We start from the raw sequence: 45,391 nt of genomic DNA on the forward strand, positions 1-45,391 counted from the left end.
CTCGACCGGGAACGGCACGATGATCTTCTCGTCGAGCTTCTTGCCGAAGACCGGCTGCTCGCCCTCGGTGGCCCCGGCGAACTCCCAGGGGCCGTTGAGGTTCTTCCACTGGTCGCGGACCTGCTGCGGCCGGGGGTACTCGGGCAGCGGGTGGTTCTTGTCCAGCTTGTCGCCCCAGGTGGTGGTGAGGCGGTGCGTGGAGAGGTTCTTGGCGGTGCGGCCGATCTCCGGAACGGTCTCGGACCCCGACTTCAGGCCGCCCTGACCGTCGTAGACGACCTTGACCCGCTGGTCCTTCAGGACCGGCGCGGCGAGATCGATGATCAGCGCCTTCGGGTTGTCCGAGGCCCGGTTCACCGACTTCACCGGCATCGGCGAGGTGTCGACCTCGATCTTGAGGTGCTCCTTCACCTTCCGGTAGTCCGAGACGCGGTCACGGAAGGTGGCCTGGAGGCGCTTGCCGTTCTTCGCGACGCTCAGGGCGACCGGGTAGACCTCGAAGTCGGCGGGCGGGGTGAACGCGGACTCGGGCACGATCTGCTTCTTGAGGGTGTCGCTCCCCCACCGCAGGAACATGCTGGCGCCGCCGGTGTCCTGGAACATCTCCAGCTTGAAGTCGTGCTTCTCGCCCGCCTTCAGGGCGATCGGAGCACTGTGCTGCTCCTTGTCCCAGTCCGGCTCCCAGTGGTCGATGACAACGTTGCCGTCGAGGTAGAGGCGGAAGCCGTTGTCGCCGATGGCGGAGAAGGTGTAGTCGCCGTTCTCGGGGGCTTCGAGCTGTCCGGTCCAACGGGCCGTCGTGTGCTCGGTCTTGCCCGTCGCCGACTCGAACGTCCCCGTGAGACCGGGGAAGTCGATCTCGGGGTCCAGGGCCGTGGCGCCGAGCTCGGCGAAGTCACGGGCGCCCGGGGCGGACATGCTGAAATACTCGCCCTTCAGCCCGTGGACGTCGGTGACCGGGTCGTCGGCCGTGAAGGTGTTCGCGGTGGCTCCGGCCGGTGCGGCGGGTGCGGCGGCCGCCGTCGGGACCAGGGTGGCACCGACCGGTATGAGCAGCGCCGCAGCGCAGGTCAGGGCCCTGAACAGGGCACGGGGGCGCGGGTGTTGTCGTCTCAAGGCGTCGTCCTCGTCGAAGAGCCGGGGGTGCCTCGAACCTGTGAGGCACTGCACATAGTCGAACATTGAGCCACAACACCAAACACTGCACAACGGTCGTGCACGGAGAATTTTCAACGATAGAAACCGACGGGCTCCCGAGCGGGGAACAGCGCGGGAGCGATGCAGGAGCAGTGCGGGAGCAGTGCGGGAGCAGTGCGGGAGCAGTGCGGGAGCAGTGCGGCATCCTCGGCCGAGGAACGACGCGACGGTCGCCACGAACCGGTCCGCGCCGTCGATCCACGGGCAGCACCCCGCCCCGGACCCGAAATGTGAAAGGCGGACATGACGAACACATCGCACGACATAACCTGGTTGTACAACCAGGTTATGCATTTCGCTCCGCTCAGGGTATGACCGAGCTATGACAGACGAGGAAGAGACGCGGCACAACTCCGGGTTCCTGACCGAGGAACAGGCCGGCAAATTGTTCGCCGACATGAACGAGGTCATCCGCGCCGGCGAGGAGATGCGGCGACTGCGCAGCGAAATGATCACGCTGTTCGCCGGCCTCGGCTGGACCCAGGAAGCCATCGCCCGGCTCACCGGGATGAGTCAGCCCGCCGTGTCCAAGCAGGTGGCCAAGGACCGGCCGGGGACGTCCGTACCGCCGGGCGTCGCCCTCGACCAGCACGACACGCCCTGGCTCGAAGGGCGGCTGTGGGGCCTGGCGGAGGAGATCTCCGAGACCCTTCACGACGACGCCCACTGCACCCGCCTGGCCGACGCCCTCGGCCGGGGCCGCAAGCCCTTCACAGCGCGACACGTCGACGCGCTGCGGCGGCTCGTCGAGCAGGATCTGACGGAGCGGCGGGCGGATCTGCCCGGCAGCCATCGGAGCGCGTACGACGTGATCAGCCGTGGACTCGACGTGCCCGCGCGCACGTCCGTCGCCGGGTCGGCCCAGGTGCGCCGCGCGCTCGCGCACCGCCTCCAGCGGGACCGGCTCGCGGACGGACGCTGAGCCGTTCGCCGGACCCCGTGCATTTTCTTCGGCCGATTTCCATGAAATGCCGTTCCGGGGGTACCCGAACTCCAGCCAGAAAGCTCACGCGACGGGGTGGACGCTATGAACGACCGTATTCTGATGACGTTTTCACCGGACGGCGAGACCCGTACCGATTTCGTCTGCCGGCCGGAGAAGGCCGCCGACGCGCGTGACGCGGTCACCGCTTTCGTCGCACGGCTGCACCCCGCACCCACCTCGCACACGATCCAGAACCTCCTGCTCCTCGTGTCGGAGCTGGTCACCAACGCCGTCCGGCACGCGGGGGCCGTCACCGCGCTGTGGCTCACCGCCGACCGCACGGGCGTCCATGTCCGGGTCACCGACCCCAGCCCGGCGCACCCGCAGGACCGGACGCCCGACCTGACCGGACAGACCGGCGGATTCGGCTGGCCGATGATCCAGCGGCTGGCCCGGGAAGTACGGGTCCGTGAGGCGGCGGGCGGCGGGAAGGTCATCCTGGCCACCGTGGAGCGCTGAGCCACCGGGCCGATCGCCGGCAGCGGGCGCCGATCGTTACGTCTCGGTAGAATTCAGGCATGGGAGAGCGGCCAGCGACGCCGACTGCGCCCGAACTCGTTCTGGAGACCGATCTGGGCTCCACGGTGATGAGTCCGAGCCGGGACTACCATGTCGGGCGCGACCCCGAGAGCGACATCGTCATCGACGACAACCGGGTCTCCTGGCACCACGCGATCCTGCACCCCGAGGCCGGTCACTGGACCATCGAGGACGAGGACAGCACCAACGGCACGTACACCGGCGGCAGGCGCATCCACGCCTCGGACATCGGCGCGGGCAGCGAGATCCGCTTCGGCAATCCGAGCGACGGACCGCGCGCCGTCCTGCTGGGCCGGGAACCTCCAGCGCCCGCCGCCCCCTCCGCGGACCGGCCGTCCGCCGTGTCGATGCCCGCGGCGACCGGCACGTTCCGGCAGCCGACGACGGTGCGGCCCCTGCCCGCGAAGACCGTGCGCATCGGCCGCGACGCCTCCAACGATCTCGTCATCGACGATCTGGTGGTCTCGCGCCACCACGCCGAGCTACGGGCCCTGGCCGACGGCGCCTACGAGATCGTCGACCTCGGCAGCCACAACGGAACCTTCCTCAACGGTCAGCCGGTCGCCCGAGGGCCTGTCGGCCCCGGTGACATCGTCGGCATCGGGCACTCCGCGTTCTGCCTGGTCGGCGACGCACTCCAGGAGTTCGTGGACACCGGTGAGGTGTCGCTGGACGTCCAGGATCTGGAGGTGACGGTCGGCCGGGCCGGCAAGGACGGCAAGACCCTGCTGGACCGGGTCTCCTTCCCCGTCGGCGAGAAGTGCCTGCTCGGAGTGGTGGGGCCCAGCGGGGCGGGGAAGTCCACGCTGCTCAACGCGCTCACCGGCCAGCGCCCGGCCGACAGCGGCACGGTCCTCTACGACGGCCGTGACCTCTACCGCGACTTCGCCGAGCTGCGCCAGCGCATCGGCCTCGTCCCGCAGGACGACATCCTGCACTCCCAGCTGACCGTGCGTAAGGCCCTCGGTTACGCCGCCGAGCTCCGCTTCCCGCAGGACACCGCGAAGGCCGAGCGGCGGGCGCGGGTCGCCGAGGTGATCCAGGAACTCGGCCTCGAACAGCGCGCCGACCAGCCGATCCACTCGCTCTCCGGCGGCCAGCGCAAGCGCGTGAGCGTGGCCCTGGAGCTGCTGACGAAGCCCTCGCTGCTCTTCCTCGACGAACCGACGTCGGGGCTCGACCCCGGTATGGACCGCTCGGTGATGCACATGCTGCGCGGGCTGGCCGACGACGGACGCACCGTCATCGTCGTCACGCACAGCGTGCTGAGCCTGGAGGTCTGCGACCGGCTGCTCGTCCTCGCACCCGGCGGCCGCATCGCCTACTACGGCCCGCCGGAGGACGCCCTCGCCTTCTTCGGCTTCGCGGAGTGGCCGGAGGCGTTCGAGGCCTTCGAGAACGACCGCGACCGCGACTGGGCGACCACCTACGCGGACTCGCCCTTCCACCGGCAGTACATCGTCAACGCGACGGCACAGCCCCACCTTCCGCCGGCCGCGCCCGGAGCGCTGGTCGCGCCGCCGCCGAAGACCCGTAACTGGGGTGCGCAACTGCATACGCTCGTACGCCGGTACGCCTCCGCGCTGAGCGCGGACCGGACGTTCCTGATCATCATGATCGCGCTGCCCTTCGTCATGGGCGCCATGGCCCGCGCCCTGGCGGGCAGCCGGCTCACCCAGGAGACGGCGATGAACGCGCTGCTGATCCTGTGCGTGGGCGGAGTGCTGACCGGAGCGGCCAACGCCGTACGCGAATTGGTCAAGGAACGGGTGATCTACCAGCGGGAACGGGCCGTCGGGCTGTCCAGATCCGCGTATCTGATGTCGAAGATCGTGGTGCTCGGGACCATCACCGTCCTCCAGGCCGTGGTGCTGACCCTGGTCGGACTGGTGGGCGTCGATCTCAACGCGCCGGGCGGCGAAGGGGTGTTCCTGCCACCGCTCGTGGAGATCACCCTGGCCGTGGCCCTGTTGTCCTTCACCGCGATGATGCTCGGCCTCCTGGTCTCCGCGCTGGTGCGCAAGGAGGAGGTGACGATGCCGCTGCTCGTCCTCCTCGCCATCGTCCAGGTCGTCTTCTGCGGTGCGCTGCTCAAGCTGAACGGGGTGCCCGGGGTGGAGCAGCTGTCCTGGCTGGTGCCGTCGCGGTGGGCGCTCGGGGCGATGGCCGGCACGATCGATCTGGCGCGGATCGTGCCGGGCGACCTGACCTCCGATCCGCTCTTCGGGCACTCGGCGGGGGTCTGGCTGCTCAACATGGGCATGATGGCCGTCCTCTCGGTCGTCTTCGGATACGTGGTCATGAAACTGCTGAGGCGGCACGAGCCCGCGGTCATGCGGAAGTGAGGCGGTTCCATGGCGACCCCGACCCCGGAATTCCGCCCCACACACGTCGTCCCGCCGGACGGCCTCCCGGCCTGGGAGTCCCCCGACGTCGCCCGGCCCACCGACCCGCTGGACCCGCTGCTCCCGGTCCAGGTGCAGGACCGGCGCGGGGACTGGGCGTACGTCGCCTGCTCCAACGGCTGGTCGGCCTGGGTCGACGGGCGGCTCCTCGTCTCCGTACCGCAGACGCCGCCGGCCGCCGGGGCGCCGCTCGCCCGCACCGCGGATCCACGACCGCTGCTGGCCAGGGCGGAGGAGTCGCTGAGCCGGTACCGCCGCGCGGCCCAGGATCTGGCCGAGGGCCGCAGCGACGGGGAGGGCTTCCGGCAGCGGACGCGCGGGCTGCGGGTGGGCATGGTGGTGGACGGGGAGTCGGTGTGGCTGTACGACGCCGAGCACGAGCGGTGGGTCTACTGCGACGGGACCCGGCTGAGTACGTACGCGGCGCAGGCAGGGCCGGGAGCGGCGAGCCAGGAACCGGCGGGCCGGGGAGCGGGAGCGGCCGGAGCGGCTTCCGGGGAGGCGGAGGCCCCGAGGGCTCCGGCTCCGGAGCCCACGCGGGTCGTGACCGGCGAGGATCCGGATCCGGAGGCGACCCGTATGGCACCGCCGGACGGCCCCGAACTCACCCGCGTGGTGGCCCCGGACGAGCCCGAGCCGACCCGCGTCGCACCACCCGCCGCACCCGAACCGACCCGCGTCGTCACCCCGGACGAAGCCGAACCCACCCGCGTCGCACCCCCGGACGGGCCCGAGCCGACCCGCGTGGTGGCCCCGGACGGGCCCGAACCCACGCGCGTGGTGGCCCCGGACGGGCCCGAGCCCACCCGCGTCGCGCCACCCGACGCACCCGAACCCACCCGGGCGATCACCGTCGCCGGTCCCGACGAACCGCCCGGCGGCGGGGCGTCGGGGGATGCGGGGCGGTGACGGCCGATGGTGCCGCCGCCTCCTCCGTCGCACGATGCCGGGCTGCCCACCGGGCGCGAGGACGATCTCGTCGGCAAGCGGATCGCGAGCTATCTGGTGGAGGCCGAGATCGGGCGCGGCGGCATGGCGGTCGTCTACCGCGCCAAGGATCTGCGGCTGGACCGGATCGTCGCGCTGAAGCTGCTCGCGCCCGAACTGGCCCGCAACGACACCTTCCGGCAGCGGTTCACGCACGAGTCACGGGTGGCTGCCGCGATCGACCACCCTCACATCGTGCCGGTGTTCGAGGCGGGCGAGACCGAGGGCCTGCTCTACATCGCGATGCGCTTCGTCGCGGGCGCCGATCTGCGCGTCCTGATCGACCGGCGCGGGCCGCTGGACCTCACCGCCGCCGTCCGGATCGCCGCACAGGTCGCCTCCGCGCTCGACGCGGCCCATGACCACGACCTCGTGCACCGGGACGTGAAGCCCGGCAACATCCTGGTGGCGGCGGGCACCGACAGCGACCATCCGGAGCACGTGTATCTGACGGACTTCGGGCTGACGAAGAAGTCGCTGTCGCTGACCGGGTTCACCACGGTCGGCCAGTTCGTCGGCACCCTCGACTACGTGGCGCCGGAACAGATCTCCGGGCGGCCCGTGGACGGGCGGTGCGATGTGTACAGCCTCGCCTGCGTCGTCCAGGAGACCCTGACCGGTGCGCCGCCCTTCCAGCGCGACGACGACATGGCGCTCCTGTGGGCCCACCAGTACGACCCGCCCACCCCGCCGAACTCCCTGCGGCCCGTGCTCCCGCCCGCGGTCGACGGCGTACTGGCGAAGGCGCTCGCCAAGTCCCCGGAGGACCGCTACGAGACCTGCCTCAGGTTCGTCGCCGCGCTGCGGGCCGCCGCGGCGGGCATCGGGCCCGGCGAGCACGCGCCGACCCGGGTGGACGCACCGGCCGGTTCCTGGTCGGCGGCCCCCGAGGCTCCGCCCGCGCCGCCGCGCTGGGCCGCACCGGTGTTCCCGGAAGCCGGCCGACCGGTCCGGTGAGGTGGGTTCAGGCCTCGGGCCCCGCGTCCGGGACCTCGCCGCGCCGGTGCACCCGGGAGGCCGCGAGGCCGCCGAGGAAGCCGGTGACCAGGCCCCACAGCACCGCGAACCCGAGCGCCGTCCACAGCTTCGGGCGCAGCGACACCTCACCGCCGAGTCCGCCGCCGAGGTCCCCGAGGCCCAGGAGGGACAGTCCGTAGTGGGCGGAGATCCGGGCGGTGAGGCAGATGAACAGCACGGTCAGGGTCAGCGCGACGGCCATGTGCACCGCGTGCTGCCACAGCCGCGTCCGGGCGGGCGAACGGGCCGCCATGAGGAACGCGGCGGCGAGCACCAGCACGGCGACGACGACCACGAGCCAGCGAACGCGCCCGTCCTGTTCGGCGAGGGTGCTCAGGTTCAGGGTGGAGAGGTCGGGGGTGCGCAGGACGGAGTCGAGCACCTGGGGCATGGGCAGCCCGAAGGGGCCCTCGACCTTGCCCTCCCAGGACGCGCCGAGGCCGAGGGTGAGCGCGAGCCAGACCAGGTTGGGCAGCCCGAGGAGGATCACCGCGACGGTCTCGGCAGGGTGTCCGCGCGTGATCATCACGACGAGACCGGCGACGACACCGAGCGCGACGCACGCCAGGAGCAGCGCCACCATCGCGAACGCCGCCGGGCGCACCGCTTCCTGGAAGCGCAGCAGCCGGGCCGGGAGCGGGGCCCGGCGCGAGACGAGCAGGGCCAGTACGAGGACACCGGCCAGCCACAGCAGCCCGAAGACCAGGGTGAGGGGGATCTCCGCCCGGAATCCGACCTTCGGGTCGCTGCCGAGGAGGTCCCCGGTCCCGCTGCCGGTGAGGTCATCGGCCGAGAGGGTGAAGGTGTGCCGGGCGATCAGTGAGAGCACGATCAGCGCGACGATCCACAGGGCGGCGACGCGGCCCGCCCAGCCGGCCAGTTCGCGGCCTCCGGCGACGGCCCGGTGGCGGAGCGGGCGCAGGAAGCCGCGGGCGACCAGGAGTGCGCCCACCAGGGTCACCGAGAGCGGCAGGACCGAGAGGTCGGCCTGCGTCCCGACGAGGGAACCGGCGTCCCCGGAGAGCCCGACGGAGCCGCCCGCCGCCATCACCACCACCGCGGCGACGACGGCCGGGAAGGCGCCGCCGGGCAGCCCGGCCGCACCGGCGGCCCACAGGCCGAGGGCCGCGGTCACCACCATGGCCAGCACGCCGGTGAGGACCGCGAGGAGGGCGTGGCGCCAGCCGTGCGGGGCGGGTGCGCTGTTCTCGTCGTTGCTCGCGCGGACGTTCACGCTTGCCACGCTAAGCAGGGACCGTACGCTCCGCTCTCCGGGGAACCGGTCCCTCCCTCCGCTTGCGGGGACCGCCGGTGCGGAACAGACAATGGTGCGAAATGCTCCGGATTGTCGGCTTATGGCCCTGGTACGGATACGGGACCGGGCAAGGACGTCCGGAGCGGGTACCGAGATCGGGGAGTAGAGCCCGTGAGTGACCGACCGCCGCCATCCGGCCGCCCCACAGGTCCGCCGTCCGGCCCGCTCTCGGGCCCCTCGCAGGACGGCCCCACACCGCCGCCTCCGACCGTGACCGGGCCGCCGCCCGGCCCGCCCAGCGGCGGCGACCACGGCGGCCCGCACGGTTCGGGCGGCGGGGGCGACGGCGGCGATTCGGGTGGCTCGGGTCCTTCCGGCGGCGGTGGTCCCGGCGGCCCGGGAGGCGGCTCGGGCGCCGCCCCTGGGTCCGGGCCGGGCCGCCCCTGGTGGCGTTCGGTGCCCCGGATCGCGGCGATCGCGACGGCTCTGGTCGCGGCGGTGGTGCTGGTCGTCGTCCTGACCCGGCCCGACGGCGGGTCCAAGGCGGGCGGTGAGGTGTTCCTCCAGGCGGCGGGCGAGTCCGGACCGGATCCGTTCACGGAGTCCACGGCCAAGGAGAGCGACCCCGAGCCCGGCACGGCCAGCCCCTCCGTCGCGCCGAGCGCGTCCAGGACGGGCGCGCAGGTGACGCGTGGCGTGGACGGCGCCGCCCCGGGTCTGTACGGGGGCACCCGCAAGGTCGCCAGTTGCGATGTGGAGCAGCAGATCAAGGTGTTGGGGGCGGCCCCGGACAAGACCCGGGCCTTCGCCTCGGTCCAGGACATCGAGCCGTCCGCCGTCCCCGGCTATCTGCGGGGGCTCACCCCCGTGACGCTGCGCATGGACACCCGCGTCACCAACCACGGCTACCAGGACGGCGAGGCGAACGCCTACCAGGCGGTGCTCCAGGCGGGTACGGCGGTCCTGGTCGACGACCGGGGCGTGCCCAGGGTCCGGTGTGCCTGCGGGAACCCGCTGCTGCCGCCCGTGGCCCAGGACGATCCGCGGCAGGTGGGCAAGGCGTGGCCGGGCTACCGGGCCTCCGACGTGGTCGTGGTGGAGCCGTCGGAGAAGCCGGTGAAAGAGTTCGTGATGGTCGATCCGGAGAACGGCGACTGGTTCAAGCGGCCGGCCGGTGACACGGGCGACGGCGACAAGAAGACGGACCCGCCGAAGGACGCCTCCGAGTCCCCCTGCCCGCCCGGATCGGACCCCTGCCCCTCGTCGTCCGGGGCCACTCCGTCGGAGTCCTCGCCGGACGACCCGGCGTCGCGGCCCGGTGACGATCCGGCGACCTCCGAGCCCCCGCCGGACGGCCCGGCGACCTCGGAGCCGCCGCCCGACGACCCAGCGACCGAGCCCGCGCCGGAGGACCCGCCGGGGTCGCCCGACTCGCAGTCGGCCCCGCAGCCGCCCGCCCCGGACTCGCCGGAGCCGCAGGATCCGGGACCGGGAACGTCGCCGCAGGGCGCGCCCGCGATCGGTTAGGAAATCGCGCGGAGCCGCAGACTCGGAAGGGTCGCGGGGCAGCGGGCCCCGGGACGGAAGGCCTCGGGAGAGTCCTGCCGGTCGTCGCCTCAGCTCACGGCGTCGGGGCGGCTCTCCACCGGGGTCTTCGTCCGCGTACCCGTACGCACCCCGGCGGCCGACGCGGCCGAGTGGAGGGAGCGCAGGGCGACCAGCAGAAAGCCGATGTCGTCGAGGTAGACGGGGTCGGGCAGCAGGTCGACCGGTGACACGGTGTAGATGACGGCCGCCCAGACGAGCGCCTTGCTCCGCAGCGGGATCCCGGCGTCGACCAGCAGCTTCCTGGCCTTGAAGACGCGCACCAGCAGCACGACGGCCAGGGCCAGCATGAGCAGCGCGGCCACGGCGCCGAGAACGAGCCAAACGGTGGTGTCCATGGCTCATCGTGTACCCACTCGTCCCCGGATGACGAACCCGTCGCGGCGCTGCCGGTGCTCCGGACCCGAGAATTCCGGCGGCGCGGGTCAGGCCGTGCCGCGCCCGCGGGACTCCGCCCGCCTGCGGCTGCGACGCTTCAGGGCGCGCCGCTCGTTCTCGGACAGGCCGCCCCAGATGCCGGAGTCCTGGCCGTTCTCCAGGGCCCACTCCAGGCAGGCGGCCTGTACGGGGCAGGTCCGGCAGACGGCCTTGGCCTCCGCGGTCTGGACGACGGCGGGTCCGGTGCTTCCGATGGGGAAGAACAGGTCGGGGTCCTCCTCCCGGCAGGCGGCGTGCAGGCGCCAGTTCTCCATGCTGCTCAACTCTGCTCACTCCCGATGTCGATACGTCGTCAGTCACTTGCCGTAGGTGTCTTCCGTGCGGGTGACCGACGAACGGCGCCTCAAACACGTAGCGGCGGGTGGGTCGTACGGGAAGGTGCTGGGCGTGTTGTCCATCCGGCCGGCACCAGTTCCGGGCGGCGGCTACCGCGGGCACGGCGGAAGCGGCTTCGGATACGTCGTCCGGGCGGCGACGACCACGGACGGCCGGCGCGCGGTCACCGTCTCCGCCTACAGCCGCGCCGGGGATCCGCGGAGCGCGGCCCGCCAGGAGGACGCGCTGCGCACCCTCGTCGACCGCGCTCCGTGCCGTGCCCCCTGACCGGAGCGGCCGCTACGGGCGCGGCCGGATCCGGGGCCGGTGCAGGGCGAGGAGCGCCTGATCGTCCTGGATCCGGCCGCCGGTGTGGTGCCCGACGTCCTCGATCAGCAGGTGGAGGATCTGCGCCGGGGTCGCCGGGTCGCCGATCAGCGCCCGGTGGTGGACCAGGAAGGGCAGCCGGACGGACGCGTCGTAGAAGGTGCCGGACTCGTCGCGGGCCTCGGTGACCCCGTCCGTGTAGCAGACGAGGGTGGCGCCGGGCGGGAAGGGGAACGTGTCGACCGGGGACGACCAGGTCCCCAGGGCGCTCATGCCGAGCGGGGGCGCCTCCTCGGACGGTTCGAGCACGGTGGCCCGGCCCTCGGCGTCCAGCAGCACCGGCGGCGGATGCCCCCGGTTGACGACCCGTACGGCGTCGAGGCCTTCGGCGAACTCGGCGATCAGCGCGGTGGTGAACCCCTCGTCCTCCTCCTGGCCGCCGCGTCGGCCGCCCTCGCGCAGCAGGGCCCGCTCCAGCGAGGACACCAGGCCCGGCAGGTCCTCCGCCTCGTCGGCGGCGTACCGGAACGCTCCCAGGTCGGCGCAGACCGCGCTCACCGCGCCGAGACCCTTGCCGCGGACGTCCCCGACCATCACGCGTACACCGTGCGGAGTGTCCTGGACGACGTAGAGGTCGCCGCCGATGGTGGCCTCGTCCTCGGCGGGCACGTAGCGGGCGGCGATCCTGAGCTCGCCGAGGCGCGACGGAGGTCTGGGCAGGACGGCGCTCTGGGCCACCGCGGCGATATGGCGGGCGCGCCGGGTCCGCGCGTGCTGGCCCTCCAGCGCGCGGTTGATGAGGACGGCCAGCACGGTTACGGCCAGAAGGGTGAGCTGGTTGGCGACGCCGCGCTTCCACCCGAAGGTGCCGTCGACCCAGGCGAGGACCGCGTGGACGGCCATGGCGAGAACGCCGATCGCGATAATGCCGCGCAGCCGCAGCAGCGGTGCGGCGGCGACGGGCGCGGCCATCAGCAGCGGCGCGGAGGTGACGTCGGGCGGAGTCACCAGGTCCAGCACGACAGCCAGCACGACGACCCCGACCGGGATCCACTGGGCCCTGCGCAGCTGCACCACTCCCCCACGCTGTACGGCGTCGGGGCCCGCCGCATCCCGGCGGCGGCCGGGTGGGCCGCGCCGGGTCGGCTCACTCCGGCAGCGGGGTCCCGGGGCCGGGCGCGGCGGCGCACGCGGCGTCCAGCCGGATGCGGTGGGCCGTCACGGCCTCGGGATCGTCGATGAGGTCGACCCGCACGCCCGGGGTCTCCAGCACCGCCTGGTCCCCGATCTCGGGTGCGGGCACCCGGAAGATGTGCAGCGGCGGTACGCCGGTCAGGGCATGCGGCGGGTGGTCCATCGGCACCACCTGGACGGTGACGTGCTGCTCCTTCATCGCCTCGGCCAGCGCGGCCCGCTGCTCCGCCATGGTCTCCCGGTCGCCGACCCGCGTGTGGAGGGCCACTGCCGGGAACAGGGCCCAGAGGGCGGCCCCGCGCTCGCACATGCGGCGGCGGCGCTCCCGCAGCAGTTCGACGCGGCGCTCCCGGCGGGCGGGGCTGTCGTCGGGGTACTGCGTACGGTGGAGTGCGGCGGCGTACGCGGGGGTACGCAGCAGCTCGGGCACGAGCGCCGGGTGCCAGGTCCGTACGAGGCTCGCCGAGGATTCCACGCCGATGACCTCCTGCTGCCAGCTCTCCATCGCGTCCCGCCAGCGGTGCCACCAGCCGGGCAGGTTCGCGGCTCCGAGTCCGGCCATGATGGGCTCGGCGACGGCGGGCGGTACGCCGTAGCAGCGGAGCAGTTCGCCGACCTGCCGGGCGTCGAGGCCGGTCTCGGCGCGTTCGATGCGCCGGACGGTGGCGGGGTGGGCGTCCAGCGCCTCGGCCGCGGCCCGCAGGCTGATGCCCGCGCGTTCTCGCAGCATGCGGAGGCGGACCGCGAGGACGCGGTGCTCCACGGTGGGACCTGAACGGGCTCGCATGCGCATACCTTCTCCGTCGAGCCCCGGGGCGGAGCATTACACACTCTGTCGCTTGCAAAGTATGCGTTTTGCGTCGAGAGTGCATACATGTCGGAAATAGTCAGTTGCGTGGAGCGCGCCCCCGATGACGGAGGTGTCCGAGGTGCCGGAGGTTCCCGAGGTGCGCACAGCTGGTGGGTTCCCCGATTGCCCGGAGGCGTGCCGGAGGCGCGTCACCGGGTCCAGGAGGCCATGCGGGCCTGGGGCGAACCGGCCGAACGGATCGAGGCGGCGGCGCTGATAGTGACCGAGCTGGTCACCAACGCCGTGCAGCACACCAGCACCCGGCGGATCCGCTGTCGGCTCCTGCGCTCCACGGACGGCGTGCGCATCTGCGTGTGGAACCGCGGCCGGGCCCGGATCCCTGCCCCGGCGGCCCCGGGCGACTCGACGGGCCTTCCCGTCGCCGGGGTCCCGGCGATGGGCGGCCCGGACGACGACTCGCTCGACTGCCTGTCCGAGGACGGCAGAGGGCTCATGCTCGTCGACGCGCTGGCCGCCCGCTGGGGCACCCGCGCCGCGCTGGCGGGCCGCCTCGTCTGGGCCGACGTCTGAGCCTGGCCCACGGCCTTCCCGTCCGAGCGGTCCGGGCCGCCCCCTGAGCGCTCCCTCGTGGCTTCCTCGCGCGGTCAGGCGGGAGCGGTACGGCACTCCGGGTGGCCCCAGCCGTTGGGGTTCTTCGCGATCGGCTCCTTGGCCGCGTACGGCTTTCCGCAGTGGCACCGGCCCGCGAAGCGCGCCTTGATGGTGCCGGTGGACCGCCCGCTCCGGGCCGCGCCCGCGGCGCCGCGCTCCTTCGTGCCGCCCGAAGCGCCGGACGCCTCCGCGCGGCCCTTCGTGGACCGCGCGGGCGCGGGCACCGGCAGTGCGGTGGCGCCGTGCGCCGTACCGGCCGGCTGCTGGGCCACGGCGGCTTCGCTGGCGGCCTGGTCGGCGAGGGCGTTGAGCGGGTCGCCGTTCACCTGGTGCGCGGGCACATAGCGGAACGTCACCGAGCGATCGGCGAGCAGGGCGTCGATGCGGGTGACCAGCTCACGGTTGGCGACGGGCTTGCCGCCGGAGGTCTTCCAGCCGTTGCGCTTCCAGCCCGGCAGCCACTTGGTCACGGCGTTCATGGCGTACTGCGAGTCCATCCGCACCTCGACGCGCACCGCCGGATCGGTGGACTCCAGCAGCTGAGCCAGGGCGGTGAGCTCGGCGACGTTGTTCGTCGCGGTGCCGAGCGGACCGGCCTCCCATCGCACCGGATTGCCCTGTGCGTCGGCGGCGACCCACGCCCAGGCGGCCGGTCCCGGATTTCCCTTCGACGCCCCGTCACACGCGGCGATGATGCTCTCGTTCATCCTCCGATCATGCCAGCCCCGCATGACCGTTCCGACCGGCCGGGCGACCGCCGTGGTCGCCGTGGCCACCGCGCTCAGGGCACGATCGAGTCCACGTAACCGCCGTCGACGCGCACGGCCGCACCGGTCGTCGCCGAGGCTTGCGCGGAGCTGAGGTAGACGACCAGGTTGGCGATCTCCTCGGGCTCGATGAGCCGCTGGATCAGGGACTGCGGGCGGTGCAGCCGCATGAACTCGCGCTGGGCCTCGTCCCAGGGCAGCTCCTCGTCGACGAGCTCGTAGACGAAGTCCTCCACGCCACCGGTGTGCGTGGGTCCGGCGATCACGGAGTTCACCGTCACGCCCGTACCGGCGGCCTCCTTGGCGAAACCCCGGGAGACGGCGAGCAGCGCGGTCTTCGACATGCCGTAGTGGATCATCTCGGCGGGGATCACGATCGCGGAGTCGCTGGCGATGTTCAGCACCCGCCCCCAGCCCTGCCCGGTCATGCCCGGCAGATAGTGCCGGATCAGCCGGACGGCGCTGAGGACGTTCGTGTCGAAGTACGTCCGCCACTCCGCGTCGGTGATCTCCAGCGGCGGCCTGGATCCGAAGATGCCGAGGTTGTTGACCAGGACGTCGGCCGTGGGCACGGCCGCGTACAGCCGCTCGGCGCCCTCCTCGGCGGTCAGGTCGCAGGCCACCGTCACGACGGAGGCGTCCGCCACCGCTGTGCGCAGGGTCGCCGCCGCCTCGTCCAGCCGGCCCGCGTTCCGTCCCGTGAGGACGACCTCGGCGCCGGCCTCGGCCAGCCCGGTCGCGATGGCGAGGCCGATGCCCTGCGAGGAGCCGGTCACCACCGCGTTCTTGCCCGTCAGATCGATGCGCACGCCGCTTCTCCCCTTGCCTGTTCGCCCGAACCGGCCCCGGGTCCATGGGGCCTCTCGCCTCCCAGGCTCGCACCGCCGCACCGCATCCGCTTGACCTCAACCATTGTTGAGGTCTTAGCGTTCCGAGTGAACCCGGGGCCGTACGGCCGACGGGATCCGCACACCGTCAGCCATCCGCAGGCCATCAGATTTCGGAGCGCCCCATGGACATGGAAGTCACCGCGTGGCATTCGCTGCACAGCGCGATGAACGCCCAGCAGGACCGCCGGCCGTTCTCCCGGGCGGCGTTGCGCCGCATCGTGCTCTTCGCCCGGCCGCACCGGCGGCGGATCTACCGCTTCCTGCTGCTGAGCGTCCTGACCGCGCTGCTCGCGGTGGCCACCCCGGTGCTGGCCGGAAAGGTCGTCGACGCGATCGTGAACGGCGAGGACACCGGTACGGTCACCCGGCTGGCCCTGCTCATCGCGCTCATCGCCGTCGTCGAGGCCGGTCTCGGTCTGCTCACCCGCTGGCTGTCGTCGACGCTGGGCGAGGGGCTGATCCTGGATCTGCGCACCGCCGTCTTCGACCATGTGCAGAAGATGCCGGTGGCCTTCTTCACGCGGACCCGGACCGGCGCCCTGGTCAGCCGGCTCAACAACGATGTGATCGGCGCGCAACGGGCCTTCAGCAACACCCTCTCCGGCGTCGTCTCCAACCTCGTCACGCTGCTGCTGACGCTCGCGGTGATGCTCACCATCTCCTGGCAGATCACCCTGCTCTCGCTGGTGCTGCTCCCGGTGTTCGTCGTGCCGGCCCGCCGGATGGGCGCCCGGATGGCCGGACTCCAGCGGGAGGCGGCCGACCACAACGCCGCGATGGGCACCCAGATGACCGAGCGGTTCTCGGCACCCGGCGCGACGCTCGTCAAGCTCTTCGGGCGGCCCGCCGACGAGTCGGCCGAGTTCGCCGCCCGCGCCGACCGGGTGCGTGACATCGGCATCCGTACGGCGATGGCCCAGTCGGCGTTCATCACCGCCCTCACCCTGGTCTCCGCCCTGGCACTGGCCCTGGTCTACGGGCTCGGCGGCTTCTACGCCCTGCGCGGCAGCCTGGAACCGGGGGCCGTGGTGGCGCTGGCGCTGCTGCTGACCCGGCTGTACGCGCCGCTCACCGCGCTGGCCGGGGCGCGGGTCGAGGTGATGAGCGCGCTCGTCAGCTTCGAGCGGGTCTTCGAGATCCTGGACCTGAAGCCGCTGATCGAACAGAAGCCGGACGCCCGAGCGGTGCCGGAGGGTCCGGTCTCCGTGGAGTTCGACCGGGTCTCCTTCGGCTACCCCACCGCCGAGAAGGTCTCCCTCGCCTCGCTGGAGGAGGTCGCCACGCTCGACGACCGGGGCGGCACACCGGTCCTGCACGACATCTCCTTCCGCGCCGAACCGGGCCAGATGATCGCCCTGGTGGGCTCATCCGGTGCGGGCAAGTCGACGATCGCGCAGCTGCTGCCCCGGCTGTACGACGCGGACGCCGGTTCCGTACGACTCAACGGTGTCGACGTACGCGATCTGAGCGCCGACTCGATCCGGGACACGCTCGGCATGGTCACCCAGGACGGGCACCTCTTCCACGAGTCGGTGCGGGCCAACCTGCTGCTCGCCCGGCCCGACGCATCCGAGGACGACATCTGGGACGCCCTGCGCCGCTCGCGGCTCGACGGGCTGATCGCCTCGCTGCCGGACGGGCTCGACACGGTGGTGGGCGAGCGCGGCTACCGGCTCTCCGGCGGGGAGCGCCAGCGGCTCACGATCGCCCGGCTGCTGCTGGCCCGTCAGCGGGTCGTGATCCTCGACGAGGCGACCGCGCACCTCGACTCCACCTCGGAGGCCGCGGTTCAGGAGGCGCTGGCCGAAGCACTGGCGGGCCGGACCGCCCTGGTGATCGCCCACCGGCTCTCGACCGTACGGGCGGCCGACCGGATCCTGGTCGTGGAGGCGGGCCGGGTCGTCGAGAACGGCACGCACACCGAGCTGCTGGCGGCCGGCGGGCGGTACGAGCAGCTGTACCGCACCCAGTTCGAGCGGCCGCCGTCGGACGGGAAGCGACAGGTCCAGCCGGCCCACTGACCCGGCGCCCCGCCCCCGCCCCCGCCGTTCGGCCGGATCTCACCGGCCGGACGGCGTCAGCGTGTGCCGATGCGGGTGAGAGACGGCCGCTCGGCGGTACGCAGTCGGCGCAGCGCGTGGCCGCCGCACCGGCGCCACTCCTTCGGCGACACCCGCGGCCGGTGCCCGCCGTTGGTGACGAGCGCGTTCACCGACGTCATCGGGTCCGCCGCCATGGTCTTGGCCAGCAGCACGCCGACCACCAGCGGGAGCAGCGTGACGGCCAGGGCGGAACCGGCGGTCGTGACGTGCTGGATACGGGGGCGGCGCGGCGCTTCGGAGGTCATACGGCCATCGAACAGCGGCCCGTGGTCCTGAACATCGGGGAAGGTACTCAGGGGCACAGGACCTGCATACTCAGGCGCTCGCGGGGGGACGCTCACAGCGGCCGGGCACATGGCTCCCGGTCGGCCGCTGGAGCACGGAAGGACCGCCTCGATGGGTGACAGCCAGGGACGTATGGGCGAGGGTCACGGAAGTCCTGCCGCCGCGGTGTTCGACGCGCTGGGCGCGGAGTACGAACAGGCCTTCGCCTCCTCGGCCGCCCATCGCGCCTCGCTGGAGAGACTGCTGGCGGACCTCGCGCCGGGGAGCCGGGTGCTGGACGTGGGCAGCGGGACGGGCCGGCCCACCGCGCAGACCCTGACGGAGGCGGGGCACCGGGTGCTGGGCGTCGATGTGTCGCCGGTGATGTGCGCGCTCGCCGCCCGGCAGGTGCCGGGGGCCGAGTTCCGGTGCGCGGACATCCGTGATCTTCCCCTGGACGAAGCCGAGTTCGACGCGGTCTGCGTGTACTTCTCGCTGCTGCAGCTGTCGCGTGGCGAGCAGGGCGAACTGCTGGAGCGGCTCGCCCGGTCGCTGCGGCCCGGCGGGCTGCTGGCCGTCGCGACGGTGCCGGTGGACGTCGCGGACGTCGACGCGGTGTTCATGGGGCAGCCGGTGCGGGTCTCCAGCTTCGGGGCCGAGGAGTTCGCCGCGCTGATCGTGCGGGCGGGGGTCTCGGTGGAGTGGACGCACAGCGCGCTGTTCACTCCGGACCATCCGGCGGGCGCACCGGAGCCGCACCTGTTCCTGCACGGCCGCCGCAACTAACGGCACAGCGTTCCCACACGGCACGCCTTGACCATTGGCGATCACAAAGAACAAGCCGAATGAATGACAAGGATGGCGCATTCGCGTTCCTTCACAAGAAGGTAATGCGATAGCAAAGTTCTGGTCTATATGCTCAGCTGTAGTCGTATCCGCGAGGAGCGACCGGAGTGAGTCTCATGACGGCTGCCATCCGGCATACCGCGAGGTGAGACACCTCCCCCATTCCGAACATTCATACGGATACAAACAGCACATTCGTCAATATGACCCGACCACACCGCTCCCCGGCACCGCCGGATGCAGGAGGCAGGCCACCATGCAGTCCCTCGTAGACCACGCCCGGACATTCACCGAGCACGTCGCCGCGAACGCAAAGGATTTTGAACGTCTCGCGGACGGCCAGACCCCCGAAGCACTCTTCGTCACGTGCTCCGATTCACGTGTCGTCCCTTCGCTGTTCACCGGCGCCCGCCCGGGACAGCTCTTCGAACTCCGCACCGCCGGCAACATCGTGCCGCGCTACCCCGCGCAGGACCGGCCCACCGGCGAGGCCGCGACCATCGAGTACGCGCTGCGCATGCTCCAGGTGCGCGACATCATCGTGTGCGGGCACTCCCACTGCGGCGCGGTGGGCGCCGTGTTCCGCGGCGACGACCTCTCCGCCATGCCCGCCGTCCGCCACTGGCTGGAGCACTCCACGGACGGCAGAGATCCGGCCGCGGACCCCGCCGACCTCCCCGGGGCGATCCAGGCCCACGCCCTCGCCCAGCTCGACACCCTGCGGGGCTACCCCGCGGTGCGCGAGCGCCTCGCCGAGGGCTCCCTCGGCCTGCACGCCTGGTACTACGAAGTGGACACCGGTTCCATCAGCGTTCACCGGCCTGAGCGCGCGACCGAGTTCGCCCGCCTCTGACGGCTTCCCTCCCCCCACCCTCACGTGCCCGGCCCCGGCCGGGCACGACCGTATCGACAAGGGAATCCACCCGTGATCTCCGCGAAGGAACTCAAGAACCCCCACGTCGTACGACGTGACCTGCTGGCGTCACTCGTCGTCTTCCTGGTCGCGCTGCCGCTGTGCGTCGGCGTCGCCGTCGCCTCCGGAGTACCGGCCGAACTGGGCCTGGTCACCGGCATCGTCGGCGGGCTCGTCGTCGGCTTTCTGCCGGGCAGCAAGCTCCAGGTCAGCGGACCCGCCGCCGGACTCACCGTGCTCGTCTTCGAAGCGGTCAAGGAGTTCGGCCTCAGCACGCTCGGTCCGATCGTGCTGGCCGCCGGACTGCTCCAGGTGGTGCTGGGCCTGGCGCGCTTCGGCCGCTGGTTCCGCGCCATCTCCGTCTCCGTGGTGCAGGGCATGCTCGCCGGCATCGGCCTGATCATCGTGCTCGGCCAGGTGTACGCCATGGCCGACACCGAACAGCCGGGCAGCGGGCTCGCCAAGCTGGCCGGACTCCCCGGTCTCGCCGCCGAGATCGTCACCAACCAGGAGGCCCTGACCGCGTTCGGCCTCGGCGCCGGAACAGTCGCCGTGCTGCTGCTGTGGCCGAAACTCCCGGCCACCGTGCGCATCGTCCCGGCGCCCCTGGCCGCGGTCGCGCTCGCCACCGCCGTCGCTTCCCTGGCCGGGCTGCGGCCCGCGGTGGCCGATGTGAACGGACTGCTGCACGCCATCGCCCCGCCCGGCGGGGCGGAGTTCGCCCGGCTCGCCGATGTGGCGGTCATCGGCACCGTGCTGGCCTTCGCCCTCATCGCCTCGGCCGAGAGCCTGTTCAGCGCGGCGGCCATCGACCGGATGCACGACGGCCCCCGTACCGACTACGACAAGGAGCTGGTGGCCCAGGGCGTCGGCAACACCATCTGCGGGGCGCTCGGGGCACTGCCGATGACCGCGGTCATCGTCCGCAGCGCCGCCAACGTCCAGGCCGGGGCGACCACCGCGCTCTCCCGGATCGCCCACGGTCTGTGGCTGCTGCTCTTCGCCGCGCTGCTGCCGGCCGCCGTCGGGATCATCCCGCTGGCCGCACTCGCCGGGATCCTCGTGCACGCCGGGTGCAAGCTGGTGCCCGCGAAGGAGTTCGGCCCGCTGTGGCGCGAACACCGGGGCGAGGCAGTGCTGTTGGCGATCACCGCGATCGCCATCGTGGTGACCAACCTCTTCGAGGGGGTCGTGCTCGGCCTGCTGCTGGCCGTGGTCAAGTCGGCCTGGGAGACCTCGCACGTACAGCTCACCACCCACCAACTCACCGGCGGCCGGGTCGTGGTGACCCTCACCGGCAACGCCACCTTCCTGCGACTGCCCCGCATCCTGGAGCAGTTGGAGCAGCTCCCGCAGGATCAGCCCATAGAGCTGGACCTGACCGGGCTGCGCCATCTCGACCACGCCTGCCGGGTCGCCCTGGAGAACTGGGCGCGCCGGCACAACAACGCGGAGATCGAGCCGGTGACGATCCGCCGGTAGCTCCTGCCCGGGCGGCGGCGAGCAGATCCAGCGAGTGGCGGCACCGGTTCCGGTGCCGCCACGAAGTCACCGGATCAGGCGGCCTGCGCGAGGAGTTCGGCGCGGCCGAAGAGGAGCGCGTAGCCGGGCGGCAGTTGGGCGACGATCCGAGCGATGAGGTCGTCGCCGACCACTGCGGCGATCTGGCTGAGGACGACGCCTGCGTCCCACCGCGCGGTCGCCGGAGTGCCTCCGGTGCGCTCGGCGAGATCACGGACGAAGGCGGCTCCGGAGAGCTGCCGCACCGCCGGAACTTCGGCGGTGAAGACCAGAGCGGCCTCTCTGGGCAGTGCGGCGGCGAGCGCGACGCGTTCGTCGCCGGTGACCTGACGGCCGAGCGCGCCCAGTACCGCGCGCAGGCTCTCCTCGGCGCGTTCGCATGTCGGATAGGCGCCCTCGTAGCGGATCTTCTCCAGCAGACGGCCTGTCGTCATGCCCGCCGGTGCGTCGGCGTTCCGAGGGTCGTGGATCATCGTGGCGGCAGCCCTTCTCGTCGGTGGGAATGGGTAAGCCAGGGCCTTTCGTCCGGATCGGGCCGGTGCCCGCGAGCCCGGCCTGATCCGAACGAAAGGCCCTAGGTGGATCAGGTCAGGTGTTCTTCGTCTGCCCGCCGAAGAACACGTCGTAGTCGGGTGGCAGTTGAAGCAGGATGCGCCGGGTGAGTTCCTCGCCGGCCGCGTCCGCGACGACGCTGAGAACGGCTCCGACGTCCCACAGGGCTGTCTGTTCGCCGGCTCCCTCGATCCAGGCCGCGGTCGCGCGCACGAACCGCTCCGCGGAGAGCGGTTCGGCGGCCTGGAGCGGATTGAGCAGAATCAGCGCCATGGTCTCGGGGAGCCTGGCGGCCAGTTCGGCCCGTTCCCTGCCGACCAGGTGTGCGCCGAGGAGGGCCAGGACGACGCGCGCGGCGCGTTCGGCCTCCGTCCGCGTCTCGTACTCGCCGCGTTCCTGGATCCGGTCCAGGAACGCCTCCCATCGCAGCGTCACGTCAGCCGCCCCCTCGGGTGATGCGGGCGGGAGCCGGGACCGGAGGAAGAAGGGGAGATCCGTCCCGGCCCTCGCCGCTGTCGCGGGCCGACCTCCGTCAGCCCTTGATCTCCTTGTGCCGCGCGGCACCGCCGATGGCGATCTTGCGCGGCTTGGCGCGCTCGGCGATCGGGATGCGCAGAGTCAGCACACCCGCGTCGTAATCGGCGTCGATCCGCTCGGTGTCGAGCGTGTCCGCGAGGACGATCTGTCGGGAGAAGACGCCCAGCGGGCGCTCCGAGAGCTCCATCTGTACGTTGTCGGCGTTCACGGCCGGTCGGCGCTCGGCCTTGACGGTCAGCATGTTCCGCTCGACGTCGATGTCGATCGCGTCCGGCGAGACGCCGGGAAGATCGAAGGCCACCACGTACTCGTCGCCCTCTCGGTACGCGTCCATCGGCATCGCCGAGGGCCGCGACCATGTGCCGGGGCGCAGGAGCTGCTCGGTGATCCGGTCGAGCTCGCGGAAGGGGTCGGTACGCATCAGCATGGCGGAAACACCTCCAGTCGATCGGGCGAATAGCCCGCGCTTTTCACCTGACACCGTTGTAGCATGTCATCCATTCGATGACAAACGCATGTGTCGCCGAAAGGATGACAGCATCTTCGAGCACACCGAGGAGTCCCCGTGTCCACACCAGCCCAGCCCGAGCAGGCCCGCGGTCCAGGTCCGGACGCCGTCTCCTTCCTCGCCGCGTCCGCGGCCCTGAAGGCCATCGACGAAGCGGTCCGTGACGCGCACGCCGACGCCGGGGGTACGACCGGCTCCGCACCGGACACCGAACGAGCCCAGGCCCTGGCCTCGCTCCAGCTGTTGCGCGAGGTACGGGAGCGGCTGGCCGGCTGGGAGAGCGGACTGATCGAGGCGGCACGGGAGGCGGGAGCCAGCTGGGCCGACCTCGCCGACCCGCTGGGGGTCGCCAGCCGCCAGGCCGCCGAGCGACGCTATCTGCGGCTGCGCCCGGGCTCGGCGGGCAGCACCGGCGAGCAACGGGTGCGGGCGACGCGGGACCGCCGGGCCGGAGACCGGTCGATCACCGCGTGGGCCCGGCAGAACGCGGCGGACCTGCGGTCCCTCGCCGGGCAGATCATCGCGCTGACCGGCCTGCCGACCTCGGCGGATCCGTCGCTGGACCGGCTGCGGCGAGCGCTCGGCGGCGACGACGCCGCCGACCTGGTCACGCCGCTCACCGCGCTCCATCCGCATCTCGCGCCGGAGCACCGGCAGTTGGCGGACCGCGTCGACTCGCTCACCCGCCACACCAGCCGACTGCGCGAGGACACGGCCACGCGACGGCGGAGCGGCTGAACCACGGCGCGGCGGGCCCGGACGCCTCCGTCCGGACCCGCACGCTCGTCGGCCACGCCGCTTCCCGACCGTAGGACCAGGGCTGCGACTACGGCTGCCGCTGCGGCCGCGATTACGGCTTGCGGGCGACCAGGCCCCACTGGTCGACCGGCACCGCGTCGTCCTCCTCGGGCCGCCACCGGTCGATCGGGACGAAGCCCGGCTCGACCAGCTCCAGGCCCTCGGCGCAGCCGGTGATCTCCTCCGGTTCCCGGACGAGGTAGGGCGGGTTGTCGCCCGACGCGTACGCCTCCTGGGCCGCCAGCGTCTGCGGGGTCTTCACCGTGTCACAGAGCACCAGATGGCTTCCCGACGGCATCCGGGCCAGATACCGCTGGACGATCTCGATGCCCTCGGCCGGAACGAGGTGCCCGAGGGTCGAGAGCAGGAGCACGGCGACGGGCTCCGACAGGTCGAGCGTCTTCGCCGCTTCGTCCACCACCGTGTCCGTCGCGGACAGATCGGCGTCCACATAGGCCGTGCGGCCCTCCGGGGCACTGGTCAGGAGGGCCTCGGCGTGGGCGAGGACGATCGGGTCGTTGTCCACGTAGACGATCCGCGACTCGGGCGCGATGCTCTGCGCCACCTCATGGGTGCTGTTCGCCACCGGCAGCCCGGTCCCGACGTCCAGGAACTGGCGTACTCCCACCGAGACGAGATAGTGGATCGCGCGGATCTGGAACGCGCGCGAGGCGCGGGCGATGTCGACCATCTGCGGGTAGGCCGCGCTCACCACTTCGGCCAGCTCCCGGTCCACCGGGTAGTGGTCCTTGCCGCCCAGCCACGCGTTCCAGACGCGCGCCGAGTGGGGAACATCGGACCGGATGCTGCGGCGGAATTCGTCGTCGTCGACGCTCATGTCTCTCCTCTACTCGCTGTCCCTGCACGGCCGTTGACCGGATTCACCCTGGTCGGGGCCCCGGTGGCGACCGTACCCCGCCGTTCGGCGGCGCGCGGTGGAGACGGGGCCGCGGCACTCGTCCGTCCGGCTCAGCGGCCCTGGCGCGACGCACCCCGCAGCTTCCCGCCCATAGTCATTCTGCGCATCATGACCGTGACCATCAGTACGCAGTCGAGGGGCGTCCGCTCCCCGGCCGGGCCCTGCCGGACCGGGCGGTGCGGTGCGGTGCGGTGAGATACGCGTACGGGATGACATGCGCCGTCGCCGTATGCGTCTCAGGTCGCACACGGTTACGACGTGAGCGCGATGCGGCGGGCCGCGGCCCGGCCGGACGATGTTCGCATGACCGAACCGACCGCGGGGCTGCCCTTGTCCGCCCCGGAAGCCCTCACGGTGCTCGGCGCCCTCGTCCTCGTAGCGGCCCGCTGGCTCCCCGACCGGCTGCGCGGACCGGCCGCGCTCGCCGCCGGAGCGTGGCTGGCCGGGTCGGTGACCGTCCTCGTCGTGACCGGGCTGCGCTGGCAGCTGGTCCCGGTGGTCGTCGCGGCGGCCGTCGCCGGTGGGTTCGTGCTCGCTCCGCTGCTGGCCCGGCGCTCCGGCCGCACACCGTGGCGGGCCCGGTGGTGGCTGGCGGTGCCGGGTTCCGCGGTGTGCGCGGCGCTCGTCGCGGCGGGGCCGGTGTCCGTATGGGCCTTTCCGGTACCGCGGTTCCCCGCGCCGTCGGGGGACTTCCCGGTGGGCACCGAGAGGCTGGAGTGGTCCGCGCGTCCCGCCGGAGCCGGCCGGGACGTGGAGCCGCGCACCCTCGTGGTGCAGCTCTGGTACCCCGCCGGCCGGAGCGGACCGGACGCCCGGCGGGCGCCGTACCTCGGGCGTACGGAGGCGGAGGCGCGTACGGTCTCCGCGGGGCTGGCGGACTACGCGGGGGTCCCCGGATTCCTGCTCGACTCCCTGCCGCGCTCCCGGAGCCACGCGGTGCCCGGTGCACCCGTGGCGGACGGCGGCGGGCGCTTCCCGGTGGTGCTGTTCTCGCCCGGGCTCGGCGGTGTGCGCACCCAGAACACCGCCTGGGCGGAGGAACTGGCCTCCCACGGCTATGTCGTGGCGGCCGTCGACCATCCGTACGACTCCGCCGCCGTGGTCCTGTCGGACGGGCGGACCCTCCGCACCCGGGTCTCGGCCACCGGCGACCGGGCGAAGGACCGGGCCCTGGCGGAGGGGTGGACCCGGACGCGCGCCGGTGACCTGCGGGCGGTGCTCAGCCGGCTGGAGCGGCTGGACCGGGGCGAGGTCGAGGGGCCGCTGGCCGGGCGGCTCGACACCGGGCGGGCCGCGGCGGCCGGGCATTCGCTCGGCGGCGCGGCAGCGTTGCAGGCGGCCCGTCAGGACCGCCGGTTCGACGCGGTCGTCGATCTGGACGGCTTTCCGCACGGGCCCGTCGGCGGTCGTTTCGAGCAGCCCGTGCTGGCTCTGACCCAGGAGATCGGGCCGGGAACCGACCCGGACTATCTGCCCCGGCTGACCCGGGTGCTGGAGCTCAGCGACACGACGAGCTACCGGCTGACCGTGCCCGGGGCGGCGCACCTCACCTTCACGGACGCCCCGCTCTATCTGCCGCCGGTGCCCGGCGTCATCGGCTCCCTGGGCCGTACGGAAGGCCCTCGCATCACCGCAGGCGCGACCCTGTCCTTCCTGGACGCCACCCTGCGCGGCACCGCCGTCGATCTGCCGGCCGCGCTCTCCCCGTACGGGGAGGTGACGGTGCACCGGCCGGAGGGCACCGGCCGAGCCTGACCGCCCCGCGCGTAAGCGCTCAGGCGTCCGGGGCCTCGGGTGCCACCAGCTCGTTGAGCTTCCCGAACGGCACATGCACGCTCGGGGTGGTCCGCGAGGTGCTCTCCAGGTGGCCCTGCTGGTCGTCGAAGAAGATGTGCGGCTTCAGGATCTTCATGATCCGGCCCTTGTCGATGCCACCGAGGAAGAACGCGTCGTTGACGGTCACGCCCCAGCCCTTGAGGCTCTGCACCGCCCGCTCGTGCGCGGGCGCGTCGCGCGCCGTGACGATGGAGACATGCAGGCGGGTCCGGTAGTCGGGATTCTTCCGGCGTTCCTGCTCCTCGCGCTGCTGGATCCGGTTCACGTTCGCCAGGAAGTCCCGCAGCGGCCCGGCGTCGTGCGGAACCCCGGCGTGGGTGACCTCGTGGGCGCGGAACTTCTCGATCCCGCCCTCCTGGAACACCTGCTCCGACGCGTCCGTGGCCAGGACCCCGTCGAAGTCGAAGGAGATCCGCAGGTCGTGGTCGTCCGCGTCGTCCTCGTAGGGGGCGCCCAGGACGTGTCCGGCGGGCAGCCCGGCGGCGACCGCCTCCCGGACGTCCTGTTCGTGGGCCGACAGGAACAGGGACATGTTGAGGGCGGGCATGAACCGGTGGGGCGAGCGGCCCTGCATGAAAATGGCCCGGCTGATGGGCAGGCCGTGGCTCTCTATGGAGCGCATGACCCGCAGTCCGGTGTCGGGGTCGTTGCGGGACAGGACGATGACCTCGACCAGCGGGTCGTTCACCTCGCCCAGGTCGTTCAGCGACAGCAGACGCCGGATGAAGGGGAACGCGGTCCCCGGGCGGAGCCGGTCGCCGAGGTGCTGTTCCTGGTAGGCGCGGTAGCCCTCCTCGCCCTGTTCCTGGAAGACGGCGTCCGACTCGGTCAGGTCGAAGAGAGCGCTGGACGCGATCCCGATGACCAGCCGGTCGGCCAGTTCGTAGTGCACGGCACTCCCTCCGGTCAGCACCTTGCCGACGCGCCCCAACTATCGCACCGTCGCACGGCTGTTCGCGCACGGGCCAGGTTCCTCTTTACTGGCCGGTAGACATCTATGCGACGCAGGTCACACTCCTCTACGGTCGGGGCACTGCCCCGGCCCCTCCACCTCGGTGAGCCGCCGACCGGGCCCGGGCAACCCGTCTCCCGCCCCAGGAGGTTCCATGCCACCCCCCACCACCCGCCGCTCCCGGCGCAGGCTCCCCGTCGCGGTGCTCGCCGCCGCCCTCGGAGCGGTCACCCTCGGCGCCCCCTCCCCCGCCTCCGCTTCGGGCGCCGCCGACGACGGGGACTATCTCGTCGGGCGCGGCATCGCCGATGTCACGGGCGAGGCCGCCGAGACCGGGATGATGGGCTACTCCAGCTTCGACCAGAAGACCTCGGGCATCCACCAGCGCCAGCGGTCGCGCGCCTTCGTCGTCGTCGACCGGTCGAGCGGCAAGCGCGTGGTGTACGTCAACGCCGACCTCGCGATGATCTTCCAGTCCGTCCAGCAGGGGGTCATCTCCCGGCTGAAGGAACGTTACGGAAGCCTGTACGACGAGGAGAACGTCCTGCTGTCGGCCACCCACACCCACTCGGGGCCCGGCGGACACTCCCACCACGTCGCCTACAACCTCTCCGTCCTCGGCTTCCAGAAGGAGACCTACCGGGCGATCGTCGACGGCATCACGGACTCCGTCGCGAAGGCCCACGAGGACCTGAAGCCCGGCACGATGAGCCTGGGCACGGGGACGCTCACCAACGCCAGCGTCAACCGTTCGCGGGAGGCGTTCGACCGCAATCCGGCGGCCGACCGGGCGGCCTTCCCCGACGCGATCGACCCGGCGATGACCGTGCTGCGCTTCAAGCAGGGCGACAAGGACGCGGGCGCGATCAGCTGGTTCGCCACCCACAACACCTCGATCACCAACAAGAACACGCTGATCAGCCCGGACAACAAGGGCTACGCCGCCTATGCCTGGGAGCACGACCACGAGGGCGTGCGCTATCTCGACGACTCCCCCGGGTTCGTCGCTGCCTTCCCCAACACCAACGCCGGCGACATGTCGCCGAACCTCAATCTGAGGCCGGGGTCGGGCCCCACCGAGGACGAGTTCGAGAACACGCGCATCATCGGCGAGCGGCAGCTCGACAAGGCCCGCGAGATCTACGACGCCGCCCGGCCGGTGGCCGGAGGCGTCGACTCCAAGCTCGCCTACGTCGACATGGAGAACGTGACCGTACGCCCGGAGTACACCCCGGACGGCAAGGAGCACCGCACCTGCCCCGCCGTCGTGGGCGCGTCCACGCTGGCCGGCAGCGTCGAGGACGGCCCGGCGATCCCCGGCTTCGAGGAGGGCACCCGCACCCCGGTCGCGGGCATCATCGACGCGCTGCGCATCGACACCCCGTCCTGGCTGCAGACCTGCCAGTACCCGAAGGCGAGCCTGATCCCGACCGGCCTGCTGAGCAACGTCCACCCAGTCACTCCGAAGACCCTTCCGCTGCAGATCATGAAGATCGGCGAGCTGCATCTGGTGGCCGCCCCGGGCGAGTTCACGATCACCTCGGGTCTGCGCGTGCGCCGCACGGTGGCCGAGCGGCTGGGCGTCCCGCTGGACCGCGTCCTGCTCCAGGGGTACGCCAACGCCTACAGCCAGTACGTCACGACGCCGGAGGAGTACGACACCCAGAACTACGAGGGCGGCTCCACGCTGTACGGCCGCTACACCCTGCCCGCCTACCAACAGGAGTACGACCGGATCGCGACGTCCCTGCGCGAGGGCACCGACCCGGAGCGGGGCACGGCGCCGCCGGACGAGTCGGCGCGGCAGTTCACCTTCCAGACGGGGGTCGTGTACGACAACCCGCCCTCGGGCAAGGCGTTCGGCGGGGTCCTGAAGGCCCCGGAGGCCTCGTACGCGCGCGGCTCCACCGCGACCGTCGAGTTCGCGACCGGGCACCCGAAGAACAACGTCCGCCGGGGCTCCACCTTCCTGGAGGTGCAGCGGCTCGAGAACGGCGTCTGGAAGCGGGTGCTGGACGACGGTGACTGGGAGACCACGTACCGCTGGAGCAGGCTCAACGGTCTGACCGGCACCTCGAAGGCCACGATCACCTGGGACATCGCGGCGGACACCGCGCCCGGCAGCTACCGGATCGTGCACCACGGGGACGCGAAGAACCTGCTGGGCAGGATCACGCCGTTCACCGGGGCGACGGGCGCCTTCACGGTCGGCTAGGCGGTCAGTCCGCGCGCGGGGTGGGCTGGAACCAGGCGGGGCCCTCGGTGAGGGCCTGCTTGATCCGGAACAGGGCGAACTCGCCGAGCGGCGGGAGCCCGTCCAGCGGGAACCAGCCCACTTCCAGCGACTCGTCGTCGTTGACCCGCGCCTCGCCGCCGGTCGCCCGGCAGCGGAAGGTGACGTCGAGATACTGGCAGCGGTCGCCGTTGGCGTACTGCACGGGCTCCAGCGCCTGGGTGAGCACCACCCGCTCGGCCACGCAGTGCACGCCGGTCTCCTCCAGCACCTCGCGCTCCGCCGTCGCCGCCGGCTCCTCGCCCGGCTCGGAGATGCCGCCGATGACCGACCACTTCCCGGTGTCCGCGCGCCGCCCGAGGAGCACCCGGCCCTCGTCGTCGAGGACGATGGCCGTCACCCCGGGCAGCAGGAGCAGCTGATGCCCGGCGGTGGCGCGGATCTCACGGATGAAGTCGGGAGTAGCCATGGATCCGAGCCTACGTGGCCGGATCGGCCGCTCCTACGCGGTCCCCCCGCTCCGGCGTGCCCGGACCGCCGAGACGCTCACCCAGCCGAGGCCCGCCAGGGCCAGCAGCGCGATGACGCCCTCGGGCAGCGGGCCCATCCGGGTGGCGGGGGTGAGCGAGGAGCGCAGCGGGACCTCGTCGACGAGCGCGTCGGGGGTGAACATCCCGGTCTTCTCGACGATCGTGCCGTCCGGTCGGATCACCGCGCTGACCCCGCTGGTGACGGGCACGACGACGGCCCGGCCGTGCTCGACGGCCCGCACCTGGGACATGGCCAGCTGCTGGTAGGTCATCTCGCTGCGGCCGAAGGTCGCGTTGTTGCTGGGCACGGCGATCATCTGGCCGCCGTGGGTCACGGTGTCGCGTACGGCGTCGTCGAAGGCGGCCTCGTAGCAGGTCACGAGCCCGACCTTCGTGCCCGCGAGGTCGAAGACGCCGACCTCGCCGCCGGGGACGAACTCGCGCTGCACCCGGTCGACGTCCTCGCTGAAGAAGCGGGCGACCGTGCGCATCGGCATGTACTCGCCGAACGGCTGGATGTGCCGCTTGTCGTAGGTGTCGACGGGGCCCCGGTCGGGGTCCCACTCGATCAGGGTGTTGCGCAGGCTGTCGGAGCCCTTCTCGACGACCGAGCCGACGACCGTGGGGGCGCCGATCGCCTTGACGGCGTCGTCGATGACCTGGCGGGCGTCCGCGTTGAGGTAGGGGTCGAGGTCGGAGGAGTTCTCCGGCCACAGCACGAAGTCGGGCTGCTTCTCCTTGCCCGCCTTCACGTCCTCGGCGAGCTGGGTGGTGCGCTTGGCGTGGTTGTCGAGGACGGCGCGGCGCTGGGCGTTGAAGTCGAGACCGAGGCGCGGCACGTTGCCCTGGATCGCGGCGACGGTGGCCGTGCCGTTCTCCGCCGAGTCGTCGACCAGGGGCAGTGCGGCGAGGGCCCCTGCGATCGGTACGAGCACGCTCGCGGCGGCCCCGGCGACGGCGGCGCGCGGGATCTTTCCGGTGCTCCGGTACGCGGCGAACTGGCGCACGGCCTCGTGGAGCCCGAAGCCGCACAGCACGACGGCGAAGGAGAGCAGCGGGGTGCCGCCGAGCGCGGCGAGCGGCAGGAAGGCGCTCTCGGACTGACCGAAGGCGATCTTGCCCCAGGGGAAGCCGCCGAACGGGATCCGGGCGCGGACCGCCTCGTCCAGGACCCAGACCGCGGCCGCCCACACGGGCCAGTACGCGAGGCGGCTCACCGCGGCGATGCCCAGGCACCCCACGGCGATGAAGAGCGCCTCCGCGGCGGCCAGGGCCAGCCACGGCACCGGGCCGACGTCCTCACCGGTCCAGTGCAACAGCGGCAGCATGAAGCCGAGGCCCGTCAGGAGGCCGAGGCCGAAGGCGCTCCGGAGCCTGCGCCCGTGCAGCACCCAGCCCAGCAGCGCGAATCCGGGCAGCACGAGCCACCACAGGGGCCGGGGCGGGAAGCTCGCGTAGAGCAGGAGCCCGGACAGCACGGCGGCGGCCGGGCGGAGGAGCCGCGGCAGCAGTCCGGCGGCCCGGGGTGCTGCGGCGGGCGGCGGGTCGTCGACGGGAGTCATGGTGGCGCTCACCCGGCGGAGTCTACGGTGGGCGGCTGTGAGCGGCGGCGTTGACCTGCGCGGGACCGGGACGCGGGCGGCTCCGCCCGGCTCCGCGGCGGCGCGGGGCGACGCGCTCAGTCGCCGGGCCGGTTGCCGGGCCGGTTGCCGGGTCTGTTGCCGGTGGCCGGCAGGTGCAGGCGCTGCCGGATGAACCGTACGGCCGTCTCCGCGTCGTCGACCGTGACCGTGAAGACCCGTCCGTCGCCGAGGCGCAGGGCCATGCCCTCGCCCTTGCGGACCACCACGGCGGTGCCCTGCTCGGGGCGCCAGCGGTAGCCCCAGCCGCCCCAATGGCGCGGGTTGATCCGGGGGACGAAGTCCGCGCCCGTCACATGGCTGAGCAGGATCCGGCGGCGCGGCAGCCCGGCGTGGCCGCAGCGCACCTCCAGGCTGTCCCCGTCGACCTTGACGGACACATGGACGAAGGCGAGCGTTCCGAAGAGGATCAGGAGTCCGGCGGCCAGGCAGCCGATCACCGACATGAGCAGCGGGGCGATGCCCGAGGTCCAGGCGCCGTCGACGGCGAGCTCGATGCCGAGCGCCACACAGCCCGCGCCCGCGAGGGCCAGCAGCCACTGGATGCGGTTGGTGGCGCGGCCGTTCCACTCCGTGGGCGGCGCCTGGCTCGACCCGTGCCTCGCACTCTCGGGGTGGTCCGTCATATTCAGCAGCGTAGCCGCGTTCCGGGCTCCCGGCCGGGGATGCGCAGGGCCGATCGGGCGAGAAGTACGGTCAGCGGACGGGGGCGGCGGCCAGGATCCGGCCCTCGGCGTAGGTCAGGGCGGTTTCCGGGAGGGCTCCGGGGCGGCCGCCCAGGAGCACGGTGAGCGTGCCGGAGGGTTCGGCCGTCGGGGCGGGGTCGGCCCCGATCCGGCGCAGCGCCTGGGCGGCGACCGCTCCGGCGGAACCGTGCAGGGCGAGCGGCGGGCGGCCGGGCCGCTGGACCGCGTCGCGGATCCGGGTCGCGACCAGCTCGTAGTGGGTGCAGCCGAGGACGACGGCCCGGACGTCGGGCGGGGTGAGGGCGGCGGCCGCCGCGACGGCCCGGTCGATGCCGGCCTCGTCGCCGTGCTCCACGGCGTCGGCGAGCCCGGGGCACGGGACCTCGGTGACCTCGGCGGAGCCGCCGAAGTCCGCGATCAGTCCGCGCTGGTAGGGGCTGCCGGTGGTGGCCGGGGTGGCCCAGATGGCGACGGAGCCGCCACCCGCGGCGGCGGGCTTGATCGCGGGGACCGTGCCGATGACCGGCAGGGCGGGCTCCAGCTCGGCGCGGAGCGCCGGCAGGGCGCGGACCGAGGCGGTGTTGCAGGCGACGATCAGCGCGTCGGGCCGGTGGGCCGCCGCGGCGCGGGCCACGGCCAGTGCGCGGGCGGTCACGTCCTCGGGCGTGCGGGGGCCCCAGGGCATCGAGCCGGGGTCGGAGGAGAGGACGAGTTCGGCGTCGGGCCGCAGGCGGCGCACGGCGGCCGCTGCCGCCAGCAGGCCGATTCCGGAGTCCATGAGCGCGATCTTCACCCGGTCACCCTAGCCGACAGCCCTTGCGGACCGGGCTCAGTGGGGCAGACTTCGGCGGATGAGCGCCGTTGCCTGGATCGCCGTGGGTTCGCTGATCGCGTGGGTGTGGCTGCTGCTGGGCCAGGGCTTCTACTGGCGGACGGACCAGCGGCTCCCCCGGCGCACCGACCCGGCCCGCTGGCCGTCGGTGGCGGTGGTGGTGCCGGCCCGCGACGAGGCGGAGATGCTGCCGGTGAGCCTGCCGTCACTGCTGGTCCAGGACTATCCGGGGGACGCCCGGATCATCCTCGTCGACGACTGCAGCAGCGACGGCACCGGGCAGCTGGCCCGGGACCTGGCCGCGCGGTACGGCGGGCTGCCGCTGACCGTGGTGTCGCCCGGGGAGCCGGAGCAGGGCTGGACCGGCAAGCTGTGGGCCCTGCGGCACGGGATCGCGGTGGCCCGGCGGGACAAGCCGGACTTTCTGCTGCTGACCGACGCGGACATCGCGCACGAGCCGGACAGCCTGCGCGATCTGGTGGCCGCGGCGGGCTCCGGGGGCGAGGGCGGCTTCGACCTGGTGTCGCAGATGGCGCGGCTGCGGGTGGAGAGCGTCTGGGAGCGTCTTGTGGTGCCCGCGTTCGTCTACTTCTTCGGGCAGCTCTACCCGTTCCGCCGGGTGAACCGGGCCGGGTCGCGGACGGCGGCGGCGGCCGGGGGCTGTGTGCTGCTGCGCACCGAGGCCGCCGAGCGGGCGCGGATCCCGGAGTCGATCCGGCAGGCGGTGATCGACGATGTGTCGCTGGCGCGGGAGGTGCGGCGCAGCGGCGGCCGGATCTGGCTGGGGCTCGCGGAGCGGGTGGACAGTGTGCGGCCGTATCCGCGGCTGGCGGATCTGTGGCGGATGGTCGCGCGGAGTGCGTACGCGCAGCTGCGGCACAGCCCGCTGCTGCTGGCGGGGACGGTGCCGGGGCTGCTGCTCGTCTACGTGGCGCCGCCCGCGACGCTGGTGGCGGGGGTGCTGACGGGTGACGGGGCGGCGGCCTGGGCGGGCGGCGCGGCGTGGGCGGTGATGACGGCGACGTACCTGCCGATGCTGGCGTACTACCGCCAGTCGCTGTGGCTGGGCCCGCTGCTGCCGCTGACGGCGGTGCTGTACCTGCTGATGACGGTGGACTCGGCGGTGCAGCACTACCGGGGGCGGGGCGCGGCCTGGAAGGGCCGTACGTACGCGCGCCCGGAGGCCGCGCCCGACCGGTGAGTCCGTTCTCAGGCGGGCGGCCGGTCCGGGCGCGGCGGGGGCGGGTCACTTGCGGCCGGGCGTCCAGTTCATGCCCCAGCCGTAGGCGGCGTCGATGGTGCGCTGGGGGCTGATGCCCCGTTCCGGGACGAGGTAGCGGGCCTCGCGCTGGACGGTGAGGTCGCCGCCGTCATTGGTGATCAGGGCCAGGGCGCAGACGGTGGAGGGCACGGTGCACTCGTCGAGGGAGAAGTCGATGGGCGCGCCGTTCTGCGGCTGGAGGGTCACCGTGGCGTGGAGGTCGGCGAAGCTCCGGGCGCCTTCGTAGATGGTGACGAAGATCAGGACGCGCCGCAGCAGGTTCTTGTGGTCGAGGTTGATGGTCATGTTCTCGCCGGTGGAGAGCGCGCCGGTGCGGTCGTCGCCGTCGAGATGGATGAAGGGCGGCGCGCTCAGCGAACCGAACGCGTTCCCGAGTGCCTGCACGACTCCCTTCCGGCCGTCGGCGAGTTCGTACAGCGCGCAGAGGTCGAGGTCGAGATCGGCGTGCATGGCGACGGCCCGGCCGAGCTTCGCCCCCCAGCCCTTGAACTGCTTGCGGACCTCCCAGTTGAGGTTGACGCGCAGCGCGCCGGAGGTGCCGCCCTGCTTGGCGAGCGAGACGGAGGGCGCGCTCTTGGTCAGCGTGACCTTGGTGAGCCGTACGGGGGCCGGGGCGGGCGGGGCCGGCGGCATGGGGGCGGGAGGCGCCGGGGTCTGCGGTGCGGGCGGGGCGGCGGGGGCCGGGGCGGCGGGCCATGGTTGCGGCGACGGGGCGGCCGGGGTCTGCGGTGCGGGCGGGGCGGGCGGTGCGACCGGGGCGGGTGCGGCCTGCTGCGGTTCGTCCACGGAGATGCCGAAATCCGTCGCCAGGCCTTCGAGGCCGGTGCTGTAGCCCTGCCCGACCGCGCGGAACTTCCACACGCCCTGGCGCAGATACAGCTCACCGAGGATGAAGGCGGTCTCGACCGTGGCGTCCGTGCTGTCGAAGCGGGCCAGCTCGGCGCCGTTCGCCGCGTCCGTGATCCGTACGGAGAGTCCGCTCACCCGGCCGAACGTCCCGCCGTCCGCCGAGGCCGCGACGACGATGCGCTCGATCCCGGGCTCGACCTTGCCGAAGTCGACGAGGAGAGTGTCGGTGACGCGGTCGGCGGCGGTCTGCTTGCCCTCGTGCCGGACCGCGCCGGACGCGTGGGCCGGCTGGTTGTAGAAGACGAAGTCCGCGTCACTGCGGACCTTGCCCGCCACCAGCAGGAGCCCGGAGGCGTCGACGTCCGGCGTGCCCGGCGCGGTGTGCCATCCCACCGCGACGCGCACGGTGCCGGCCGGCACCGGAACGTTGGTTCCCTTTTGCATGGTCATGCTCGCCCCCATCACGAGTCCGGCTGCCCGCAGGCCTTCCCCACAACCTAATCCCCGACCTCCCGTGCGGAGCGCCGCACCCACCCGGGGGTCCGCCGCGGATCCTGCCGCACCGACTCCGCTTCCACGGCGGCATCGCATGATGATCCGTCACTTCCCTTTCCAGGAAACGGAGTGCGATGGCCGGAGGACAGACTGCGCGGGGCCGCGTTGCACACCGAGGCGATACGGCATTTCACGGAGAGACGGGGCTGCCAGGAATTCGGGCCGTCGGACGATGATCGAAAGAACTCCACTTCGGCGAGGTCGCGGACGCCCGTCCGCTCGGGCCCCGCCCAGGCGGTGTGGGCCTGGGCGACCGGCGGAAAGACCTCTGCCGTTAACGAAGGCTTTAACGATGCTTTGACGAGCCGGGAGCACAGAACCAACGTAAAACGGATAACCCAAAGATTGGGGCTCCCCATCCAGCTCATCGTGGGCTTAACTTAGGTGGCATGACGTCCCCCCGCTCCACCTTCGGCGGCGGCTACTACGCCGCGTCGTTCCCCGACACTCCGATCTACGACTCCTTGGTCGCGGAGCGGGGAACCCCGCAGATCGCTCCCATCCGTGTGCCGGCCGCCTATGACACCGGCAACAGCTACCTGCCGGCCCTGCCGTCCGCGCTGCCGGCGCTGCCCGCGGCCCCGTCGCAGCAGTCCGGCTCCTACGGCTACCCGCAGCAGCAGCCGATGATGCCGCAGTACCAGCAGGCGCCGATGCAGCAGGCGCCGATGCCGTCGGCCCAGCTGCAGCACGCGCCCGCTCCGTACATCCCGCAGCAGCCCTCGGCGGTCCGCGGCTATCCGCAGCAGCCTCAGCCGCAGCGGCCCGCGCCCGCCACCGGGTACGAGGCGATGCGCCCGGCCTCGCCGCGGCCCGCGCCGGCGCAGTCGCCGTACGAAGACCCGTACAACCGGCCGTACCAGAGCCGGGGGTACTGACCGACGACTCCGGTACGGCGAGGTGCGCCGGGGGACGCACCGGGGCAATCCGCCCACGCCCAGGGCACATGGGTGTGCGGCCGACGCCCCGGAAAACCACGCCTACGGAGTCCGGAAGGTGCTGGCAGGATGGGCGCATGAGCTTTCCCGTGCTCCGGTCCGTCCACATTCATCCGGTCAAGTCGCTCGCCTCGCGCGCCTGCGACACGGTCGCCGTCGAGCCATGGGGACTCGACGGCGACCGCCGCTGGATGCTGATCGACAAGGCGTCCAGGGCCGTCACACAGCGTCAACAGCCGTCCATGGCGCGGATCTCGGCCGAGATGCTGCCGGGCGGCGGGGTGGCCCTGTCCGCACCGGGCCACCCGACCCTGCCGGTGGCGACGCCGCAACCGGGCCGGACGCTCACCGTGGAGCTGCACCGGGACACGCTGGAGGTGGCGGAGGCGCCGGGTGACGCGCACGACTGGCTGAGCGCGGTCCTCGGTACGGAGGTCCGGCTCGTGCATCTCGACGATCCCGCGCACCGCAGGCCCGTCGATCCTCTCTTCGGCCGGCCCGGCGACGTGGTCTCCTTCGCCGACGGCTACCCGCTGCTGCTGACCACCACGGCCTCGCTCGCCGCCCTCAACGCCCTGGTCGCCGAGGGTGACCGGCCCGAGGAGGGCCCGCTGCCGATGGACCGCTTCCGGCCCAACGTGGTGATCGGCGGGACCGAGGCCTGGGCGGAGGACGACTGGCGGCGGATCGCCGTCGGCGAGGTCGTCTTCACGGTGGCCAAGCCCTGCGGCCGCTGTGTGATCACGACGACCGACCAGCACACCGCCGAGCGGGGCAGGGAGCCGCTGCTCACGCTGGCCCGTCACCGCCGGTTCGGCAAGCAGTTGGTCTTCGGCCAGAATCTGATCCCCGAGGGGACGGGAGTGATCCGGGTCGGGGACCCCGTCCGGATCCTCGATCGATAAAATCGCCGCAAGAGGCACCGGGGGAAGGGGGCGCGGGCGTGTGGGTGCTGTGGGCGCTGCTGCGCGGGCGGGGCAGTCCGCTGCGTCGTGCCACCGACCGCCGCGAGGCCTGGGTGGCGCTCGGCGCGCTGCTACTCCTCGTGGTCGGGGCCCCGGCCGCCGGCTGGGCGGGCGGGGCGGTCGCCGACGCCTCCCTCCAGCGATCGGTGCGCGCCCAGCACGCGGAGCGGCACCCCGTCGACGCGGTCGTGGTGGGCGGGCTCTCGGAGCGGGAACGGTTCGCCGGTGATCCCGAGGGCGGCTCCGAACGGGCCGCGCGCACCTGGGTGATGGCCTCCTGGCAGGCCCCGGACGGCAGTCCGCGCTCCGGAAAGGTGGCCACCTCCTCGCGGCCCGGCACCCCGGGGGCCTCGGTGCGGATCTGGACGGACGCGACCGGTTTCCCGGTTCCGCCGCCGATGGACGGGCGCACCGCCCGCACCCACGCGGTGCTGGCCGGCATCGGTACGTTCCTGCTCGCCGCCGGATGCGTCGAGGCGGGCCGCCGGCTGACCGTAGGACGTATGGTGCGGCGGCGGTACGCGCGGCTGGACCGGGAGTGGGCCGCGGCCGGTCCGGACTGGGGCAGGGCGGGAACGAGCGGCTGACCACGGCCCCTCCCCCGAGCGGAGACGACCGGAGACGAGCGGAGACGACGGGACCCGACCGGAGATGACCGGAGCCGGCCTCCGGCAACATCGCTCCGCGGGGCCGACTCGTCAACTCCCGCCCCTCACGCGCGCTACGGTGGTCCGACCCCGTCCGCCTCCCCGGCGACGGACGGACCCGAGGCAGCGCACAGCACGAGGTGGGGGCAGAGCAACTCCATGGCACAGGGCACGGTCCAGGTGACGCACACCGGAACATCGCGATGGCGCCGCCGCACGGGCGAGTACGCCTCCCTCTCCGCGGCCCTGGAGGCGGCAGCCGACGGCGACGTCCTCACCGTCGCGCCCGGGACCTACCGGGAGAACCTCGTCGTCCACCGCGCGGTGACGCTGCGCGGCCCCGAGGGCTCGGTGGGTTCCGTGCGGATCGCGCCGGTCGACGGCGTACCGCTGACCGTGCGCGCCTCCGCGGTCATCCAGGACCTCCATGTCGAGGGCCAGGACTCGGCGGCTCCGGCGCTGCTGGTCGAGGACGGCACGGCGGAGCTGACGGACCTGCGGATCGTGACACGGTCGGCCGCGGGCATCGAGGTGCGCGGCGCGGCCCGGCCCACCGTGCGGCGCTGCACGGTCGACAATCCGGCCGGGGTCGGCATCGCCGTGCTGGACGGTGCGGGCGGTGTGTTCGAGGAGTGCGAGATCGTCTCGGCCGGCCAGTCCGGGGTCTCGGTCCGCGACGGGGGCCATCCGCGCCTGGACCGCTGCCGGATCCACCACGCGTCCGGGGCGGGCATCGGCGTCACCGGTGAGGGCAGCGGTCTGGAGGCGTTCGGCTGCGAGGTGTACGAGATCAAGGGCAGCGGTATCCAGGTCACCGCCCGCGCCTCGGCCCATCTGACCGACTGCACGGTGCACCGCACCTCGGCGGACGGCGTCACGCTGGACACCGACGCGGTGCTGACGCTCGCCGACTGCGACATCCACGACATTCCGGAGAACGCCGTCGACCTGCGGTCGCGTTCGGTGCTCACCCTGACCCGCTCCACGGTCCGCCGCTTCGGCCGCAACGGGCTCTCGGTCTGGGATCCGGGGACCCGGGTCGACGCCAACCAGTGCGAGATCCACGACAGCACCGGCGACTATCCGGCGGTCTGGGTCAGCGACGGCGCGACGGTGATACTGGACGCCTGCCGGGTGCACGACGTGCCCGACGCCCTGTTCGTCCTCGACCGGGGTTCGCGCGCCGACGTGGTGGACAGCGACCTCTCCCAGATCCGTAACACCGCCGTCTCCGTGAGCGACGGGGCCACCGCCCAGCTGGACGACTGCCGGATCCGGGAGGCGTCCACGGGCGCCTGGTTCCGCGACCACGGCAGCGGCGGCACGCTGAACAACTGCACCATCGACGCCGCCCAGACCGGCGTCATCGTCACCAAGGGCGCGGATCCGACCATCGAGCGCTGCACGGTCACCTCGCCCGCCGAGGCGGGGTTCTACGTCTCGGCCGAGGGTCGGGGCACCTTCGACAGCTGCCGGGTGACGGGCAGCGAGGGCTACGGCTTCCACGTCATGGACGGCTGCCGCACCACGCTCACCCGCTGCCGTACGGAGCGGTGCGCGCGGGGCGGTTACGAGTTCCCCGAGGGCTTCGCCGGGCAGACGGGCGACGGGGCCGGGGGCTCGGGCCCGGTGGTCACGGACTGCACGAGCGACGAGAGCGGTCTGCGTACGGCTCCGGCTCCGGCCCCCGCCGTGCTGACGGCCACGCAGTCGACGCCCGGCCTGCTCAACACCATGCCCGGCCAGCGGGCCGTGGAGCCCGAACCGGTGGCTCCGGCGGCGGAGCCCGCGCGGGACTCCTCGGCGGTCCTCGGCGAACTGGACGCGCTGGTGGGCCTGGACAGCGTCAAGCGCGAGGTGCGGGCGCTCACCGACATGATCGAGGTGGGCCGCCGCCGTCAGGAGGCCGGGCTCAAGGCCGCGTCCGTCCGCCGTCATCTCGTCTTCACCGGCTCCCCCGGTACGGGCAAGACCACGGTCGCCCGGCTGTACGGGGAGATCCTGGCCTCGCTCGGGGTGCTGGAGCGCGGCCATCTGGTCGAGGTGTCCCGGGTCGACCTGGTCGGCGAGCACATCGGCTCGACGGCGATCCGGACCCAGGAGGCGTTCGACCGGGCGCGCGGCGGCGTGCTGTTCGTCGACGAGGCGTACGCCCTCTCCCCCGAGGACTCCGGCCGGGACTTCGGGCGGGAAGCCATCGACACCCTGGTGAAGCTGATGGAGGACCACCGGGACGCGGTGGTCGTGATCGTCGCGGGCTACACCCACGAGATGGAGCGGTTCCTCACCGTCAACCCCGGGGTGGCCTCGCGGTTCTCCCGGACCATCACCTTCAGCGACTACCTCCCCGAGGAGCTGCTGCGGATCGTCGAGCAGCAGGCCGAGGAGCATGAGTACAGCCTGGCGGAGGGCACCGGGGAGGCGCTGCTGAAGTACTTCACCGAACTCCCCAAGGGGCCCGCCTTCGGCAACGGCCGCACCGCCCGGCAGACCTTCGAGTCGATGGTGGAGCGGCACGCGGGCCGGGTCGCCCAGCTCGCCGAGACGAGCACGGACGACCTGACCCTGCTCTATCCGGAGGACCTCCCCGAGCTGCCCTTCTGAAGCCCCTCCCCCGGCCGGACCGGCTCGCTGCCGGTCTGCCGGGGCACCAGCGGGCCCAGTTCGTCGAGGAGGGCGGCGCGCTCCTCGGCGAAGGCCGGGTCGGCCTGGTAGTCGGAGTGCCCGAGGATCGGTTCGGGCAGCGGGAGCTTCGTGGTCCGCCCGTAGGCCAGCGGGTCCTTGAGCGGGCCCCGGTCGACGCCCGGGTCGGGGTCGGCGCAGATGCGGACGGGGCCGCCGATCGGGTCGGTGGCCCGCCACAGATTGCGCCAGCAGTGCACCGAGCGGTGCAGCCCGAGCAGCGGGTCGGGGCCGAAGTAGGCCGGGAACCACCGCCCGTACAGCCGCTCCAGGGGCGAGCCGTAGGTGAGCAGCGCGACCCGGCGGCGGGTCGCGTCGGGCAGCTGCCAGACGGCGGAGGCGGCGAGCACGCTGCCCTGCGAGTGGCCCGAGATGACGAGCCGGCCCCGGGGCGTGGTGGTCGTCCAGGCGGACATCCGGGAGGCGAGGTCGGGGACCGCGCGCTCGGCGTAGCACGGGGGCGCGAAGGGGTGGGCGGCGCGCGGCCAGAAGGTGCCCACGTCCCAGAGGATGCCGATGGTGCGGCGGGCCGAGGCGTCCTTGTAGGCGCGGCGGCCGCCGGCGACGAACAGTATGAAGCCGAAGCCGATCAGCCAGGAGCCGGTCGACTGGGCGGCCTCGGCGAACGATTCGAGGAGCGGCCCGCTCCCGTCGGCGGCCCGGCCCGGCACCTCGTCGCTGCGCCAGGAGCCGGCGATCGCGCCCGCCCCGAGCAGCAGGGTGGCGGCGGAGACGACGCCGACGATCCAGGGGGCGGAGTCGGTGAGGGCGGCGGTCGCGCGGATCCGGGCGATGCGGCGGGTACGGCCCGCGTCGGGCGGTTCGGGGGCGTACTCCGCCTCGACGACCGGGCCCAGGCGGCGGGCGGTGCGCGCGGTGCGGACGACCAGCACCAGGACCGGGACGAGCAGGAGCAGCAGGAGCACCGGGATGACGGAGGCCTGCCAGCTGAGCAGGACCGGTGGCCCGGCGATGTCGGTGCCGTGGCCCATGCCCGGGGTCCCGGACCCGTCGAGCCAGTCGGCGACGCGCTGGGCCACGCCGCCGGTCATCACGCCGCCGAGGGCGCAGGCGAGCATCGCGACCGCGGGGCCGCCGAGCCCGTACAGGATGGTGCGGGGTTCGGGGGTGCGCCGGTAGAGGCCCCGGGCGACCACGGCGAGGGCGACGACGAGGACGCCCTGGCCGAGGGCGAGGAGCCGGAAGGTGGTCTCGCCGGGCAGGCTGCCGGAGGACTGCCAGTCCGGGCGCGACCAGGACGCGAACAGGACGGAGAGGGCGAGCAGGGCGAGGGCGGAGCCGGGCAGATAGGTGATGAGGGCGGCGTCCAGCCGGGTGTCGCGGGTGCGTTCGCTGCGGCCCCGGCGGCAGACGACCCAGACGACGACGAGCGCGCACAGGGCGATGCCGCCCTCGACGGCCGCGCCGAGGAACTGCGGCACCGTTCCTCCGGCGCCGCGGTCGTGGCGTGCGGCGGCGCCGGCGACGGCCGCGGCGACGGTGAGGAACCCGGCCGCGGTGTGGGCGGCACGGAGCCGGGCGACGAGCCGGCGGCCGTACCAGAAGCCGGGCCTGCCGAGCGCGGGGCGCACCGGGGCGGGCGGCCGGACGGCCCCGTCTCCGTCCGGGTCGGGTGCGCCGGGGCCGTGGGCCTCCTGCGAGCCGTCGGGGTCGTGGGCGTCGATCTCGCCGCCGTCCAAGGGGCGTTGGGCCTCGTACGCGCTCCAGGTCCGGTTGGAGAGATACCACAGGAGTCCCACCAGGGCCGCGGGAACGAGGGCCGCCAGGGCGAGGCGGCGGCCGGGCTGGGACCACCAGCCGCCCTGATGGGCCGACAGGAAGCCGAGCCAGGAACGGCGTTCGGCGCAGGCCTCGGCGCCCGCGCACTGCCAGGCCAGCAGGTCCAGGGCGACTTCGCAGGCGGCCGCCGTGAGCAGCACGGTGAGGCTGAGCGCGACGAGCCGCACCAGGACGCCGTACAGCCGGACCGCGCGGGTGCGGCCGGTGGCGGTCGGGCGCATCCAGTGGGCGAGGTTGACCACCATGAACGGCAGGAGCAGCAGCCACAGGGCGCGGGAGCCGTTGCCGGAGGTGAGGCCGGACCAGCAGTACGCCTCGGCGACGGGCTCGTCCCGGTAGCGCTCGGGGTGCTTCTCGCCGTGGGCGTCCTCGGTGCGCCGGTACACGGCGGCGGTCGTGTCCCCGGTGACCCGGACGGTGCGGGGGTCGCCCAGCATCTCCTGCGGGGTGGCGCCGCCGACGCCGTGAACGAGCAGTTCCAGTGCGGTCCCGGTGTGCTGCGGTGACGGGGCGGCAGGCGGGTGCGGGGGCGGGGCGGCAGGAGCCAAGGCGGACTCTCTCTCGGGCGCGTCGGCCTCGCGGCCGACGTGGATGTGCACAGGAGCGGGTGGGGCGGGGCCGGGACGCCGTGGGCTCCGGGCGTGGTGACCCGCCGGACGGTCCCCAGGATTACGGGCACGGGGCGGGTGCGTGAGCGGTCTCACGGAATCTCCCCAGGTGATACGCCGGACATGCCTGCGTGGCAGGATGAGCGTGTCGCGCAGGCCGCTGCGGACCGTACGGCAGAGGGAAGGACCGGACCCGGCGTTGAGCGAGAATCAGAACCTGCTCGCGGAGCAGCGCCGTGCGCTGATCCTCGACGAGGTACGCAGGCGTGGCGGGGTCCGGGTCAACGAGCTGACCCGCAAGCTGAACGTCTCCGACATGACGATCCGCCGGGATCTGGACGCGCTGGCCCGCCAGGGCGTCATCGAGAAGGTCCACGGCGGTGCGGTCCCGGTCGTCGAGGCGAGTACGCACGAGCCCGGGTTCGAGGCGAAGTCGGCGCTGGAGCTGAGCGCCAAGGAGGACATCGCGCGGACGGCGGCGGCGTTGGCGGTGCCCGGCAGCGCCATCGCGCTCTCGGGCGGGACGACGACCTTCGCGCTGGCCCGCCATCTGCTGGACGTGCCGGATCTGACGGTGGTGACCAACTCGGTGCGGGTGGCGGACGTGTTCCACGACGCGCAGCGTCCGGCCGGGGGGCGCGGCGCGCGGCCCGGGGCGGCGACGGTGGTGCTGACGGGCGGGGTGCGCACGCCATCGGACTCGCTGGTGGGGCCGGTCGCGGACCGGGCCATCGACTCCCTCCACTTCGATGTGCTGTTCCTCGGGGTGCACGGGATCTCGGCCGAGGCCGGGCTATCGACGCCCAATCTCGCGGAGGCGGAGACCAACCGCCGTTTCGTCCGGGCGGCGCGCCGGATCGTGGTCGTGGCCGATCACACCAAGTGGGGCACGGTGGGCCTGAGTTCCTTCGCCGCGCTGGAGGAGGTCGACACGTTCGTCACGGACGCGGGACTGACGCCTCGGACGCGCGCGGAGATCGAGGAACATCTGCCGGGTCTGCTGGTGGCGGGCGACGATCCCGCGGAGGCCTCGCCCGTCACCGAGGGCTGACGCGGGTCCCGCTCGTTCCGTTCGGCTCGCCGCGGGGCGGTCGGACACCCCATAGGATCGGGCTGTGGCCGTCTTCCGGATCGAGCGTTTCTCCCCTCTCCCCGCAGCCGAGGCCTGGCGCCGGGTGACCGACTGGGAACGGCACGCCGCGCAGGTGCCGTTGACCGCGATCTCGGTGCCGACGGGGCTTCCTTCGCAGCTCGGGACGGTCTTCGTGGCGCGTACGGGGCTGGGCCCGCTGGCGTTCGACGATCCGATGGAAGTGGTGCGGTGGACGCCGCCGGCCGGGGGCCGGGCCGGGGTCTGCCTGCTGGAGAAGCGGGGGTCGGTGGTGCTGGGCCGGGCCTCGATCGACGTGCTGCCCACGGATTCCGGTTCCCATGTGGTCTGGGTCGAGGAACTGCGGGTGCGGCTGGTGCCCCGGTGGGGTGATCCGCTGCTCGCCTCCACCGGGCGGCGGATGTTCGGCCGGGTCCTGGACGCCCTGCTCGCCTCCCCCGGCGACCGGTAGAACCGCGGGAGCCATCGGCGACCGGCAGGAGCGCCGGAGCCGCAGGCGATGTGACCGTCACACGATTGACTCGTTTGTCGGTATGACATCCCGCCACGGCCCCGGAAGGCACCCATTTCATGCCGATCCATCAACCGCAGCAGCGGACCGACGTACGCCCCGACCGCACGGGCGTGCAGCAGGCCGAGGCCGCCCTCGTGGAGCACTACCCCCGTCTGGTGCGGCTCGCCTACGTCGTCCTGCCGCCGGCGCTCGGCCGGCACCGCCGGGTCCTGGCCGCCCACGCCCTCGTCCAGCGGGCCCTGCCCCCGGCCGGAAGCAGGGTGCGGAGCCCGCGCGTTCCGGCCCAGTCCCGCCGGTCCGGCGCTGCGGCGGGTGCGGAGCCCGCACCCGCCGCGGGGCAGGACCGGGGCCCTTCGGGCGCGGCGTACGGGTGGGTGCGGCTGCGGG

42 protein-coding genes and 1 pseudogene (1 of these 43 running past the window's edge) are annotated in these 45,391 nt (G+C 72.9%); 23 read left to right on the forward strand and 20 right to left on the reverse strand.

What is annotated here, in order from left to right; translation table 11 throughout:
* Positions 1-1,182, reverse strand: the 5' end (the start) of a protein-coding gene (locus tag G3I54_RS31110) for a LamG-like jellyroll fold domain-containing protein (RefSeq protein WP_203687408.1). The gene continues 2,190 nt to the left of window position 1, outside the view; 1,182 of the gene's 3,372 nt are visible here — the first part of the coding sequence; the start codon lies at positions 1,180-1,182; its stop codon lies off the left edge, out of view.
* Between the two features lie 337 nt (positions 1,183-1,519).
* Between G3I54_RS31110 and G3I54_RS31115 the strand changes: the two genes are divergently transcribed.
* The 5 genes from G3I54_RS31115 to G3I54_RS31135 all read left to right on the forward strand — a co-directional run bounded on the left by G3I54_RS31115 (position 1,520) and on the right by G3I54_RS31135 (position 7,071).
* Positions 1,520-2,119 (forward strand): sigma-70 family RNA polymerase sigma factor, encoded by a 600-nt coding sequence (locus tag G3I54_RS31115; protein WP_164619468.1) that lies wholly within the window; start codon positions 1,520-1,522, stop codon positions 2,117-2,119.
* 105 nt (positions 2,120-2,224) lie between these two features.
* Positions 2,225-2,641, forward strand: coding sequence for an ATP-binding protein (locus G3I54_RS31120; protein WP_164619469.1), 417 nt, complete (start codon positions 2,225-2,227; stop codon positions 2,639-2,641).
* Positions 2,642-2,700: 59 nt separating this feature from the next.
* Entirely contained in the window at positions 2,701-5,067 is a 2,367-nt protein-coding gene (locus G3I54_RS31125; protein WP_164619476.1) for an FHA domain-containing protein, read from the forward strand.
* A 9-nt stretch (positions 5,068-5,076) separates the two neighbouring features.
* Positions 5,077-6,036: a hypothetical protein gene (locus tag G3I54_RS31130; RefSeq protein WP_164619478.1), complete on the forward strand. Its 960-nt coding sequence runs from the start codon at positions 5,077-5,079 to the stop codon at positions 6,034-6,036.
* Positions 6,037-6,042: 6 nt separating this feature from the next.
* Positions 6,043-7,071 carry a serine/threonine-protein kinase gene (locus G3I54_RS31135; RefSeq protein WP_164619480.1) on the forward strand — a complete coding sequence of 343 codons (1,029 nt, stop codon included), beginning with the start codon at positions 6,043-6,045 and terminating at the stop codon, positions 7,069-7,071.
* 7 nt (positions 7,072-7,078) lie between these two features.
* On the opposite strand, the gene G3I54_RS31140 is transcribed toward G3I54_RS31135, so the two are convergent.
* Entirely contained in the window at positions 7,079-8,365 is a 1,287-nt protein-coding gene (locus tag G3I54_RS31140) for a streptophobe family protein (RefSeq protein WP_164619482.1), read from the reverse strand.
* Positions 8,366-8,557: 192 nt separating this feature from the next.
* Here G3I54_RS31140 and G3I54_RS31145 point away from each other — a divergent pair, with 192 nt between their 5' ends.
* Positions 8,558-9,913 carry a DUF6777 domain-containing protein gene (locus tag G3I54_RS31145; RefSeq protein ID WP_343240475.1) on the forward strand — a complete coding sequence of 452 codons (1,356 nt, stop codon included), beginning with the start codon at positions 8,558-8,560 and terminating at the stop codon, positions 9,911-9,913.
* Between the two features lie 89 nt (positions 9,914-10,002).
* Here the strand turns inward: G3I54_RS31145 and G3I54_RS31150 are convergent, their stop codons facing one another.
* Together G3I54_RS31150 and G3I54_RS31155 are read right to left on the reverse strand one after the other, a co-directional pair.
* Entirely contained in the window at positions 10,003-10,329 is a 327-nt protein-coding gene (locus G3I54_RS31150; protein ID WP_164619484.1) for a YkvA family protein, read from the reverse strand.
* Between the two features lie 87 nt (positions 10,330-10,416).
* Entirely contained in the window at positions 10,417-10,683 is a 267-nt protein-coding gene (locus G3I54_RS31155) for a WhiB family transcriptional regulator (protein ID WP_164619486.1), read from the reverse strand.
* Positions 10,684-10,816: 133 nt separating this feature from the next.
* Between G3I54_RS31155 and G3I54_RS31160 the strand changes: the two genes are divergently transcribed.
* Positions 10,817-11,032, forward strand: coding sequence for a hypothetical protein (locus G3I54_RS31160; RefSeq protein ID WP_239144663.1), 216 nt, complete (start codon positions 10,817-10,819; stop codon positions 11,030-11,032).
* Between the two features lie 12 nt (positions 11,033-11,044).
* On the opposite strand, the gene G3I54_RS31165 is transcribed toward G3I54_RS31160, so the two are convergent.
* Together G3I54_RS31165 and G3I54_RS31170 are read right to left on the reverse strand one after the other, a co-directional pair.
* On the reverse strand, positions 11,045-12,148 hold the full coding sequence (locus G3I54_RS31165; RefSeq protein ID WP_164619488.1) for a PP2C family protein-serine/threonine phosphatase: 1,104 nt from the start codon (positions 12,146-12,148) through the stop codon (positions 11,045-11,047).
* Between the two features lie 70 nt (positions 12,149-12,218).
* Positions 12,219-13,052: a Scr1 family TA system antitoxin-like transcriptional regulator gene (locus G3I54_RS31170; protein ID WP_164619490.1), complete on the reverse strand. Its 834-nt coding sequence runs from the start codon at positions 13,050-13,052 to the stop codon at positions 12,219-12,221.
* A gap of 186 nt (positions 13,053-13,238) precedes the next feature.
* On the opposite strand from G3I54_RS31170, the gene G3I54_RS31175 reads away from it, so the two are divergent.
* On the forward strand, positions 13,239-13,646 hold the full coding sequence (locus G3I54_RS31175) for an ATP-binding protein (RefSeq protein ID WP_164619492.1): 408 nt from the start codon (positions 13,239-13,241) through the stop codon (positions 13,644-13,646).
* A gap of 74 nt (positions 13,647-13,720) precedes the next feature.
* On the opposite strand, the gene G3I54_RS31180 is transcribed toward G3I54_RS31175, so the two are convergent.
* Both G3I54_RS31180 and G3I54_RS31185 read right to left on the reverse strand, forming a co-directional pair.
* Positions 13,721-14,434 (reverse strand): ribonuclease H, encoded by a 714-nt coding sequence (locus G3I54_RS31180; protein ID WP_164619494.1) that lies wholly within the window; start codon positions 14,432-14,434, stop codon positions 13,721-13,723.
* Between the two features lie 74 nt (positions 14,435-14,508).
* Entirely contained in the window at positions 14,509-15,303 is a 795-nt protein-coding gene (locus G3I54_RS31185) for an SDR family oxidoreductase (protein WP_164619496.1), read from the reverse strand.
* A gap of 203 nt (positions 15,304-15,506) precedes the next feature.
* On the opposite strand from G3I54_RS31185, the gene G3I54_RS31190 reads away from it, so the two are divergent.
* Positions 15,507-17,405 carry an ABC transporter ATP-binding protein gene (locus tag G3I54_RS31190; protein ID WP_164619498.1) on the forward strand — a complete coding sequence of 633 codons (1,899 nt, stop codon included), beginning with the start codon at positions 15,507-15,509 and terminating at the stop codon, positions 17,403-17,405.
* Positions 17,406-17,461: 56 nt separating this feature from the next.
* On the opposite strand, the gene G3I54_RS31195 is transcribed toward G3I54_RS31190, so the two are convergent.
* Entirely contained in the window at positions 17,462-17,731 is a 270-nt protein-coding gene (locus G3I54_RS31195; protein ID WP_098026669.1) for a hypothetical protein, read from the reverse strand.
* Positions 17,732-17,882: 151 nt separating this feature from the next.
* Here G3I54_RS31195 and G3I54_RS31200 point away from each other — a divergent pair, with 151 nt between their 5' ends.
* The 3 genes from G3I54_RS31200 to G3I54_RS31210 all read left to right on the forward strand — a co-directional run bounded on the left by G3I54_RS31200 (position 17,883) and on the right by G3I54_RS31210 (position 20,991).
* Positions 17,883-18,536 carry a class I SAM-dependent methyltransferase gene (locus tag G3I54_RS31200; RefSeq protein ID WP_164619500.1) on the forward strand — a complete coding sequence of 218 codons (654 nt, stop codon included), beginning with the start codon at positions 17,883-17,885 and terminating at the stop codon, positions 18,534-18,536.
* A gap of 316 nt (positions 18,537-18,852) precedes the next feature.
* Positions 18,853-19,449: a carbonic anhydrase gene (locus G3I54_RS31205; protein ID WP_164619502.1), complete on the forward strand. Its 597-nt coding sequence runs from the start codon at positions 18,853-18,855 to the stop codon at positions 19,447-19,449.
* A gap of 72 nt (positions 19,450-19,521) precedes the next feature.
* Positions 19,522-20,991 (forward strand): SulP family inorganic anion transporter, encoded by a 1,470-nt coding sequence (locus tag G3I54_RS31210; RefSeq protein WP_164619505.1) that lies wholly within the window; start codon positions 19,522-19,524, stop codon positions 20,989-20,991.
* A 74-nt stretch (positions 20,992-21,065) separates the two neighbouring features.
* Here the strand turns inward: G3I54_RS31210 and G3I54_RS31215 are convergent, their stop codons facing one another.
* The 3 genes from G3I54_RS31215 to G3I54_RS31225 form a co-directional block, all read right to left on the reverse strand.
* Complete coding sequence (locus G3I54_RS31215; RefSeq protein WP_164619507.1) at positions 21,066-21,503, reverse strand: DUF2267 domain-containing protein; 438 nt, start codon at positions 21,501-21,503, stop codon at positions 21,066-21,068.
* Positions 21,504-21,618: 115 nt separating this feature from the next.
* On the reverse strand, positions 21,619-22,017 hold the full coding sequence (locus G3I54_RS31220) for a DUF2267 domain-containing protein (protein ID WP_164619509.1): 399 nt from the start codon (positions 22,015-22,017) through the stop codon (positions 21,619-21,621).
* A gap of 97 nt (positions 22,018-22,114) precedes the next feature.
* Positions 22,115-22,546: an Hsp20/alpha crystallin family protein gene (locus G3I54_RS31225; RefSeq protein ID WP_164619511.1), complete on the reverse strand. Its 432-nt coding sequence runs from the start codon at positions 22,544-22,546 to the stop codon at positions 22,115-22,117.
* Between the two features lie 138 nt (positions 22,547-22,684).
* Here G3I54_RS31225 and G3I54_RS31230 point away from each other — a divergent pair, with 138 nt between their 5' ends.
* Positions 22,685-23,365: an HSP18 transcriptional regulator gene (locus G3I54_RS31230; protein ID WP_164619513.1), complete on the forward strand. Its 681-nt coding sequence runs from the start codon at positions 22,685-22,687 to the stop codon at positions 23,363-23,365.
* Between the two features lie 112 nt (positions 23,366-23,477).
* Here G3I54_RS31230 and G3I54_RS31235 read toward each other — a convergent pair whose 3' ends face one another.
* Complete coding sequence (locus G3I54_RS31235) at positions 23,478-24,263, reverse strand: SAM-dependent methyltransferase (protein ID WP_164619515.1); 786 nt, start codon at positions 24,261-24,263, stop codon at positions 23,478-23,480.
* 384 nt (positions 24,264-24,647) lie between these two features.
* On the opposite strand from G3I54_RS31235, the gene G3I54_RS31240 reads away from it, so the two are divergent.
* A complete protein-coding gene (locus tag G3I54_RS31240; RefSeq protein ID WP_164619517.1) occupies positions 24,648-26,099 on the forward strand; it encodes a hypothetical protein in 1,452 nt (483 codons plus the stop codon).
* 19 nt (positions 26,100-26,118) lie between these two features.
* Here the strand turns inward: G3I54_RS31240 and G3I54_RS31245 are convergent, their stop codons facing one another.
* Positions 26,119-27,072 carry a 5'-nucleotidase gene (locus G3I54_RS31245; RefSeq protein ID WP_164619562.1) on the reverse strand — a complete coding sequence of 318 codons (954 nt, stop codon included), beginning with the start codon at positions 27,070-27,072 and terminating at the stop codon, positions 26,119-26,121.
* A gap of 214 nt (positions 27,073-27,286) precedes the next feature.
* On the opposite strand from G3I54_RS31245, the gene G3I54_RS31250 reads away from it, so the two are divergent.
* On the forward strand, positions 27,287-29,347 hold the full coding sequence (locus G3I54_RS31250; protein WP_164619519.1) for a neutral/alkaline ceramidase: 2,061 nt from the start codon (positions 27,287-27,289) through the stop codon (positions 29,345-29,347).
* Between the two features lie 4 nt (positions 29,348-29,351).
* Here the strand turns inward: G3I54_RS31250 and G3I54_RS31255 are convergent, their stop codons facing one another.
* The 4 genes from G3I54_RS31255 to G3I54_RS31270 form a co-directional block, all read right to left on the reverse strand.
* Positions 29,352-29,834: an NUDIX domain-containing protein gene (locus G3I54_RS31255; protein WP_164619521.1), complete on the reverse strand. Its 483-nt coding sequence runs from the start codon at positions 29,832-29,834 to the stop codon at positions 29,352-29,354.
* A 33-nt stretch (positions 29,835-29,867) separates the two neighbouring features.
* The gene (gene lnt / locus G3I54_RS31260; protein WP_164619564.1) at positions 29,868-31,457 is read right to left on the reverse strand and encodes an apolipoprotein N-acyltransferase; all 1,590 of its coding nucleotides are present in this window, start codon (positions 31,455-31,457) and stop codon (positions 29,868-29,870) included.
* Positions 31,458-31,573: 116 nt separating this feature from the next.
* Positions 31,574-32,161 (reverse strand): hypothetical protein, encoded by a 588-nt coding sequence (locus tag G3I54_RS31265; protein WP_164619523.1) that lies wholly within the window; start codon positions 32,159-32,161, stop codon positions 31,574-31,576.
* Positions 32,162-32,231: 70 nt separating this feature from the next.
* Positions 32,232-33,014, reverse strand: coding sequence for an aspartate/glutamate racemase family protein (locus tag G3I54_RS31270; RefSeq protein WP_164619525.1), 783 nt, complete (start codon positions 33,012-33,014; stop codon positions 32,232-32,234).
* 58 nt (positions 33,015-33,072) lie between these two features.
* Between G3I54_RS31270 and G3I54_RS31275 the strand changes: the two genes are divergently transcribed.
* The gene (locus G3I54_RS31275) at positions 33,073-34,254 is read left to right on the forward strand and encodes a glycosyltransferase (RefSeq protein ID WP_164619527.1); all 1,182 of its coding nucleotides are present in this window, start codon (positions 33,073-33,075) and stop codon (positions 34,252-34,254) included.
* A gap of 45 nt (positions 34,255-34,299) precedes the next feature.
* Here G3I54_RS31275 and G3I54_RS31280 read toward each other — a convergent pair whose 3' ends face one another.
* Positions 34,300-35,646, reverse strand: a complete 1,347-nt coding sequence (locus G3I54_RS31280; RefSeq protein ID WP_164619530.1) for a TerD family protein — start codon at positions 35,644-35,646, stop codon at positions 34,300-34,302.
* Between the two features lie 482 nt (positions 35,647-36,128).
* Here G3I54_RS31280 and G3I54_RS31285 point away from each other — a divergent pair, with 482 nt between their 5' ends.
* The 4 genes from G3I54_RS31285 to G3I54_RS31300 all read left to right on the forward strand — a co-directional run bounded on the left by G3I54_RS31285 (position 36,129) and on the right by G3I54_RS31300 (position 40,893).
* Entirely contained in the window at positions 36,129-36,617 is a 489-nt protein-coding gene (locus G3I54_RS31285; protein ID WP_164619531.1) for a DUF6643 family protein, read from the forward strand.
* A 137-nt stretch (positions 36,618-36,754) separates the two neighbouring features.
* Positions 36,755-37,582 carry an MOSC N-terminal beta barrel domain-containing protein gene (locus tag G3I54_RS31290; RefSeq protein WP_164619534.1) on the forward strand — a complete coding sequence of 276 codons (828 nt, stop codon included), beginning with the start codon at positions 36,755-36,757 and terminating at the stop codon, positions 37,580-37,582.
* A gap of 38 nt (positions 37,583-37,620) precedes the next feature.
* Positions 37,621-38,229, forward strand: coding sequence for a hypothetical protein (locus G3I54_RS31295; protein WP_164619536.1), 609 nt, complete (start codon positions 37,621-37,623; stop codon positions 38,227-38,229).
* A gap of 219 nt (positions 38,230-38,448) precedes the next feature.
* Positions 38,449-40,893: a right-handed parallel beta-helix repeat-containing protein gene (locus tag G3I54_RS31300; RefSeq protein WP_164619538.1), complete on the forward strand. Its 2,445-nt coding sequence runs from the start codon at positions 38,449-38,451 to the stop codon at positions 40,891-40,893.
* On the opposite strand, the gene G3I54_RS31305 is transcribed toward G3I54_RS31300, so the two are convergent.
* Positions 40,860-43,319 (reverse strand): hypothetical protein, encoded by a 2,460-nt coding sequence (locus G3I54_RS31305; protein WP_164619540.1) that lies wholly within the window; start codon positions 43,317-43,319, stop codon positions 40,860-40,862. The genes G3I54_RS31300 and G3I54_RS31305 overlap by 34 nt on opposite strands.
* 259 nt (positions 43,320-43,578) lie before the next feature.
* On the opposite strand from G3I54_RS31305, the gene G3I54_RS31310 reads away from it, so the two are divergent.
* The 3 genes and pseudogenes from G3I54_RS31310 to G3I54_RS39840 form a co-directional block, all read left to right on the forward strand.
* On the forward strand, positions 43,579-44,430 hold the full coding sequence (locus G3I54_RS31310; protein ID WP_164619542.1) for a DeoR/GlpR family DNA-binding transcription regulator: 852 nt from the start codon (positions 43,579-43,581) through the stop codon (positions 44,428-44,430).
* A gap of 64 nt (positions 44,431-44,494) precedes the next feature.
* A complete protein-coding gene (locus G3I54_RS31315) occupies positions 44,495-44,941 on the forward strand; it encodes an SRPBCC family protein (protein ID WP_164619544.1) in 447 nt (148 codons plus the stop codon).
* A gap of 119 nt (positions 44,942-45,060) precedes the next feature.
* Positions 45,061-45,391, forward strand: a pseudogene (locus G3I54_RS39840) (hypothetical protein); the annotation flags it as partial.

It is taken from the genome of Streptomyces sp. SID14515 (assembly GCF_010548505.1).
In the GTDB taxonomy this organism is placed as follows: domain Bacteria; phylum Actinomycetota; class Actinomycetes; order Streptomycetales; family Streptomycetaceae; genus Streptomyces; species Streptomyces caviscabies.

Coding starts and splice junctions, on each gene's coding strand:
- G3I54_RS31115 (WP_164619468.1), top strand. CDS start 1,520: ATGACAGACGAGGAAGAGACGCGGCACAACTCCGGGTTCCTGACCGAG.
- G3I54_RS31120 (WP_164619469.1), top strand. CDS start 2,225: ATGAACGACCGTATTCTGATGACGTTTTCACCGGACGGCGAGACCCGT.
- G3I54_RS31125 (WP_164619476.1), top strand. CDS start 2,701: ATGGGAGAGCGGCCAGCGACGCCGACTGCGCCCGAACTCGTTCTGGAG.
- G3I54_RS31130 (WP_164619478.1), top strand. CDS start 5,077: ATGGCGACCCCGACCCCGGAATTCCGCCCCACACACGTCGTCCCGCCG.
- G3I54_RS31135 (WP_164619480.1), top strand. CDS start 6,043: ATGGTGCCGCCGCCTCCTCCGTCGCACGATGCCGGGCTGCCCACCGGG.
- G3I54_RS31150 (WP_164619484.1), bottom strand. CDS start 10,329: ATGGACACCACCGTTTGGCTCGTTCTCGGCGCCGTGGCCGCGCTGCTC.
- G3I54_RS31155 (WP_164619486.1), bottom strand. CDS start 10,683: ATGGAGAACTGGCGCCTGCACGCCGCCTGCCGGGAGGAGGACCCCGAC.
- G3I54_RS31170 (WP_164619490.1), bottom strand. CDS start 13,052: ATGCGAGCCCGTTCAGGTCCCACCGTGGAGCACCGCGTCCTCGCGGTC.
- G3I54_RS31180 (WP_164619494.1), bottom strand. CDS start 14,434: ATGAACGAGAGCATCATCGCCGCGTGTGACGGGGCGTCGAAGGGAAAT.
- G3I54_RS31190 (WP_164619498.1), top strand. CDS start 15,507: ATGGACATGGAAGTCACCGCGTGGCATTCGCTGCACAGCGCGATGAAC.
- G3I54_RS31195 (WP_098026669.1), bottom strand. CDS start 17,731: ATGACCTCCGAAGCGCCGCGCCGCCCCCGTATCCAGCACGTCACGACC.
- G3I54_RS31200 (WP_164619500.1), top strand. CDS start 17,883: ATGGGTGACAGCCAGGGACGTATGGGCGAGGGTCACGGAAGTCCTGCC.
- G3I54_RS31205 (WP_164619502.1), top strand. CDS start 18,853: ATGCAGTCCCTCGTAGACCACGCCCGGACATTCACCGAGCACGTCGCC.
- G3I54_RS31215 (WP_164619507.1), bottom strand. CDS start 21,503: ATGATCCACGACCCTCGGAACGCCGACGCACCGGCGGGCATGACGACA.
- G3I54_RS31225 (WP_164619511.1), bottom strand. CDS start 22,546: ATGCTGATGCGTACCGACCCCTTCCGCGAGCTCGACCGGATCACCGAG.
- G3I54_RS31235 (WP_164619515.1), bottom strand. CDS start 24,263: ATGAGCGTCGACGACGACGAATTCCGCCGCAGCATCCGGTCCGATGTT.
- G3I54_RS31240 (WP_164619517.1), top strand. CDS start 24,648: ATGACCGAACCGACCGCGGGGCTGCCCTTGTCCGCCCCGGAAGCCCTC.
- G3I54_RS31250 (WP_164619519.1), top strand. CDS start 27,287: ATGCCACCCCCCACCACCCGCCGCTCCCGGCGCAGGCTCCCCGTCGCG.
- G3I54_RS31255 (WP_164619521.1), bottom strand. CDS start 29,834: ATGGCTACTCCCGACTTCATCCGTGAGATCCGCGCCACCGCCGGGCAT.
- lnt (WP_164619564.1), bottom strand. CDS start 31,457: ATGACTCCCGTCGACGACCCGCCGCCCGCCGCAGCACCCCGGGCCGCC.
- G3I54_RS31265 (WP_164619523.1), bottom strand. CDS start 32,161: ATGACGGACCACCCCGAGAGTGCGAGGCACGGGTCGAGCCAGGCGCCG.
- G3I54_RS31275 (WP_164619527.1), top strand. CDS start 33,073: ATGAGCGCCGTTGCCTGGATCGCCGTGGGTTCGCTGATCGCGTGGGTG.
- G3I54_RS31280 (WP_164619530.1), bottom strand. CDS start 35,646: ATGGGGGCGAGCATGACCATGCAAAAGGGAACCAACGTTCCGGTGCCG.
- G3I54_RS31285 (WP_164619531.1), top strand. CDS start 36,129: ATGACGTCCCCCCGCTCCACCTTCGGCGGCGGCTACTACGCCGCGTCG.
- G3I54_RS31290 (WP_164619534.1), top strand. CDS start 36,755: ATGAGCTTTCCCGTGCTCCGGTCCGTCCACATTCATCCGGTCAAGTCG.
- G3I54_RS31300 (WP_164619538.1), top strand. CDS start 38,449: ATGGCACAGGGCACGGTCCAGGTGACGCACACCGGAACATCGCGATGG.